At 72.5% G+C, this 57671-nt stretch carries 44 protein-coding genes and 3 pseudogenes (2 of these 47 running past the window's edge); 27 read left to right on the top strand and 20 right to left on the bottom strand.

The features are described from left to right. The 4 genes and pseudogenes from AMK26_RS04275 to AMK26_RS04260 all read left to right on the top strand — a co-directional run. Positions 1-2336: pseudogene (locus AMK26_RS04275) on the top strand (alpha-N-acetylglucosaminidase) (it extends 741 nt beyond the left edge of the window). A 21-nt stretch (positions 2337-2357) separates the two neighbouring features. Further along, positions 2358-4298, top strand: a complete 1941-nt coding sequence (locus AMK26_RS04270; protein ID WP_107420856.1) for a hypothetical protein — start codon at positions 2358-2360, stop codon at positions 4296-4298. Positions 4299-4367: 69 nt separating this feature from the next. Next, entirely contained in the window at positions 4368-5252 is an 885-nt protein-coding gene (locus AMK26_RS04265; protein ID WP_073752032.1) for a metal-dependent hydrolase, read from the top strand. 3 nt (positions 5253-5255) lie between these two features. Continuing rightward, positions 5256-6305, top strand: a complete 1050-nt coding sequence (locus AMK26_RS04260) for a PDR/VanB family oxidoreductase (protein WP_073752030.1) — start codon at positions 5256-5258, stop codon at positions 6303-6305. 15 nt (positions 6306-6320) lie between these two features. Here the strand turns inward: AMK26_RS04260 and AMK26_RS04255 are convergent, their stop codons facing one another. Further along, complete coding sequence (locus AMK26_RS04255) at positions 6321-6614, bottom strand: hypothetical protein (protein ID WP_073752028.1); 294 nt, start codon at positions 6612-6614, stop codon at positions 6321-6323. A gap of 73 nt (positions 6615-6687) precedes the next feature. Here AMK26_RS04255 and AMK26_RS04250 point away from each other — a divergent pair, with 73 nt between their 5' ends. Beyond that, positions 6688-7410, top strand: coding sequence for a TetR/AcrR family transcriptional regulator (locus AMK26_RS04250; protein WP_073752026.1), 723 nt, complete (start codon positions 6688-6690; stop codon positions 7408-7410). Here the strand turns inward: AMK26_RS04250 and AMK26_RS04245 are convergent. Next, the gene (locus AMK26_RS04245) at positions 7395-7979 is read right to left on the bottom strand and encodes a TetR/AcrR family transcriptional regulator (protein ID WP_073752024.1); all 585 of its coding nucleotides are present in this window, start codon (positions 7977-7979) and stop codon (positions 7395-7397) included. The two genes, AMK26_RS04250 and AMK26_RS04245, sit on opposite strands and share 16 nt — an antisense overlap. Before the next feature lie 70 nt (positions 7980-8049). Here AMK26_RS04245 and AMK26_RS04240 point away from each other — a divergent pair, with 70 nt between their 5' ends. Then, positions 8050-9177 carry an agmatine deiminase family protein gene (locus AMK26_RS04240; RefSeq protein ID WP_073752022.1) on the top strand — a complete coding sequence of 376 codons (1128 nt, stop codon included), beginning with the start codon at positions 8050-8052 and terminating at the stop codon, positions 9175-9177. Here the strand turns inward: AMK26_RS04240 and AMK26_RS04235 are convergent. From AMK26_RS04235 to AMK26_RS04200, 8 genes are all read right to left on the bottom strand, one after another. After that, on the bottom strand, positions 9162-9512 hold the full coding sequence (locus AMK26_RS04235; RefSeq protein WP_073752020.1) for a 5-carboxymethyl-2-hydroxymuconate Delta-isomerase: 351 nt from the start codon (positions 9510-9512) through the stop codon (positions 9162-9164). The genes AMK26_RS04240 and AMK26_RS04235 overlap by 16 nt on opposite strands. A 92-nt stretch (positions 9513-9604) precedes the next feature. Then, the gene (pulA, locus tag AMK26_RS04230; protein WP_073752018.1) at positions 9605-14998 is read right to left on the bottom strand and encodes a pullulanase-type alpha-1,6-glucosidase; all 5394 of its coding nucleotides are present in this window, start codon (positions 14996-14998) and stop codon (positions 9605-9607) included. A gap of 502 nt (positions 14999-15500) precedes the next feature. Next, positions 15501-17183, bottom strand: coding sequence for a carbohydrate-binding module family 20 domain-containing protein (locus AMK26_RS04225; RefSeq protein WP_073752016.1), 1683 nt, complete (start codon positions 17181-17183; stop codon positions 15501-15503). A 405-nt stretch (positions 17184-17588) separates the two neighbouring features. Then, the gene (locus tag AMK26_RS04220; RefSeq protein WP_073752014.1) at positions 17589-18698 is read right to left on the bottom strand and encodes a LacI family DNA-binding transcriptional regulator; all 1110 of its coding nucleotides are present in this window, start codon (positions 18696-18698) and stop codon (positions 17589-17591) included. After that, positions 18686-20347 (bottom strand): glycoside hydrolase family 13 protein, encoded by a 1662-nt coding sequence (locus AMK26_RS04215; RefSeq protein ID WP_073752012.1) that lies wholly within the window; start codon positions 20345-20347, stop codon positions 18686-18688. Before AMK26_RS04215 ends, AMK26_RS04220 begins: the two co-directional genes overlap by 13 nt. A 91-nt stretch (positions 20348-20438) precedes the next feature. Beyond that, positions 20439-21302: a sugar ABC transporter permease gene (locus tag AMK26_RS04210; protein WP_107420854.1), complete on the bottom strand. Its 864-nt coding sequence runs from the start codon at positions 21300-21302 to the stop codon at positions 20439-20441. Beyond that, the gene (locus AMK26_RS04205; RefSeq protein WP_073752008.1) at positions 21296-22321 is read right to left on the bottom strand and encodes a carbohydrate ABC transporter permease; all 1026 of its coding nucleotides are present in this window, start codon (positions 22319-22321) and stop codon (positions 21296-21298) included. The genes AMK26_RS04210 and AMK26_RS04205 overlap by 7 nt, the downstream gene beginning before the upstream one ends. Positions 22322-22345: 24 nt before the next feature. Next, positions 22346-23620, bottom strand: a complete 1275-nt coding sequence (locus tag AMK26_RS04200; RefSeq protein WP_073752006.1) for an extracellular solute-binding protein — start codon at positions 23618-23620, stop codon at positions 22346-22348. A gap of 455 nt (positions 23621-24075) precedes the next feature. Between AMK26_RS04200 and AMK26_RS04195 the strand changes: the two are divergent. From AMK26_RS04195 to AMK26_RS04185, 3 genes and pseudogenes are all read left to right on the top strand, one after another. Next, a pseudogene (locus AMK26_RS04195) lies at positions 24076-25578 on the top strand (glycoside hydrolase family 13 protein); the annotation flags it as partial. Between the two features lie 475 nt (positions 25579-26053). Then, complete coding sequence (locus AMK26_RS04190; protein WP_073752004.1) at positions 26054-27139, top strand: LacI family DNA-binding transcriptional regulator; 1086 nt, start codon at positions 26054-26056, stop codon at positions 27137-27139. A 36-nt stretch (positions 27140-27175) separates the two neighbouring features. Continuing rightward, positions 27176-28075 carry a phosphatase PAP2 family protein gene (locus AMK26_RS04185; protein WP_073752002.1) on the top strand — a complete coding sequence of 300 codons (900 nt, stop codon included), beginning with the start codon at positions 27176-27178 and terminating at the stop codon, positions 28073-28075. On the opposite strand, the gene AMK26_RS04180 is transcribed toward AMK26_RS04185, so the two are convergent. Continuing rightward, positions 28063-31047, bottom strand: a complete 2985-nt coding sequence (locus AMK26_RS04180) for a bifunctional [glutamine synthetase] adenylyltransferase/[glutamine synthetase]-adenylyl-L-tyrosine phosphorylase (RefSeq protein ID WP_073752000.1) — start codon at positions 31045-31047, stop codon at positions 28063-28065. The two genes, AMK26_RS04185 and AMK26_RS04180, sit on opposite strands and share 13 nt — an antisense overlap. Positions 31048-31368: 321 nt before the next feature. Here AMK26_RS04180 and AMK26_RS04175 point away from each other — a divergent pair, with 321 nt between their 5' ends. Together AMK26_RS04175 and AMK26_RS04170 are read left to right on the top strand one after the other, a co-directional pair. Next, on the top strand, positions 31369-33375 hold the full coding sequence (locus AMK26_RS04175; protein WP_079277439.1) for a PIG-L family deacetylase: 2007 nt from the start codon (positions 31369-31371) through the stop codon (positions 33373-33375). A 59-nt stretch (positions 33376-33434) separates the two neighbouring features. Further along, a complete protein-coding gene (locus AMK26_RS04170) occupies positions 33435-33866 on the top strand; it encodes a VOC family protein (protein ID WP_073751999.1) in 432 nt (143 codons plus the stop codon). A 4-nt stretch (positions 33867-33870) separates the two neighbouring features. Here AMK26_RS04170 and AMK26_RS04165 read toward each other — a convergent pair whose 3' ends face one another. Further along, a complete protein-coding gene (locus AMK26_RS04165) occupies positions 33871-34383 on the bottom strand; it encodes a DinB family protein (RefSeq protein WP_073751997.1) in 513 nt (170 codons plus the stop codon). A 56-nt stretch (positions 34384-34439) separates the two neighbouring features. Further along, positions 34440-35783, bottom strand: a complete 1344-nt coding sequence (locus AMK26_RS04160; RefSeq protein WP_241837785.1) for an MFS transporter — start codon at positions 35781-35783, stop codon at positions 34440-34442. A gap of 160 nt (positions 35784-35943) precedes the next feature. On the opposite strand from AMK26_RS04160, the gene AMK26_RS04155 reads away from it, so the two are divergent. The 3 genes from AMK26_RS04155 to AMK26_RS04145 all read left to right on the top strand — a co-directional run bounded on the left by AMK26_RS04155 (position 35944) and on the right by AMK26_RS04145 (position 37382). Beyond that, entirely contained in the window at positions 35944-36546 is a 603-nt protein-coding gene (locus tag AMK26_RS04155; RefSeq protein ID WP_443333137.1) for a helix-turn-helix domain-containing protein, read from the top strand. A gap of 60 nt (positions 36547-36606) precedes the next feature. Beyond that, complete coding sequence (locus AMK26_RS04150; protein WP_073751993.1) at positions 36607-36912, top strand: hypothetical protein; 306 nt, start codon at positions 36607-36609, stop codon at positions 36910-36912. Between the two features lie 68 nt (positions 36913-36980). Further along, a complete protein-coding gene (locus AMK26_RS04145; protein WP_073751991.1) occupies positions 36981-37382 on the top strand; it encodes a DUF4234 domain-containing protein in 402 nt (133 codons plus the stop codon). A gap of 60 nt (positions 37383-37442) precedes the next feature. Here the strand turns inward: AMK26_RS04145 and AMK26_RS04140 are convergent, their stop codons facing one another. Beyond that, the gene (locus AMK26_RS04140) at positions 37443-38804 is read right to left on the bottom strand and encodes a glutamine synthetase family protein (protein ID WP_073751989.1); all 1362 of its coding nucleotides are present in this window, start codon (positions 38802-38804) and stop codon (positions 37443-37445) included. 119 nt (positions 38805-38923) lie between these two features. Here AMK26_RS04140 and AMK26_RS04135 point away from each other — a divergent pair. The 5 genes and pseudogenes from AMK26_RS04135 to AMK26_RS04115 all read left to right on the top strand — a co-directional run bounded on the left by AMK26_RS04135 (position 38924) and on the right by AMK26_RS04115 (position 42349). Further along, positions 38924-40002, top strand: a pseudogene (locus AMK26_RS04135) (PP2C family protein-serine/threonine phosphatase). 31 nt (positions 40003-40033) lie between these two features. Then, positions 40034-40429 (top strand): hypothetical protein, encoded by a 396-nt coding sequence (locus AMK26_RS04130; protein ID WP_073751987.1) that lies wholly within the window; start codon positions 40034-40036, stop codon positions 40427-40429. A gap of 62 nt (positions 40430-40491) precedes the next feature. Next, positions 40492-41142 (top strand): DUF3105 domain-containing protein, encoded by a 651-nt coding sequence (locus AMK26_RS04125; RefSeq protein ID WP_073751985.1) that lies wholly within the window; start codon positions 40492-40494, stop codon positions 41140-41142. Next, positions 41139-41783, top strand: coding sequence for a DUF305 domain-containing protein (locus AMK26_RS04120; protein ID WP_073751983.1), 645 nt, complete (start codon positions 41139-41141; stop codon positions 41781-41783). The genes AMK26_RS04125 and AMK26_RS04120 overlap by 4 nt, the downstream gene beginning before the upstream one ends. Before the next feature lie 146 nt (positions 41784-41929). Continuing rightward, positions 41930-42349 carry a CBS domain-containing protein gene (locus AMK26_RS04115; protein ID WP_073751981.1) on the top strand — a complete coding sequence of 140 codons (420 nt, stop codon included), beginning with the start codon at positions 41930-41932 and terminating at the stop codon, positions 42347-42349. A 47-nt stretch (positions 42350-42396) separates the two neighbouring features. Here the strand turns inward: AMK26_RS04115 and AMK26_RS04110 are convergent, their stop codons facing one another. Beyond that, positions 42397-43242: an alpha/beta fold hydrolase gene (locus AMK26_RS04110; RefSeq protein ID WP_073751979.1), complete on the bottom strand. Its 846-nt coding sequence runs from the start codon at positions 43240-43242 to the stop codon at positions 42397-42399. Positions 43243-43349: 107 nt separating this feature from the next. Here AMK26_RS04110 and AMK26_RS04105 point away from each other — a divergent pair, with 107 nt between their 5' ends. Next, positions 43350-45110 (top strand): NAD+ synthase, encoded by a 1761-nt coding sequence (locus AMK26_RS04105; protein ID WP_198943987.1) that lies wholly within the window; start codon positions 43350-43352, stop codon positions 45108-45110. Here AMK26_RS04105 and AMK26_RS04100 read toward each other — a convergent pair. Both AMK26_RS04100 and AMK26_RS04095 read right to left on the bottom strand, forming a co-directional pair. Further along, positions 45076-46299: an MFS transporter gene (locus AMK26_RS04100; protein ID WP_073751977.1), complete on the bottom strand. Its 1224-nt coding sequence runs from the start codon at positions 46297-46299 to the stop codon at positions 45076-45078. The genes AMK26_RS04105 and AMK26_RS04100 overlap by 35 nt on opposite strands. 371 nt (positions 46300-46670) lie before the next feature. Then, positions 46671-47618, bottom strand: coding sequence for an endonuclease/exonuclease/phosphatase family protein (locus AMK26_RS04095; protein WP_073753016.1), 948 nt, complete (start codon positions 47616-47618; stop codon positions 46671-46673). A gap of 386 nt (positions 47619-48004) precedes the next feature. Here AMK26_RS04095 and panB point away from each other — a divergent pair, with 386 nt between their 5' ends. The 4 genes from panB (at position 48005) to AMK26_RS04075 (ending at position 51269) form a co-directional block, all read left to right on the top strand. Further along, positions 48005-48868 (top strand): 3-methyl-2-oxobutanoate hydroxymethyltransferase, encoded by an 864-nt coding sequence (gene panB, locus AMK26_RS04090; RefSeq protein WP_073753014.1) that lies wholly within the window; start codon positions 48005-48007, stop codon positions 48866-48868. A gap of 151 nt (positions 48869-49019) precedes the next feature. Next, the gene (locus AMK26_RS04085; RefSeq protein WP_073751975.1) at positions 49020-49397 is read left to right on the top strand and encodes a cupin domain-containing protein; all 378 of its coding nucleotides are present in this window, start codon (positions 49020-49022) and stop codon (positions 49395-49397) included. 73 nt (positions 49398-49470) lie between these two features. Continuing rightward, positions 49471-50466, top strand: a complete 996-nt coding sequence (locus AMK26_RS04080) for an ATP-binding cassette domain-containing protein (RefSeq protein ID WP_073751973.1) — start codon at positions 49471-49473, stop codon at positions 50464-50466. Next, positions 50463-51269, top strand: coding sequence for an ABC transporter permease (locus tag AMK26_RS04075; RefSeq protein WP_073751971.1), 807 nt, complete (start codon positions 50463-50465; stop codon positions 51267-51269). Before AMK26_RS04080 ends, AMK26_RS04075 begins: the two co-directional genes overlap by 4 nt. A gap of 6 nt (positions 51270-51275) precedes the next feature. Here the strand turns inward: AMK26_RS04075 and AMK26_RS04070 are convergent, their stop codons facing one another. Further along, entirely contained in the window at positions 51276-54977 is a 3702-nt protein-coding gene (locus AMK26_RS04070; protein ID WP_073751969.1) for an AfsR/SARP family transcriptional regulator, read from the bottom strand. Positions 54978-55068: 91 nt separating this feature from the next. Here AMK26_RS04070 and AMK26_RS04065 point away from each other — a divergent pair, with 91 nt between their 5' ends. Further along, entirely contained in the window at positions 55069-55878 is an 810-nt protein-coding gene (locus AMK26_RS04065; RefSeq protein WP_073751967.1) for a site-2 protease family protein, read from the top strand. Here AMK26_RS04065 and AMK26_RS37205 read toward each other — a convergent pair. After that, the gene (locus tag AMK26_RS37205; protein ID WP_198943986.1) at positions 55868-56038 is read right to left on the bottom strand and encodes a hypothetical protein; all 171 of its coding nucleotides are present in this window, start codon (positions 56036-56038) and stop codon (positions 55868-55870) included. The two genes, AMK26_RS04065 and AMK26_RS37205, sit on opposite strands and share 11 nt — an antisense overlap. A 68-nt stretch (positions 56039-56106) precedes the next feature. Then, positions 56107-56781 (bottom strand): NADPH-dependent F420 reductase, encoded by a 675-nt coding sequence (gene npdG, locus AMK26_RS04060; protein ID WP_073751965.1) that lies wholly within the window; start codon positions 56779-56781, stop codon positions 56107-56109. Between the two features lie 89 nt (positions 56782-56870). Here npdG and AMK26_RS04055 point away from each other — a divergent pair, with 89 nt between their 5' ends. Together AMK26_RS04055 and AMK26_RS04050 are read left to right on the top strand one after the other, a co-directional pair. Next, positions 56871-57476 carry a hypothetical protein gene (locus AMK26_RS04055; protein WP_073751963.1) on the top strand — a complete coding sequence of 202 codons (606 nt, stop codon included), beginning with the start codon at positions 56871-56873 and terminating at the stop codon, positions 57474-57476. Between the two features lie 54 nt (positions 57477-57530). Further along, positions 57531-57671: the 5' portion of an MFS transporter gene (locus AMK26_RS04050; protein WP_073751961.1), read on the top strand. 1137 nt of this gene lie beyond the right edge of the window; only the first 141 of its 1278 coding nucleotides appear in the window; its start codon is at positions 57531-57533; the stop codon falls past the right edge of the window.

The following is a 57671-nucleotide window of genomic DNA, read 5'->3' as shown; positions in this document are numbered from 1 at the left end:
TCGGCACCGTCCCCGACGGCTTCGCCGACCGCAACCCCGGCGCCCGCACCATCCCGCAGGGCGTCTGGGCGGGCCTGAAGCGCCCCGACTGGCTCGACCCGCGCACCGACGCCTTCGCGCGCGTGGCCGAGGCCTTCTACCGCCACCAGGCCGCCCTCTTCGGCGACGTAGGCCACTTCAAGATGGACCTGCTCCACGAGGGCGGCTCGGCCGGCGACGTGCCCGTACCCGAGGCCGCCCGCGCCGTCGAGGCGGCACTCCAGAAGGAACGCCCCGGCGCCACCTGGGTCATCCTCGGCTGGCAGGCCAACCCGCGCCGCGACCTGCTCGACGCCCTCGACAAGAGCCGGCTCCTCGTCGTCGACGGGCTGTCCGACCTGGAGACCGTCACCGACCGCGAGAAGGACTGGGGCGGCGCCCCCTACGCCTTCGGCACCATCCCCAACTTCGGCGGCCGCACCACCATCGGCGCCAAGACCCACCTGTGGACCGACCGCTTCACCGCCTGGCGCGACAGGCCCGGCTCCGCCCTCGCCGGGACGGCCTACATGCCGGAGGCCGCCGAGCGGGACCCGGCCGCCCTGGAGCTGTTCTCCGAGCTGGCCTGGCGGCGCGAGCCGATCGACCGCACCCGCTGGTTCGAGGAGTACGCCGACCTGCGCTACGGCGGCCGGGACGCACGCGCGCGTGAGGCCTTCGCGGTGCTGCGGGAGACCGCGTACCGGATCACCAGCCGCGACGGCCGCCCCCACGACTCGATCTTCGCCGCCCGGCCCAGCCTCACCGCCAACTCGGGCACCCACTACGCCACCCACTCCCCCGCCTTCGACCCCGCCGGCTTCGACAAGGCGTTCGCCGCGCTCCTCGACGTACGGGAGCCGCTGCGCCGCTCCGACGCGTACCGCTACGACCTGACCGACCTCGGCCGCCAGGCCCTCGCCAACCGCTCCTGGAATCTGATCGGACAGCTGAAAGCCGCGTTCACACGCGAAGACCTGGACACCTTCCGTGCCCTGTCCCGGCTGTGGCTGAAGCTGATGCGGCTGAGTGACGACATGACCGGCTCCCACCACGCCTTCCTCCTCGGCCCCTGGCTCGCGGACGCCCGCCGCGAGGGCCTGGAGCGCACCGCCCGCGTCCTCGTCACCACCTGGGCCGACCGCCCCACCGCCGACGCCGGCCGGCTCGCCCACTACGCCAACCGCGACTGGTCCGGCCTGATCGCCGACTTCCACCTCCCCCACTGGCAGGCGTATCTCGACGAACTGGAGGACGCCCTCGCGCAGCACCGCGCGCCCAAGGCCTTCGACTGGTACGCGATCGAGGAGCCCTGGACGTACGAGACGAAGACCTACCCCCTCCGGCCGCTCCACGACCCGTACCGGACAGCCAGGCGCGTGTACGAGACCCTCGCCCGCGCCCCCTTCCAGGGTGCCGTCACCGTCTCCAGCACCCCCGAGGCACTGCCCCCGGGCGCCGCCGCCGAGGTCACCGCCGCCTTCCGGAACCTCAACGGCCTCCGCGCCACCGGCCCCGTCGCCTTCACGCTCGTCGGATTCGGCGACCAGCCGCCGCTGACGCTCCCGTCCGTCCCGGCGGCCGGCACAGGCACCGTCTCCTGGGGCGTCTCCGCCCCCGCCGGCCCCCTCGCCACCCCGGTCGAGCCCCTCCCCTACGAGCTGCGCGCCACGTACGGCCCGCAGGGCGAGGCCCCGGTAACCACCGTCCACCAGGGGGATCTGTACGTGGCCGGGCCCCTGGACCGGGCATGGCGTACGTACGGCAACAATGGAGCCGTCTTCGGCCAGATCCGGGACCGGTACGCCATCAACGGCGGCGGACAGGACCTGTGGAAGGCCACCGCCGAGTTCGGCGCCCTCTACAAGGAGGGTGCCCTCACGGACGGCGGGACCCTGACCGTACGGGTGGACTCGCAGGACGTGACGGGCGCCTGGGCGCGTGCCGGGATCGTCGTACGCGACTCCCTGGCGACGCCCGGATCGCCGGGCTTCCTCAACCTGGCGGTGACCCCGGCCAACGGTGTCGTCCTGTCCTACGACACGACCGGCGACGGCACGCTGGACACGTACCGGCGGATCACCGGGATCAAGGCGCCGGTCCAGTTGCGCCTGTCCCGCGCGGGGGACGTTTTCACCGGGTCCTGCTCGACGGACGGCGGCGCCACATGGCGTACGGTCGCCACGGTCCCGGTGCCGGGCGCGGCGGCCGTCCAGGACGCGGGGCTGTTCATGACGGCCATGAACGGTGGCAACGGGGCACGAGGGACGGCCGTGTTCAGCGGCGTGACCGGCTGGGGGGACACGGCCGGCAGGTGACCATCCCTGGATTCGCTCGTTCTGCTGAACGTGAGCACCCAGGAACTCGCCACCCCCTGCCCCGTCGACGTCGACCAGGCCGAGGCGGCCCTCGTCGAGCACTACCCACGGCTCGTACGCATCGCCTATCTGGTGCTGCCGCCCGCCCTCGGCCGCAACCGCCGCGTGCTGACCGCGCACTCCGTCGTCCAGCGCTCGCTGCCGCGCCGCCGCACCACGGGCGACGACGGCGCGATGCCGGGGCAGCGGCGCCCCGAGGACGCTGTCGACCCGGGGTACGCGTACGTACGTGTCCGGGTCCTGCGCCAGGCCCTGGAGGCGGCGCTGCCGCTGAAGCGGAAGGCGTGGCCGAAGCGGGCGCAGTTGCCGCCGCTGCTGCCCCAGGTGTGGGGGCTCAGGCTGTTCCCGCGCGCGGGCGGCGCGGACGAACTGGCGCTGGACCAGCGGCTGTCGGCGCTGTCCGGGCCGGCCCGCGCCGCCTATGTGCTGCGCGGGCTGGAGCGGCAGGGCGACGCCGAGGTGCGGCGGGTGCTGGCGGCGGCCGGGGTCGAGGACCCGAAGGCCGCGCTGGCCGAGGCGGACTCGATCGAGACGATGCACGCGCTGCTGGAATCGCCCGAGTTCGACCCGTGCTCGTTGCAGGCCCGCCCCACGGACCTGATGCGGCGGCGCCAGCACGGCAAGGCGGCGCTGGCGGCGCTCGCGGCCGCCGTGGTGTGCGGGGCGCTGCTCGGGCTGCCGGGCGGCGGCTGGGGCCCGGACGGGGCGGCCGCCCCGTCGTACGCGCGCAATCCGGTGTCCGAGGCGGCCCTGGACCCGGTCAATCTGCGGCGCGTCGCCCCCGCCGCGTGGCAGCGCTCGGCTCGTACGGACTTCTCGGTGTGGCCCGCCCGGGGCGGTCTCGTCGACGACCGGGCACTGCTGCGGCGGGCGCTCGCGGTGTGGGCGCGGCCCGGCGCCACGGTGCAGGCCTCGGCGACGCCCGGTACGCCGCCGGGGCCGCCGATGGGGCCGCCGCAGCTGCTGTTCGCCGGGGAGGTGGACCAGGCCCGGGTGGTGCTGTTCCACGACGGGCTGCGGGCGGTGCGGTACGCGGAGCCGAAGGACGGGACGGCCGGGGCGGTGCTGGACTTCGCCCGGACGGACGGCGCGGACACGGCCTCGGCGGCCGCCCTGGTGGTCGGGCGGACCCATGCCAATGTGCGCTATCTGACGGCACCTTGGGTACGGGAGGTGTCGGCGCGCGATCTGCTGCAGCCCCTGGCCGGGGCGCGTCCGGTGGAGCGGGACGCGCACGGGGTGACGAGTCCGCTGCTCAGCCCGGTGGCGCCGAGCCAGTGCCGGGAGTGGGACGTGCTGGAGGTACGGGACGGCTCGGCGACGCGGACGCTGACCGACCTCGGGGAGCTCGCCCCGGCCCGGCTGACGTCGGGCCCGCCGTCCACCCCCGCCGATCTGACGGGCGCGGGCGTCACGGCACGTGCGGAGTGGGCGCGGACGGCGTGCCTGCTGCCCATGGTGCGCGCCAAGGGCGTCCGGTCGGTGAACTCCTGGCGGTTCGCCGAGCAGGAGCTGCCGGGTGCCACGGGTACGGCCGGTACGGCCGCCTGGCTGTGCACGCGCGCGGAGACCTGGCGCGGTACGGGCGGCATGGCTCTGGCGCAGTTCCAGGCGCCGCCCGCGCGGGCCGGTGCGGTCGTGGCGAAGGCGGAGGAGTCGCCGGTGTGCGGCGCCCGTGAGCCGCGCGTCCTGGCGGGCGGGCTGTGGCAGGCACCGGGCGGGCAGTGGTACATGCTGGCGGCCGGCAGCCCGCAGGTGACGTCGGTCGCCGTGTCCGGCGGAGTGACGGGCGGCGTGGACGGCGGCCGGCTCCTCGCGGTGCCGGTGCCGGGCAAGCCGGGCAAGCAGGTCGAACTGACCGGGCGGCTGGAGGACGGCACGAAGATCAGCTCCCTGCGGTAGGCCGCGTGCGGTGAATATCCGGGTGCACGGCCCTATTGCCAACGGCGTACCCGTCAGTACATTGACGCCATGTCTAATACGCAGCCGGCGGCGATAGGGTCGGAGCGGATCGAGCTCAAGGCCCGCAAGGTCTCCTTCGACTGGGAGGAGACCCCGCTCCACTGGGTTCCCGGCGACCCGTTCACCGCCCACACCATCAATGTGCTGCACCTGCTGCTCCCGGCCGGAGAGCGCTGGTTCATCCACGTCTACCGGCAGGTGCTGCCCTACATCCGGGACGACCGGCTGCGCGAGGACGTCATCGGGTTCATCGGGCAGGAGGCGATGCACTCCCAGGCCCACGACGACGTCCTGCCGCACCTGAGGAAACTCGGCCTCGACCCGACCCCGTACACCGCGCAGGTCGACTGGCTCTTCGAAAAGCTCCTCGGTGACAGGACGCTGCCGCCCGGCAGGGCCCGGCGGTGGTGGCTGATGGAGCGGGTGGCGCTGATCGCGGCGATCGAGCACTACACGGCGTTCCTGGGCAACTGGGTGCTCAACGCCGAGGAGCTGGACCGGCGCGGCGCCGATCCGATGATGCTGGACCTGCTGCGCTGGCACGGCGCGGAGGAGGTCGAGCACCGGTCGGTCGCCTTCGAGCTGTTCATGCACGTCGACGGCGGCTACCGGAGGCGCGTACGGACGTGGGCGACGGCGTTCTCGGCACTGGTGTTCCTGTGGCAGCGCGGCGCCCGGTTCTTCATGGAGAACGACCCGACGCTGCCGGCCGGCAAGGCGTCGGTGAAGGACTTCGTCACGCGCGGCCGGCAGGGCGTACTGCCGTCGACACCGGACATGCTGCGGTCCATCCCCCGCTATCTGAGCCGCGCCTACCACCCCTCCCAGGAGGGCAGTACGGCCCAGGCGGTCGCCTACCTCGCCTCGTCCCCGGCCGCCAACGGAGGTCACTGAGCCATGCCACGCGCGCGTACCGTCGTCCTCGCCGCCACAGCGGCCCTGCTCGTCAGGCGGGCCATGCGCCGCCGCGTCCAGGCGTCCCCGCTGTGGCCGCTGCCGGCCCTGGAGGAGCCGATATCGGGGCAGAGCCGCCGCTCGTCCACCGCCCGCCGCCACGTCCTGGTCACCGAGCGGACCACACCCGCCGAGGGGGTGGTCCAACTGCGCCTGGAGGGCACGGCGCTGCCGCCCTGGGAGCCGGGCGCACACCTGGACCTGGTGCTGCCGTCGGGGCTGGTGCGGCAGTACTCGCTGTGCGGCGACCCGGCCGAGAGCGACACGTACACCGTCGCCACCCGGCTCATCGAGGACGGGCGGGGCGGCTCGCGGGAGGTGCACGAACAGCTCCACGAGGGCACCGAGATCGAGATCCGGGGGCCGCGCAACCGCTTCCCGCTCGTCGACTCCCCGGCGTACGTGTTCGTCGCGGGCGGTATCGGCATCACGCCCGTGCTGCCGATGCTGCGCGCGGTGCGGGCGGCGGGGGCGGACTGGCGGCTGCTGTACTGCGGTCGCAGCCGGGCGACGATGCCGTTCCTGGACGAGGTGGAGAAGCTGGAGAACACCACGGTCGTGGCCGAGGACGAGGCGGGGCTGCCGGACCTCGCCTTCCTCGCCGGCGTACCGGCCGAGGCGGCCGTCTACTGCTGCGGGCCGGACGGGCTGATGGACGCGGTGGCCGAGCGGCTGCCGGAGGGGCGCCAGTTGCACCTGGAGCGGTTCACGGCGACGGCCTCCGCCCCGGGCGGCGCCTTCGAGGTGGAGCTGTGCCGCTCCGGGCATACGGTCACGGTGGCGGCGGACCAGTCGGTGCTGGCGGCGGTGCGGGCGGAGGTGCCGCATGTGTCGTACTCGTGCGAACAGGGCTTCTGCGGTACGTGCCAGCAGCGCGTCGTGGAGGGCGAGGTCGACCACCGGGACGAGCTGCTGACGGACGACGAACGACATGACACGATGCTGATCTGCGTCTCCCGCTGCCGCGGCGAACGGCTGGTGCTGGACCTGTAGTTCCGGTCTCGGCGGTTACGGCAGCAGCAGCCAGTCGGCGGCCAGGGCGGCGAGGAGGCCGGTGCCCAGGAGCCAGGTGCCCAGGCGGGTGCGGCCGTTGCGGCTGAGTTCGATGACGACGCCGCACAGGATCATGGCCAGTCCGTAGACGCCGACCACGAGGACGGAGGTGCGGCTGGCCAGCCGGAGCACCAGGACGACCGCCATCGTCACCAGCACGACGGACGCCACGGCGATCCGCAGGCGCCGGGCCTGGCGCGGCGTGAGGCCGGTGCGGGGTGCCGGGCTTTCGGGGTCGGAGATGGTCATGACCGGCAGCGTAGCGAACTGTGTATCGGCCACTGTTCGAAGGGCTGTCGGTGGCGAACGTTAGGCTGTTCGCATGAGGACCGGGGCGCGGCGCAGGATGGGCGTCGAGGAGCGCAGGCAGCAGCTGATCGGGGTGGCGCTGGAGCTGTTCAGCCACCGCTCCCCCGACGAGGTGTCGATCGACGAGATCGCTGCCGCCGCGGGCATATCCCGGCCGCTGGTCTACCACTACTTCCCGGGCAAGCAGAGCCTGTACGAGGCGGCGCTGCGGCGCGCGGCGGACGAGTTGGCCGACCGGTTCGTCGAGCCGCGCCAAGGCCCGCTGGGGGCGCGGCTGCTGCGCGTGATGGGGCGATTCTTCGACTTCGTGGAGGAGCACGGGCCGGGGTTCTGGGCGCTGATGCGCGGCGGCCCGGCGGTGGGCTCCTCGACGACGAACGCGATGATCGACGAGGTGCGGCAGGCCGCGTACGAGCAGATCCTCGCGCACCTCGGTGTCACGGATCCGCCCGCCCGCCTGGAGCTGGTCGTCCGGTCGTGGGTGTCGCTCGCCGAGTCGACGGCGCTGCTGTGGCTGGACGGGCGCCGCATACCGCGCGCGGAGCTGGAGTTGCAGCTGGTGCACGACTTCGCGGCGCTGGCGGCGGTGAGCGCGGCGTACGACGACGAGATGGCGGCGCTGCTGCTGCACATGCTCGCCGAGGAGCCGGCCGACGGGCCGTTCGGCGAGCTGGTCGACCGGCTGGGTGCGCTGCTGCCCAAGGTGCCGGCGGTGTCGGCTCAGCCCGTTCTGTAGGCGCCCAGTTCCGCGACGAGGGCGCCGCGCAGCAGGTCACGGGCGCGCTCCAGGGTCAGGGAGCCGCTGAGCCAGCGCTTGCTGAGCCCTTCGACGAGGGCGGTGAGGCGTTCGGCCGCGTCGTCCGGGGAGACCTCGGGCGGGACGCTGCCGCCTTGCTGGGCGCGGCGGATGAGGTCACTGGCGTAGTCGGCCCAGCGGGCCGTGGTGGTGCGCAGCTGGTCGCGCAGCTCGGGCTGGAAGACGGCGGTGGAGCGCAGTTCGCCCCAGGCGGTGCTGTTCTCGACGACGGCCGGGGTGTCCTGGAGCTCCAGCAGCAGCATCTCCTCGAGGTGGCCGCGCGGGTCGGTGTCGGGGTTCGCGGTGGGGTCGGTGTAGCGCTCGGCCCGGGTGTTGATGAACTCCAGGGTGTGGGCCAGCACACCGGCGCGGTCCCGGAAGTGGTAGTAGAGCAGCGAGGTGGACACCCCCGCCTCCTCGGCGAGCTCTTCCACCCGCAGGCCCCGGATGCCGCGCTGGGCGATGACGCGGGCGGCGGCTTCCAGGATGGCGGTACGGCGATCGGACATGGGGCCAATGCTACCGTGATACCTGACTGAAATTTCAGTCAGGATTGTCCCGACACCGAAGGGCAGCACCATGAAGGGACCGAACCGCCGCACGCTGCTGAGGTCCGGGGCGGCAGTGGCACTGGCCGCGGTGACGGCCTGCGAGGCCGGTAAGGAAGGGGCGGGGCGCCGCATGCCGTCGGAGGCCGGGCGCCGGATGCCGTCGGAGGCCCAGCGGCACGCGCGGACGTTCATGGCCTGGCCGCCCGCGGACTCGGCCTGGGCGGACTGGACGGACGAGGTCAGGGCCGACATCGCCCGGATCGCCCGGACGGTCGCCGGGTTCGAACCGGTGGTGCTGCTGGCCGCGCCCGCCGAGGTGAAGGCGGCCCAGCGGGCCTGCGGATCGGGCGTGGAGGTGATCCCGGTCGCCGTGGACGACCTGTGGGTGCGCGACACCGGGCCCACGTTCGTCACCGGCCCGGAGGGCCTCGCGGGCATCGACTTCCACTTCAACGGCTGGGGCGGCAAGCAGGACCACCGGCGCGACGAGAAGGTGGCCCGTACCGTCCTGACCCGCGAAGCAGTGCCCCGCGTCGACGCGCCGATCACCGCCGAGGGCGGCTCGCTGGAGGTCGACGGCCACGGGACGCTGATGGTCACCGAGAGCTCGCTGGTCAACCCCAACCGCAACCCGGGCCGGTCACGCGACGATATCGAGAAGGCCCTCAAGGAGCTGCTCGGGGTCACCACCGTGATCTGGTTCCAGGGCGTACGGGGCGAGGACATCACCGACTGCCACGTCGACGCCCTGGCCCGCTTCACCGACGACGGCGCCGTCCTGCTCAGCCGCCCGCACCCGGCGGGCGGTCCGGACGTGTGGAGCCGCGCGTACGACCAGGCCCGTGGCGTACTGGAGACGGCGACCGACGCCCGGGGCCGGAAGCCGGAGATCGTCGACCTGCCCGAGCCCGACCCGGCCGCACTCGGCCGTCGCGGCCCGGACTTCCTCGACTCGTACGCCAACTACTACGTCGTCAACGACGCCGTGATCGTCCCGGGCTTCGGCGACCGGACGGCGGACCGGAACGCGGTGTCGATCATCGGTGAGCTGCACCCCGGCCGGAAGGTGGTCCCGGTGCGGATCGACACCGTCGCCGAGGGCGGCGGCGGTATCCACTGCGCCACCCAGCAGCAGCCCGATCAGCTCGAACGGTAGGAAGCGTCGAGGTCCTCCACCTCGGCCGAGATGTGCAGCACGCGCCCCTCGGCGGGCTTGATGTACTCCGGTACGAGCGCGAGAACGGCCTCCGTCAACCGCGCCTTGACCTCGTCGCTACGCCCGGCCAGCAGACCGACGCCGACGTGGACCAGGGCGTCGTCGGCCGTCCCGTCGCCGATCACGGTGTCCTCGGCCCGGCGCGTGCGGGTCTTGCAGGCGGCGAGCCGCGCGCCGGCCGCCTCGACGACGAGGGGGTGCAGGGCGAGCGCGAAGCCCCGGCGGTCGAAGTCCTCGTCGAGGGAGGCGGAGTAGTCGACGGTGATCTGCGGCATGGTCGCTCCTGGTCGTGACGGCGTCCCGGCCACGATAGAGCGAGGCGCCACGGTCCGGAACAGGTGTCCGAACCGTGGCGCCTCACCGGTCCCTACCGCTGGGTGAACACCGCCACCGTGCGGGCCGGCACCGTGAACGTGCCGGTCGCCGCCTCGTAGGAGGACGTCTTGACCGTGGCGTCCGAGCCGTCGGCCTGGAGCGGGTGGAGGCCGTAGCCCTTGCCGGACAGGGCGGAGACGGTCTGGGCCTGTTCCTTGGGAGTGGCGTTGAAGACCACCACCAGGTCACGGATACGCATGGTGATCACACCCGGCGTCTCGTCCTTGCCGGAGAGCGGGAAGGACAGCGCCGCCTGGACCTCGTCGGCCGTGGACAGGCTGAACGCCTTCTCCGTCGTACGCAGCTTCAGCAGGTCCCGGTAGGCGGCGGAGGCGCCGGTGATCTGCGGGCAGCCGACCGTCAGGGACGGGGACGACAGCAGCGGCTTGCCGAACGACCACTTGTCCTTGTTGTCGGCCGCCGGCGGCAGGCCGCGCCCGAAGCCGTTGCCGGCCCGGCAGTCCCAGTTGAGGACGTTGAACCAGTCGCCGCTGTCGTACGAGTTGCGGTCCAGGGACTTGGACCTCAGCAGGTCCGAGCCCGCCTGGGAGAGCGCCGGGCCCTGGGAGAGCGCGGCGGTCGCCATGGCCAGGACCTGCATCCTCGCCCGGTCGTCGGGGGACGTGGCCGCCGGGAGCTTGAAGGCGAGCGCGTCGTACAGGGTCTCGTTGTCGTGGGCGTCCGCGTAGGCCAGGGCGTCGCCGGGGGCGGCGGCGTAACCGGCGGGGGTGCCGTTGTAGTCGACCTGGGAGCCCTTGACCGTCCTTCCTGTCGTGTCCGTGAAGGTGTAGGAGGCGAGGTTGCCGGAGAGGCCGACCTTGATCAGGTCCTGGTAGTGCAGGAGGCGGGCCTTCTGCTCGGCCGGGGTGCCGTTCGCCTTCGACGTGTTCGGGTCGGTGAACAGGCCGGAGGCGAAGCCCTGGACGCCGGGATCGGCGTCGAAGGGGCCGCCGCCGCGTACGGCGTCACGGGCTCGGTCGGAGAAGGTCGCGATGCCGGTGCCGGCCATGTTCTTCTGGGTGGCCTGGACGAAGCGGGCGTCGTCGGCGATCTCGCCGAAGTTCCAGCCCTCCCCGTACAGGATGATCTTCTTGCCGTCGACGCCGTCCCGCTCCAGGGTCAGCGCGTCGAGGGCCTTCCTGACGGCCAGCATGTTGGCCTTCGGGTGGTGGCCCATGAGGTCGAAGCGGAAGCCGTCGACCTTGTACTGCTTCGCCCAGGTGACGACCGAGTCGACGACGAGCTTGCCCATCATCGTGTGTTCTGGCGCGGTGTTGGCGCAGCAGGTGGAGGTGGCGACGGTGCCGTCCGCGAGCAGCCGCTGGTAGTAGCCGGGCACGATCTTGTCGAGGACCGACTTGTCGGCCTGCCCGCTCGCCACGGTGTGGTTGTAGACCACGTCCATGACCGTGCGCAGCCCGGCCTCGTTCAGGCCCTGCACCATCCGCCGGAACTCGACCGTGCGGCGCGTGCCGTCCGGGTCGGAGGCGTAGGAGCCTTCGGGGACGGTGTAGTGCAGCGGGTCGTAGCCCCAGTTGTACGCGTCCTTGGCGGCGGCCTCGGCCACGCACGCCTGCTGCTCGTCGGAGTCGGGAGCGTACGCCTTCAGGTCACAGTCAGGAGCGGCCTGGTCGGACGTCTTCTCCGGGATGGTGCCGATGTCGAAGACGGGCAGCAGGTGCACGTACGAGGTGCCGCTGCTCGCCAGCGACTTCAGGTGCTTCATGCCGTCCGACGTGGTGTCGGTGAAGGCGAGATAACCGCCCGGGTGCTTCGCCGTACGGTCCGCGATCGAGAAGTCGCGGACGTGCAGCTCCTGGATCTGCGCGTCCCGCAGCGGCGTGGCGGCGGGCTTCTTCAGCGTCGTCCAGCCCGCCGGGGCGAGCGCCGGGTCGGCGAGGTCGGTGACCAGGCTGCGGGCGGAGTCGGCGGTCAGGGCGGTGGAGTATGGGTCGGTGACCTGGTTGGTGACGACCTTCCGGACGCTGGGCGCCCAGACCTTCACCTCGTACCGGTACGGCTTGTTCCGCCAGCTCTTGTTGCCGGTGACCGACCACGCACCTGTCGTGGCGTCGCGCTTCATCGCCACGCGCCGGCCGTCGAGTTCGAGGGCGACGCTCTGGGCGGTGGGCGCCCAGACCGACAGGGTGGGCGTGCCCTTGCGGAACACCGGGCCGAGCGCCTTCTGCTGGGCGTTCGTACCGTACAGGTCGTCCAGTACGCCCGGGATCTGTACGCCGGTCGCGGCGACGAGCGCCCCGTTGGCGGCGTGCTGGGTGGCCACCAGCTGCCCGCGCAGGGCGTCACGCACCCGGTCGCGGTCGCGCGGATCGATCCGGTACGCGGCGTACGCCGCCAGGTGCGGGAACTTCTCCTTCTGCGCCTCGGTGAGCGCGGTCTTGTCCAGCCGCAGCCAGCGGGCGTCACCGCCCCCCGTCAGGGCCCCGTCCTTGACGGCGATGGAGCCGGTGGGCGAGGAGAGCAGCTGGCTGGAGGCGGCGGCGGGGCTCCCGTTCCAGGCGACGGTCGTCTCGTCGATCCAGATCGCGGCCGACTTGGTGAGGTCGAGCGCGGCGCCGCCGCCCTTGGGCTGCGGCAGCAGGGGCTTCTCGCGGCCGTTGAGCAGCCACACCTCGTGGCCGGTGGCCTTCAGGTCGAGCGACTGGTCGCCGGGCAGGTCCTTCTCGTCGCCCTTGTGGAGGATGTAGCTGAGCGACGTGGCCCCGGCGGCGAGCGGCACCTCGAAGACGGCTCCGTACGCGTCGGTGCGTACGGGCGTCAACGGCTTGGCCCAATCCGTCGGCTGCGCGGCGCCGGTCCACACGTGCAGGCCCCAGCCGTCGTAGTCGCCGTCGGCGCGGCGGTAGTGCAGGAGGGCCTTGGAGGTGTCCTGCGGCGGGTAGGCACCGGCCGGGGGCTGGGTGAGGGCGGCTTCCTTGCCCTGCTCGACCCACACCTCGCCCGTCTTGGACAGATCGATGGTGCGGTCGGCGGAGACGTCCTTGTTGCCGTCCTTGTCGATGACGAGGTAGCCCACACTGGACGCGCCCGGCTTCAGCTTGACCCAGGCAAAGGCGCCGTAGGCGTCGCGGCCCGTGAAGGCGTGGCCGTTCGGCCAGGTCGTGCCCTCGCCGTCGGCGATGTCGCCCCAGGCGTAGAGCCGCCAGTCGGTGTAGTCGCCGTCAGCGCGCTTGTAGTGGACGAGCGCGTAGTCCCGCTGGGTGGCGGTGGGCACCGGCTCGGCCGGTGCGCGGCCCGCGACCGTCTCGGCGAGAGCGCTCGCGGTACGGCCCTTGCCGTCGACGACCACGGCCTTGTAGCGCAGGGCCGTGCCCTCGGGGGCGGTGACGGTGTGGGTGACCTTGTAGGGGGCGTGGTCGGCGGAGCCGAGGACCTGCCACTTCCCGGTGCCCTGCTGGGCGGCGAAGACGACGCGGTTCAGCCCGCCGCCGTCGACGTCCGCCGCGACCTCGACGGTGCCGGTGGCGCCGGCGGCGGGGGCCTTGAGGTCGATGGTGGGTGCGGTGGCGGGGGCCGGGACGGGCTTGGTCGCCTTGAGGACGACGGACGAAAGAGCGGGAACGGCCAACTTCAGCTCGTCGCCGCCGGCCACGATGCCCGTGCCGCCGTACAGGAACCGGAAGTCCGTGTCCGGGGAGTCGGTGGCGAACTCCACGCTCTTGGGGGCGGTGGCGTTGTTGACGGCGACGACGTACTCGGTGCGCGTCTTGGCGTCCGTACGGGAGAAGGCGTACACGCCCTGGCCGGTGTCGGCGTGGCGCTCGGCCTGGACGCCGTCGCGGAGGGCCGGGTGGGCCTTGGTGAGCTTCGACAGGGCGGCGATGGAGCGGTAGATCGGGTGACCGGGGTCGTACGCGTCGGTGGCGTGCGTGCGGTCGGTGCCGAGCTGGTCGTCGTCGAGGTAGTCGGCCGTCTTCGAGGCGAACAGGGTCTGGCGGGCGTCCTTGTCGCCGCCCGCGCCGGTGAAGCCCTGCTCGTCGCCGTAGTAGACGACCGGGTTGCCCCGGGTCAGGAACATCAGCTCGTTGGCGAGCCGGTAGCGGCCGAGCAGTTCCTCGTCACCCGCCCCGGCGTTGTCCTGCTTCAGGAAGGTGCCGAAACGGCCCATGTCGTGGTTGCCGAGGAAGGACACCGACTCGTAGGCGTTGGCCTTGTCGGTGGTGTAGCGGTAGTCCTGCGCGAACAGCTCGGAGAGCTTGGCGGCGGGGCCACCCTGGGAGGCGTACCGGCGGGCGGCATCCTGGAAGGGGAAGTCGAGGGTGGCGTCGAGCCGGCCCTCGCGTACGTACCGCGAGGTGATCGCGGTGTCGGCGGAGTACACCTCGCCGAACATGAAGAAGTCGTCCCGGCCGCGCTTGGCGGCGTACGCGTCGAGGGCGGTGGCCCACTGGGTCCAGAACTCGGTGTTGACGTGCTTGACGGTGTCGATGCGGAAGCCGTCGATGTCGAAGTCGCGCACCCAGCGCTGGTAGATCCTCTCCATGCCCTCGACGACCTCGGGGCGCTCGGTCCACAGGTCGTCCAGGCCCGCGAAGTCGCCGTGCGTGGAGGACTCCCCGGCGAACGTCGAATCGCCCCGGTTGTGGTACATCGCCGGGTCGTTGAGCCAGGAGGGGACCTTGAGGTTCCTCTTGTCCTCCGCGACGACCGGCGTACGCGGGAAGGAGTCGCGGTCCGTCTTCGGGAACGGCTTGGTGCCGTCGGCGTAGTCGGCGTCGTCGAACGGGACGCCGTCCTTCGTCAGGTACGGGAAGGCGCCCTTGGAGAGGTAGTCGTAGGACTTCTCCTCGTAGTCGACGACGTCGGCGGTGTGGTTGGTGATGACGTCGAAGAAGACCTTCATGCCCTTGGCGTGGGCCTTGTCGATGAGCTTTTCGAGGTCTTCGTTGGTGCCGAAGTGAGGGTCGACCTGGGTGAAGTCGGTGATCCAGTAGCCGTGGTAACCGGCGCTCGCGTTCTTCCCCTCGCCCTGCACGGGCTGGTTCTTGAAGATCGGCGCCATCCAGATGGCGGTGGTGCCGAGGCCCTTGATGTAGTCGAGCTTCTCGGTGAGCCCCTTCAGGTCACCGCCCTGGTAGAAGCCCTTGTCGGTGGGGTCGTAACCGGTGTCCAGCCGTGAGCCGGTCAGTCCGCCGCGGTCGTTCTTCGAGTCGCCGTTGGCGAACCGGTCGGGCAGCACGAAGTAGAACTGCTCGCGGGTCAGGTCGTGGCGGGCGGGCTGGGCGGCGAGCGCCTTGTCGGAGGGCGGGGCGGGCGGTTGGGGCGCGGCGGTCGCCGTCGCCGGGAGGGCGGGTATGAGGCCCGCGCCGAGGGCGGTGAGGAGGGCGGTGACGGCGCTGCGACGCCGCCGTCTGGTGTGGAACAAGGGTTCTCCTTAACGGGTTTCGGTGGCTCCGGCCCGCAGACGGGCGAGGGCGGGGTGGGGCCGTGCAGGGTCGCCCCCGCAGAGGTTGGCGGCGCTGGAACGGCTCCCAACCGTCGTACTCAAGGCCGCCGGCCTCGAGGAGGTGAGCCCGGAGGGGCCACGCCCCACCCCCACCGGGGGAAGCCGCCGGTCCGGCACCGCCCCCCGGGGCGAACCGGGGAGGGGCGCCGCCCCGGGGGAGCCGGGAAGGGGCACCGCCCCGGGGGGAACCGGGAAGGGGCACCGCCCCGGGTCCCGTTGTGCCCACCCGTCCCGCCCCAGCGGGACGACTGCCCACAACGGGGGGGAGGAACCGACCAGCGGGGCGACCGCGCACAACGGGGGGAGGAACCGACCAGCGGGGCGACTGCCCACAACGGGGGGAGGGAGGCAGCGCCCGGCGGGGCGACCGCCCACAACGGGGGTGTCGGGGGCAGGGCCGCCCCGGGCCGGCCCCGTGCCGTCAGGTGCGGAACGTATCGTTCAGGGTGACCCTTCCCGAGGGCGGGACCGTGGCTGTGCGGTTGGCGCCCGACTCCCAGGTGACGTTTCCGGCGGCGTCCTTGCGGAGGTACTTGTACTCGAAGGCCGTACCGGCGGGAAGGTTCACGTCCAGCTTCCAGACGGGGTACGCCGCCGAGTCCAGCTTCAGCGCGCCGCCCGGGTTCCAGTTGCCGAGGGCGGACTGGTTTCCGGTGACGTAGATGTTCTCGCCGTACACGGTGGTGGCGTTGACCGCGAAGGACGCGCCCGAGGCCGCGGCGGCGCACGTGCGCGCCCCGGTGTGCAGCGCGATGGCCGTGCCCGCGCCGAGCGTGGCGGTGAACTGCCCGGAGCCGTTGACGGTGACCGGCCGGTTGTTCTGGACGTCGCAGTAGTCGCCGGCGGGCAGCGACGTCTGGAACGTACGGGTGAGGGCGGACGTCTCGTGGTTGATGGCCACGTACGCCTTGGTGCCGCGCCCGAACGCGATGGCGTCGCCGCCGTTGTCCCACCAGTTCGTGACACCCTGACCGCGGGCCACGTTCCTGAGGGCGACCATGGAGGCGATCTCGCGCCAGGCGTGCTGGCACTTCCAGCCGTCGCTGTAGCAGGCGCTCACGTTTCCGCCTCCCGGCGGGCCGGCGTCCTTGTCGGTCCACTCGTAGCCGGAGTGGACGTCCGGGGAGCCGTACGGCCAGGCCAGCATGAAGACGTTGGCGAGCGTGTAGGCGGAACCGTTCTTGTAGTTGAGCGTGTCGCCGACCCGCTCGGTGTCGTGGTTGTCGACGAAGACGGCGGACTTGCCGGACTCCATGTGACCCCAGGCCTCGCCGAAGTTCTTCAGGTACGCGAGGTTCTCGCCGAGGAAGACCCGCTTGAGGTCGCGGGCGTAGCGGAACTCCTGGACGTCGCCGTTGCCGAGGTACTCGCTGGGCGAGACGGCCTCACCGGCGCCGTGTATCGCCTCCTGCTTCCAGTAGGCGCCGGGGTTGGTGAGCTTGGCCTTGATGGCGGCGAGGTCGGCGGCCGGCATGTGCTTGGCGGCGTCGATGCGGAAGCCGTCGGCGCCGAGCGACAGCAGGTCGTTCATATAGCCGGCGATCCTGGTACGGACGTACTCCTCGCCGGTGTCGAGGTCGGCGAGGCCGACGAGTTCGCAGTTCTGTACGTTGGCCCGGTCCTGGTAGTTGGTGACCTCGGCCCGGCAGTCGTCCATGTCGGGCGCTGAGTACAGGCCGGGGTAGCCGTACTTGGTGTACGACGAGCCTCCGGTGCCGGTGCCGTTCCCGGCCGCCATGTGGTTGATGACGGTGTCGACGACGACCTTGACGCCCGCGCTGTGGCAGGTGTTCACCATGGACTGGAAGGCGGCGCGGTCACCCAGCCGGCCGGCGATCTTGTAGCTGACGGGCTGGTACGAGGTCCACCACTGGCCGCCCTGGATGTGTTCCTGCGGCGGGGAGACCTGGACGTATCCGTACCCGGCCGGGCCGAGGGTGTCGGTGCACGCCTTGGCGACGGAGGCGAAGGTCCACTCGAACATCACGGCGGTGACGTCCTTGTCGCCGGGCGGGGCGGCCGCGGCGGGCGTGGGGGGCGCCGTGACGGCCACAGCGGCTCCCGCCACGAGGGCGAGTGCAGCGGCCACGGTCTTTCTGGCCATGTTTCCTCCTGGGGAATGGGAGGTGCGGAATGCGACGGTGCAGCCTCGTACGGCAACGCGCCATGCCCGCAAGGCCGTGGTGAATCTTCTTGCTGCAAGAAAGCAGCAACAGTTTTCGGTCGAGACCGTACGAGCCCCCGAGGGCGCGGTCAACCCCTTGGACACACGCGGTTCACGTGAGGGAAATCCGCCCGATCCGCGGCTGCAAGACCTTTCGCAAGTACTTGCAGTGGTGTTACGTTCAACGACGACTCCGGTCCGGTCGGCCGAGGGTCCCCGTACCCCGGGGCTCCACGCGCCCGGCCGGCCGGGCCGGTCACGCATGGACCGGTCATGAGCCGGGAGGCCCGGGGCCGAAGAAGACCCCGCCGCGCCCGATCACGGGCAGGTCCCGGGTCCCCACAGCTACCTGCGCTGGGCGGTGGAGCCACGCACCACCAGCTCCGGCTGGAAGACGAACTCCGTACTCCCCCAGCTACCGCTGGGAGGTGCCCCCAGCACCCGGTTGCCGTCGATCTCCTCCAGCAGCGCGTCCACCGCCGCCGTCGCCATCGCCTGCACCGGCTGGCGCACCGTCGTCAGCGGCGGGTCCGTGAACGCGATCAGCGGCGAGTCGTCGAAGCCGACCACCGACACGTCCGACGGCACGTCCAGGCCCCGCCCCCGCACCGCCCGTATCGCGCCGAGCGCCATCAGGTCGCTGGCGCACACGATCCCCGTGCAGCCCTGGTCCAGCAGCGCCCCGGCCGCCGCGTGCCCGCCCTCGACCCCGAACAGGGTCTGCTGGACGCGCGCTTCGGCCTCCTCCACGCCGACCCCGAGCAGGGCCCGCAGCGCCGCCGTGAACCCCTCCGCCTTCCGCCGCGACGGGACGTACCGGGTCGGGCCGATGGCCAGCCCGATGCGCTCATGGCCCAGCTCGACGAGGTGCCGGACCGCCATGCGGGCGGCCGAGCGGTCGTCGGGCGAGACGAAGTGGGCGTCGATGTGCTCGTTGAAGCCGTTGATGAGGACGAACGGCACGCCCCGGCCCGCCAGTTTCACGTACCGGGCCGGGTCGGCGCTGGTGTCGGCGTGCAACCCCGACAGGAACACGATGCCGGTGACGCCGCGCTCCTCCAGCTGCTCGACCAGCTCGTCCTCGGTGGCGCCGCCCGGCATCTGGGTGCACAGCACGGGCGTGTAGCCGTGCCCGGCCAGCACCTGCTCGATGACCTGCGCGAACGCGGGGAAGATGGGGTTGGTCAGCTCGGGGATGACCAGGCCCACCAGGCCGGCGCTGCGCCGCTTGAGCCGTACCGGCCGCTCGTAGCCGAGTACGTCGAGGGCGGCCAGCACCCGGGTCCTGGTGGGCCCGGCCACGCCCGCCTTGCCGTTGAGGACCCGGCTGACCGTGGCCTCGCTGACACCGGCCTGCGCCGCGATGTCCGCGAGCCGCGGGGCGCCCCCTCCTCCGTCGCCCCGCGGCTCCGTCCGCGCGTCGCCGCGCGGCGTCAGGATGGTCACCCCGCCCACCAGACGGTGGTGTCGGCGGGCAACTCGGCCGTGCCGTCCACGCTCACGCGCACCTGCTCGCTGGCGAGCAGCATCCGGCCGGGCACCGCTATCCGCACCGGCCGCCCCGTGGTGTTGGCGTGGCACACGAAGGCCCCGCGCCGGAACGCCAGCACGCCCTCGGGCGCCTCCAGCCACTCCACCGCGTCGCCCGCGCCCAGCCCGGGCTGCTCGCGGCGCACCGCCAGCGCGCTGCGGTACAGCTCCAGGGTCGAGCCCGGGTCGCCGGTCTGGGCCTCGACGCTCAGGTCCCCCCAGGTCGCCGGCTGCGGGAGCCAGCTGCCGCCGCTTCCGAACCCGTACGAGGAGCCCTGAACCGTCCACGGGATCGGCACCCGGCAGCCGTCGCGGAACCCGTCCTGGCCGGTCGCCCGGAAGAACGACGGGTCCTGGCGCACCTCGTCGGGCAGGTCCGTGACGTCCGGCAGGCCGAGCTCCTCGCCCTGGTAGACGTACGCGGAGCCGGGCAGCGCCAGCATCAGCAGCGTGGCCGCCCGGGCGCGCCGGAGGCCCAGCTCCCGGTCGCCGGGGGTACGCAGCTGGGTGCCGAGGCCCGCCGGGTTGGCGAACCGGGTGGCGTGCCGGGTCACGTCGTGGTTGGACAGCACCCAGGTGGTGGGGGCGCCGACGGGGCGCATCGCGGCGAGCGAGGCGTCGATGACCTCGCGCAGCTCCTTGGCGTCCCAGTAGGTGCCGAGGTACTGGAAGTTGAACGCCTGGTGCATCTCGTCGGGGCGTACGTAGTTGGCGGTGCGCTCCACCGTGGGCGTCCAGGCCTCGGCGACGAGGACGCGCTCGCCGTCGTACTCCTGGAGGACCTTGCGCCAGCTGCGGTAGATCTCGTGGACGCCGTCCTGGTCGAAGAACGGCATGACGTCGTTCCCGAGCAGCTTGAGCTGGTCGTGGGCGCCGATGTCGGGCAGGCCGGCCGCCTTGACGAGGCCGTGGGCGACGTCGACGCGGAAGCCGTCGACGCCCATGTCGAGCCAGAAGCGCAGGATGGAGCGGAACTCGTCGCGTACGGCGGGGTGTTCCCAGTTGAAGTCGGGCTGCTCGGGCGCGAAGAGGTGCAGGTACCACTCGCCGTCCTCGACGCGCGTCCACGCCGGGCCGCCGAAGATGGACTCCCAGTCGTTCGGCGGGAGCTCGCCGTCGGCCCCCTTGCCCTTCCGGAAGTGGTACCGCTCACGCAGCGGCGACCCGGGCCCCTCGCGCAGCGCGCGCTGGAACCACTCGTGCTGGTCGGACGAGTGGTTGGGCACCAGGTCCACGATGATGCGCAGCCCCAGCTCGTGGGCCTCGCGGATCAGCGCGTCGGCGTCGAGGAGGTTGCCGAACATGGGGTCGATGGCACGGTAGTCGGCGACGTCGTACCCGGCGTCGGCCTGCGGCGAGGCGTAGAAGGGGCTGAGCCAGACGGCGTCGACGCCGAGGTCCTTCAGGTACGGCAGACGGCTGCGGATGCCTTCCAGGTCGCCCATGCCGTCGCCGTTGCCGTCGGCGAAGCTGCGCGGATAGACCTGGTAGATCACCGCGTCTCTCCACCAGCCCGTGTGCGTGCCGGTGGTTCCGGTTGCGGGGGCGGCGGGGGCAGCGAGGTGCTGGGTCATGTCTTCCCTGGAGTGGAGGAGTGGAAGCGGCCACCGGCCCGGGAACAGGCCGGACCGGCGCCGCGGACCGGAATACGGGGGTGGGCCTGTCCTACGACTTGGTGGCGCCGGCCGTCAGGCCGGAGACCAGGTGGCGCTGGACGAGGCCGAAGACGACCGCGGCGGGGGCCGCGATCAGGACGGCCGCGGCGGTCAGTGAGCCCCAGTCGGCCGTGTACTGGTTGACGAAGGTCTGCAGACCGCCCGCGAGGGTGAGGTTCTCCTCGCCGGTCATGAACGCGGAGGCGTACGCGACCTCGCCCCAGCCGGTGATGAACGTGTAGAACGCCGTCACCGCGAGACCCGGCTTGGCCAGCGGCATGATCAGGCGCCAGAACGTGCCGAAGGGCGTGAGCCCGTCGACGCGCCCCGCCTCGTCGATCTCGGCCGGGATGCCGTCGAAGTAGCCCTTCATCATCCAGGCGCAGAACGGCACGGCCACGGTGAGGTACGTGATGATCAGGCCGACCGGCTGGTTCAGCATGCCCAGCGACGCCAGCAGGTTGTACAGCGGCACGATGAGCACCGCGACCGGGAACATCTGGGTGATCAGCAGCAGCCACATCAGGGGCCGCAGCCCCGGGAAGCGGAAGCGGCTGACCGCGTAGCCGGTGGTGGCGGAGATGAAGACGCCGATGACGGTGGTGACGCCGACGACGACCAGCGAGTTGCCGAGCCAGGCCAGGAACTGGGTGTCGCCCAGCACGTGGCTGTAGTTGCCGAGGGTGAAGTTCTTGACGACCGAGGTGTCGAAGGCGTCGGTCTTCGGCTTGAACGACGTGATCACCAGCCACAGCGGCGGGAAGACCGCCACGAGCGCGGCGACGAGCAGCGTCAGGTGCAGCCCCACGGACGCCAGCGGGGAACGCTCGCCCCTGGGCCGGACCTTACGGGTGTGGGTGTCGGTGCTCACCACATGTCTCCCTGCTTGCGGAGCGCGCGGCGGTAGACCACCGCGAAGAGCGACAGGAGGATCAGGATCAGGACGCCCCAGGCGGCCGATCCCGCGAAGTCGCGCGGGCTGACGACGAAGGACAGCCGGTAGGCGTACGTCACCAGGATCTCGGTGGCGTCACCCGGCCCGCCCCGGGTGAGCAGGAAGATCACCGGGAACATGTTGAAGGTCCAGATGGAGCTGAGCAGGATCACCGTGCCGGAGACCGGCCGCAGCCCGGGCAGCGTGATGTGGCGGAACCGCTGCCACGCGGTCACGCCGTCCATCTCCGCGGCCTCGTACAGCTCACCGGGGATGGACTGCAGGCCGCCCAGCATGGCGACGAGCATGAAGGGCACGCCGAGCCAGACGTTGACGGCGATGACCGAGACCTTGGCCCAAGTGGGGTCGTTCAGCCAGGAGATCGCGTCGATACCGCCGCCCGCGAGGAGCTCGTTGAACAGGCCGCTGCGTTCGTTGAAGAGCAGCCGCCAGGTGAAGACGGACACGAAGGCGGGGACGGCCCACGGCAGGACGAGGGCCATGCGGTAGAAGGCGCGGCCCTTGATCTTGCGGTTGAGCATGTTGGCCAGGACGAGGCCGAGGGTGAAGGAGAGGGCGACACAGCTGACGGTCCAGACCACGGTCCAGCCGAGCCGGTCCCAGAAGACGTCGTCGGTGAGGACGGCCTTGTAGTTGTCGAGACCGACGAACTCGTACGTCGCGGGGATGTGGTTGACGCCGATCGTGCGCTCGACGTTGGCCTCGTTGGCGTCCGTCAGCGACAGGTAGACGCCACGCACCAGCGGGTAGCCGATGATCACGCCGATCACGGTCACCACCGGAGCGACCATGCTCCAGGCGTACCAGTGGGTGCTCAGCGCTCTGCGCAGCCTGCCAGGACCGGGAGTTCCCGGGGTGTTGTCAGTGCGGCGGCCGCGGCCGCGGGCGCTGTGCGCGCCCGCGGCCTTCGCCACCGACTGGCTGGTCTCGACAGCCATTGGTCGGTCAGCCCTTCCCACTGCTTACTTGTAGTCCTTGAGCATCTTGCGGTAGGCGTCGCCCGTCTCCTGGGCGGCCTTCTCCGGCGTGGTCTTGCCGCCCAGGACGTTGGCCATCTGGAGGCGGATCGGCTCGAAGAGGGCGTTGCCCTGCGGGATCCACGGGCGCTCGACGGCCTTGTCGACGGCGGGCTTGAAGAACTGGACCATCTCGTTGCCGGCGACGCTCGGCTGGGCGTACACCGAGGTGCGGGTGGGCAGCAGGCTGAGCTTCTCGGTGGTCTGCTGCTGCACCTTGGCCGAGCTCATGTACTTGGCGAACTCGTAGGACGCGTCGAGGTTCTTGGACCCGGCGTAGACGGAGAGGTTCCAGCCGCCCTGCGGGGAGCCCTGTCCGGCGCTGCCGGCCGGGACGGGCGCGATGCCCAGGTTCTTCGGGTCCTTGAACTCAGCGCCGGCGCGCGAGTCGGCGATGGCCCACGGGCCGTTGAGCATCATCGCGACCTTGCCGGACTTGAACGCGTTCTGCATGTTGTTCCAGCCGTCGGAGGCGTCGGTGATCGCCGCCTTCGAGTCGACCAGGTCCTTGATGGTCTTGTACGCGTTGACGCCGGCCGGGTCGTCGATGGTGACCTTCTTGGCCTTGGCGTCGACCAGGTCGCCGCCCTCGCCGTACAGGAAGGACAGGAACCAGTACGGGTCGTCACCGCGGAGATACAGGCCGCTCTTGCCGGGCCACTTCTTGCTGATCTTCGCCGACGCGTCCTTGAGCGCCGTGAGGGTCGTCGGGACCTCGACACCGGCGTCCTTGAGCATCTTCTTGTTGTAGAAGAGCGCCATGGTGTCGATGACCTGCGGGACCGCGTACGTCTTGTCGTCGAACTTGGTGCTCGCGGCGGCCTGCGGCAGCCAGTCGCCCTGGTTCTCGATGGCGCGGGTGCCGTCCAGCGGGGCGAGGTAGCCGAGGCTGGCGAAGTCGGCGACCCAGGCGACCTCGGTGCGCATCACGTCGGGGGCTCCGGAGTTGCCGCCCGCCGCGTTCTTGAACTTGGCGTTGGCCTCGCCGAAGGGAACGTTGACGTACTTGACCTTCACCTTGGGGTGCAGCTTGGTGAAGCCCTCGGCCAGGGACTGGTACGTCGCCTTCTCGGCCTCGTTCGAGGTGTCCCAGAAGGTGACGGTGCCGGACAGCTCGCCGGAGCTGCTGGACCCGCCCTGCTCGCCGCTGTCGCCTCCGCACGCCGCCGTCGTCAGACCGAGGGCCGCGACCAGCGCGGTGGCCGCTATGCCACGCCGCATGTGAACTCCTTCAACTGATCCCGGGAAGACGAAGGCGGATCACATGACCGGATCTCGTGCCTCCTGCAGACCGCTCCCTCGCGGCGCGCCGGGTTGCCAGGAACGTAACAGGGATGAAAACGAGCCGAAAGACCTTGCGGCAATTTTCTGCAAGGCGGGCTGATCGTTACATCCGCGTGTCCCTACAGTTGCCGACGCATCGCTTGACAGGCGCGGCGAGGCAGGGTTGCGCGGGCCGGGAAAGTCCTGCAAGCCTTTTCGTAAGGCCTTGCAGGAGCGTTTCATTACCGCTCTCACCTCGTTAGACGCAACGACGACCCCATCCCGGCCCACCGAGAGGGACACCGCACATGGCCCACGAGCTGACCTCGCCCGTCCAGGCGCCGGAGGACCTGCGCCGTGCAAGCTCTTCCAGCGACCGCCCGGGGTGGTGGCGCGAGGCCGTCATCTACTAGGTGTACGTCCGGTCCTTCGCCGACAGCGACGGCGACGGCGTCGGCGACCTGCGCGGGGCCCGCGAGCGGCTCCCCCACCTGGCGCGGCTCGGGGCGGACGCGGTGTGGCTCACCCCCTTCTACGCCTCGCCGCAGGCCGACGGCGGGTACGACGTGGCCGACTACCGCGCCGTCGACCCGGTCTTCGGGGACCTCGCGGACGCGGACGACCTGGTGCGCACGGCCCATGAGCTGGGGCTGCGGGTGATCGTCGACATCGTCCCGAACCACACGTCCGACCGGCACCCGTGGTTCCGTCAGGCGCTCGCCGGCGACCCGGCCTGCCGCGACCGCTATCTCTTCCGCCCCGGCAAGGGGCCGGACGGCGCGCTGCCGCCCAACGACTGGGAGTCGGTCTTCGGCGGTCCGGCCTGGACCCGGACACCCGACGGCGACTGGTACCTGCACCTGTTCGCCCCCGAGCAGCCGGACCTGAACTGGGAGAACGAGGAGGTCGCGGCCGAGTTCGAGTCCGTGCTGCGGTTCTGGCTGGACCTCGGGGTCGACGGGTTCCGCGTCGACGTCGCGCACGGCATGGTCAAGGCGCCCGGGATGCCGGACATCGGGCACGGCGAGCAGGCCAGGCTGATCGGCGCCCAGCAGCTGCCGTTCTTCGACCAGGACGGCGTCCACGAGATCCACCGGGCGTGGCGGCGGCTCCTCGACACCTACGAGGGCGAGCGCATCGCCGTCGCCGAGGCGTGGGCGCCGTCGGCGGAGCGGCTGGCGCTGTACGTACGCCCCGACGAGCTGCACCAGGCGTTCAACTTCCAGTTCCTGAACTGCCCGTGGGACGCGGCCGCGCTGCGGCGGGTCATCGACGACTCACTGCGGGCCACCACGTCGGTGGGCGCCCCGACGACGTGGGTGCTGTCCAACCACGACGTGGTCCGCCACACCACCCGGTACGGGGACGGCGCCGCCGGGCTGCGGCGGGCGCGGGCGGCCGCGCTGCTGATGCTGGCGCTGCCCGGCTCGGCGTACGTCTACCAGGGCGAGGAGCTGGGGCTGCCCGAGGTCACGGAGCTGCCCGACGAGGCCCGCCAGGACCCCGCCTTCCAGCGCGGCGAGGGCCAGGACGGGCTGCGCGACGGGTGCCGGGTGCCGATCCCGTGGACGGTGGAGGGACCTTCGTACGGCTTCGGCCCCGGCGGCAGCTGGCTCCCGCAGCCGTCGTCGTGGGCCGGCCTGTCGGTCGAGGCCCAGACCGGTGACCCGGACTCGACGCTGGAGCTGTACCGCAGCGCGCTCGCGATGCGCCGCGACCACCCGGCGCTGGGCGCGGGCGACGCGGTGGAGTGGCTGCCCGCGCCCGACGGCGTCCTCGCCTTCCGCCGCCGCGCCAAGGGCACGGGCCCCGGCCCCGGCCCCTGGCAGGGCGACCTGATCTGCACGGTCAACCTCACGGACCACCCGGTCGCCCTCCGCGCCCCGGGCAGCCGGGTGCTCCTGTCCAGCGCGCCGGCCACAGGGCGGGCTCCCGCCCCCGCCCCCGGAACAGGACCGGTGGACGGCCAGCCCGTGCCGGGCGTGCCGGCGGCCGACGCGTCGGGTGCCGTGAACGGACAGCCGGTACCGGGCGGACCGGCGGCCGTCGGCCGGCCCGGCGACGGAAACGGCCACGCCCCCACGGCAGGCGCCGGCGGTCAGGCGGCCGTTCCGGAGCCCGGCGGCGCACCCGACGGCGGCAGGCCCGGCCGGGCCGCCGACAACCCGGCCGCCGCCGCGGGGACCGACCACGGCGGTGACGGGCATCGCGGCACCGCGGACGGCGGCGGGCGTGCCGTACACGGTGCCGCCCCCGGGGCCAAAGTGCCGCCTCCCGCGAGGGAGTTCGCGGCCGAGGCGGGACACGGCGACGACGGGCACACCGTCCTCCTCGCCGCCGAGTCCTGCGTTTGGTGGGCAAGCTGACGTGCGGCCGGTACAGTCGCATCCCATGACCGCGCGGCTAGCCGACATCGCAGCCCAGGCGGGGGTCAGCGAAGCCACAGTCAGCCGCGTGCTCAACGGCAAGCCCGGTGTGGCCGCGGCCACCCGTCAGTCCGTGCTGGCCGCGCTCGACGTGCTCGGCTACGAACGCCCCGTACGGCTGCGCCAGCGCAGTGCCGGACTGGTCGGGCTGATAACCCCCGAGCTGGACAACCCCATCTTCCCGGCCCTGGCCCAGGTCATCGGCCAGGCCCTGACCCGCCAGGGCTACACCCCCGTCCTCGCCACCCAGACCCCCGGCGGCTCCACCGAGGACGAACTCACCGAAATGCTCGTCGAGCGGGGCGTATCCGGCATCATCTTCGTCTCCGGACTGCACGCCGACACCACCGCCGACATGACGCGCTACGACCAGCTGCGCGGCAAGGGCGTCCCGTACGTCCTCATCAACGGCTTCTCCCCCAAGGTGCAGGCGCCGTTCGTCTCCCCCGACGACCGGGCCGCGATGCAGCTCGCCGTGACCCACCTCGCCGCGCTCGGGCACACCCGGATCGGCCTCGCGGTCGGCCCGAAGCGGTTCGTGCCCGTGCTGCGCAAGATCGAGGGCTTCCGGCTGGGCATGCAGGCGCGGCTCGGGCTGGCGCCGGCGCAGTGCGAGGAGCTCATCCAGCACTCGCTCTACACCCTGGAGGGCGGCCAGGCCGCCGCGACCGCGCTGATCGAACGGGGCTGCACCGCCGTCGTCTGCGCCAGCGACATGATGGCACTGGGTGCCATCCGCGCCGCGCGCCAGCAGGGGCTGCACGTCCCGGGGGACGTCTCCGTCGTCGGATTCGACGACTCGCCGCTCATAGCGTTCACGGACCCCCCGCTGACCACCATCCGCCAGCCCGTGCAGGCGATGGGGCAGGCGGCGGTGCGGGCCCTGCTGGAGGAGATCGGCGGCACCCCGGCCCCGCACAGCGAGTTCGTCTTCATGCCCGAGCTGGTCGTTCGCGGTTCAACCGCCTCCGGCCCCCATGGTCAGCGGTCCTCCGAAAGGCCATCCTCCGAAAGGCGTAGCGATGGCAATGAGGACCAGACTGACGGATGATCGACCGAGTAGACCTATCTGGCAGACTCTTGGCCCATGGGTGACACGACTGTGAGGACACTGGAAGGCCGTGAGGCCCCGGCACCACCGGTGGATTCACCCATCGAACAGGGTCCGGCCCGCGAGGCGGACAGCCGGACCGTGTGGCAGCGGATGCGCGCCCCGCGCCGCCCCCGCATCTGGTTCGAGATCCTGCTGATCGCCGTCAGCTACTGGACGTACTCGCTGATCCGCAACGCCGTGCCGGAGCAGAAGGCCGAGGCGCTGCGCAACGCCGACTGGATCTGGCGGGCGGAGCAGTCCCTCGGCATCGCCGTCGAGAAGACGGTCAACCACGCCGTGGACTCGGTGACGTGGCTGATCGTGGGCATGAACTACTACTACGCCACGCTGCACTTCATCGTCACCATCGGTGTCCTGGTGTGGCTGTACCGGTGGCATCCGGGGCGGTACGCCGCGACCCGCCTGGTGCTGTTCTCCACCACCGGAATCGCCCTGCTCGGCTACTACCTGTACCCGCTGGCGCCGCCCCGTCTGATGACCTCCGAGAAGTTCATCGACACCGTGCTGGTGCACCACACCTGGGGCTCGATGGCGTCGGGCGACCTGAAGAACATGTCCAACCAGTACGCCGCGATGCCGTCCATGCACATCGGGTGGTCGCTGTGGTGCGGCCTGACCATCTTCGCCCTGGCCAAGGCCCCCTGGGGCAGGATCCTCGGCCTGCTCTACCCGGCCGCGACCCTCGTCGTCATCGTCGCGACCGCCAACCACTTCTGGCTGGACGCGGTGGGCGGCCTGATCTGCCTGGGCTTCGGCTACACCCTGGCGTACGCCTGGTACGGCAGCGTGCCGCACCGGCTGCCCCGCCACGTGGCGCCACGGGCCGTCACCCCGGCCCTGGCGCACCGCGTCCCCGGCCCTCAGGCGCCGTAGAACAGCTCCTCCACCACGGCCCGCGCCCTGCGCGTCGTACGGCGGTAGTCCTCCACCATCTCGCCGACGTGCCCCGGCCCGTACCCGAGGTACCGGCCGACCGCGGCGAGCTCCCGCGCGTCGGACGGGAAGGTGTCCCCGGCCCGTCCGCGCACCAGCATCACGCCGTTGCGCACACGGGTCGCCAGGACCCACGCCTCGTCGAGGACCTGGGCGTCCTGCCCGGCGATCAGGCCCGCGTCACGGGCCGCGGCCAGCGCCCCGCGGGTGCGGGTGGTACGCAGGCCCGGCACCGCGTGGCCGTGGCGCATCTGCAACAGCTGCACGGTCCACTCGACGTCGGACAGGCCGCCGCGCCCCAGCTTGGTGTGCAGCGCCGGGTCGGCGCCGCGCGGCAGCCGCTCCGTCTCCATGCGGGCCTTCAGGCGCCGGATCTCGCGTACGGCGGCCTCGTCCAGGCCCCGCTCCGGGTAGCGCAGCGGATCGACCAGCTCGATGAAACGGCGGCCGAGGTCCGGGTCGCCGGCCATCGGCTCGGCCCGCAGCAACGCCTGGCTCTCCCAGCCGAGCGACCAGCGGCGGTAGTAGGCCTCGTACGACTTGAGGGTGCGCACCAGGGGCCCGCTCTTGCCCTCGGGGCGCAGGTCCGCGTCGATGAGCAGCGGCGGGTCGGCCGTCGGCAACTGGAGCAGCCGCCGCATCTCGGCGACCACCGCGTTGGCGGCCCGCGCCGCCTCCTGCTCGTCGACGCCCTCGCGCGGCTCGTGCACGAACAGCACGTCCGCGTCCGACCCGTAACCCAGCTCGTGGCCGCCGAAGCGGCCCATGCCGATGACGGCGAACCGGGTGGGCAGCGTGTCGCCCCACTGCTCGCGCACGGCGGCCCGCAGCGCGCCCGCGATGGTCGCGGCGTTCAGGTCGGTGACCGCCTGGCCGACGCGGTTCACGAGGGCGCCGGGGTCGGCCTCGGCGGGGCTGTCTTCGGTGCCGTACGAGCCGATGATGTCGGCGGCGGCGGTACGGAACAGCTCCCGGCGCCGTACGCCACGGGCCACCGCGACCGCCAGCTCGGCGTCCTCCGCGCGGCCCACCGCCGCGAGGATCTCCGGCTCCAGATGGTCACGGCCGCGCGGCTGGAGCCCCTCGGGGGCGCCGAGGATGGCCACCGCCTCGGGAGCCCGCAACAGCAGGTCGGGCGCCAGCCTGCCCGCCGACAGCACCCGTGCCAGGTTCTCCGCCGCCGCGCCCTCGTCCCGCAGCAGCCGCAGGTACCAGGGCGTCTTCCCCAGCGCGTCCGACACCTTGCGGAAGCCCAGCAGCCCGGCGTCCGGGTCGGCCGAGTCTGCGAACCAGCCCAGCAGCACCGGCAGCAGCGTCCGCTGGATCGCCGCCTTGCGGGTGACCCCGGACGACAGGGCCTCCAGATGCCGCAGCGCGGCCGCCGGATCCGCGTACCCCAGCGCCTCCAGCCGCTGCCCGGCGGCCTTGGCGCTCAGCCGCGTCTCCCCCGGCGTGAGCTGGGCGACCGCGTCCAGCAGCGGCCGGTAGAACAGCTTCTCGTGCAGCCGCCGCACCACCGCCGCGTGCCGCCGCCACTCCCGGTTCAGCTCGGCGACCGGATCGGTACGCAGCCCCAGGGACCGCCCCAGCCGCCGCAGATCCTCCTCGGCCTCCGGCACCAGATGGGTCCGCCGCAGCCGGAAGAGCTGGATGCGGTGCTCCATCGCCCGCAGGAAGCGGTACGCCTCGTCCATCTGCGCCGCGTCGACCCGCCCCACGTAACCACCCGCCGCCAGCGCCTTCAGCGCCTCCAGCGTGCTCCCGCTGTGCAGCGTGGCGTCACTCCGGCCATGCACCAACTGCAGCAGCTGCACCGCGAACTCGACGTCCCTGAGCCCGCCCGGGCCCAGCTTCAGCTCACGGTCCACCTGCGCGACCGGAATGGTCTCCACCACCCGGCGACGCATCTTCTGTACGTCGGCGACGAAGTTCTCCCGCTCGGCGGCCTGCCACACCAGCGGTGAGACGGCGTCGATGTACGCGGCGCCCAGCTCCGGGTCCCCGGCCACCGCGCGCGCCTTGAGCAGCGCCTGGAACTCCCAGGTCTTGGCCCAGCGCTGGTAGTAGGCCAGGTGACTCGACAGGGTCCGCACGAGCGGGCCGTTCCTGCCCTCGGGGCGCAGGTTGGCGTCGACGGGCCAGATCGTCCCCTCCACCGTCTGCTCCGAGCAGATGCGCATCAGGTGCGAGGCCAGCCGGGTCGCCGCCTGCATCGCCTTGCCCTCGTCGGCGCCGTCGGCGGGCTCGCCCACGAAGATGACGTCCACGTCGGAGACGTAGTTCAGCTCGTTGCCGCCGCACTTGCCCATCGCGATGACCGCGAGCCGGCACATGGCGGCGTCCTCCGGAGCGGCCGCGCTCGCTATGGCGAGGGCCTTGCGGAGGGTGGCCGTGGCGAGGTCGGCCAGCTCGGCGGCCGTCTCGGCGATGTCGGTGGTGCCGCACACGTCACGGGCCGCTATGGCCAGCAGGCAGCGGCGGTAGGCGATGCGCAGCGACACGGGATCGGTCGCCCCGGCCAGCCCGCGCTCGAAGTCGGCGACGCCCGGGTGCAGGTCGGTCGACTCGTACGTGACCAGCGCCTCCCAGTCGCGCGGGTGCCGGGCCAGGTGGTCGGCCAGCGCCTCGGAGGCGCCGAGCACGCCGAGCAGCCGGTCGCGCAGCGGCTTGGCGCTCAGGACGGTGCCGAGCAGATGCCGGCCGTCCCCGCCCTGCGCCTCGGCGAGCCGGACGAGCCCGCGCAGCGCGAGGTCGGGATCGGCGGTGGCGCCGAGCGCGTCGAGGAGGACCGGGTCGCCGCGCACGGCGGACAGCACGGGCAGGCCGAGGAGCCGCTCGGCGGCGGACGGGTCGGTGAAGCCGTGCCGCAGCAGTCGGGTGAAGGTACTGCTCCTGCGCCCCGGCCCGCTCATGCGCCCGCTCCCTCCGACGTGGTCGGCTCCCACGCCCCGAGCCTATCGGGGATCGTGTCCTGGGCCGGACGCCGTCCCGGCGGTGTGCGCCCCGCGGGGCCGCCCGTGCGCGTACGGGCGCCGTTGGGTCCACTCCGTGGGGGGGCCCAGGCCCGGGGAGGCAGCCACCGGCACCCGGCACCGCACCACCGGCGGGAGCCCAGCACCGCCCGCGCGGGCAGCGTGAGGCACCGCACACCACGGCCTGTGAACCGGATGGCGGCAAAGCCCCTCTTCCCTCCCGGTTCGCCCACTCCACCCGCGTAACGGAAGCCGCCGCCCATGCCTCGCCCCGCCCTGTCCTCGTTCCGCCGTGGCCTGTTCATAGCCGCGCCGATCGCCGTGCTGGTCGGCATCACGGGCGGGACGCTGGCGCTCACCGCAGGGTCGTCGGACGCGTCGGACGTGCCGAGCCGGGGGGTGCCGGAGGCGGAGGCGGTGAAGCCGGTCCGGACCAGCGGCGAGGCGGTCCTGCAGATCATGGCGCACCCGGACGACGACCTGTTCTTCATGAACCCGGACACCAGCCAGTCGATCGCCTCCGGCCGCAGTCTCACCTCCGTCTACCTCACCGCCGGGGAGTCCGACGGCCGCAACGCCCGCCGCCAGGACCCGCAGCCGCCCGCCGACAAGGCGGCGTACGCGGAGGCCCGGCAGAACGGCATACGTGCCGCGTACGCCGAGATGGCCACCGGCAACCGCACCAGCCCCTGGGACCGCACCTCCATGGCGACGGCCGGCGGCGGCCGGGCCGAGCTGGACACCCTCCGCGCGAAGCCGCAGATCAGCCTGGTGTGGCTCCAGCTGCGCGAGGCGGGCAGCATCTCGGAGGACCGGCCGCACAGCCTGCACGGCCTGTGGGACGGCCGCGTGGAGCGCCTTGAGTCGCAGCTCGCGGCCGGGTCCCCGGTCCGTGAGGACTTCTCGTACAGCAAGGACCAGACCGTCGAGACGATCACCGGTGTCCTCGACCGGTTCAAGCCGACCTTCGTCCGGCTCATGGACCCGACGCCGGGCCGCAACGACAAGACGGGCAAGCTCTCCGACCACCAGGACCACATGTACGGCGCCCGGTTCGCGCAGGCGGCGCTCGCGCGGTACGCGGAATCCCCCGGTCACCCGCCGTTCGCCGTACAGAACTATCTCGGGTATCCGACCGGTGGCCTGCCGCACTCCCTCGACCCGGGGAGCACCGAGGCGAAGCTGCGGACGCTGAAGACGTACGCCTGGTGGGACCACACCGACTACTGCGAGGACCCGGCCGGCTGCGGCGACCGCAAGGTGGCCGCCCGTCCCGCCGGGCACGGCTGGGCGCAGTCGATCCGCTACGCCCGCGGGGGCTCGACGGCGTGGGTCCAGCAGGGCGCGAGGAAGGGCGAGCTGTACGCGTTCTCGGTGCTGGACGGCCGCCTGGCCGTGTGGCGCAAGGGCGGCACGAGCGGCTGGACCGGGCCGGTGCTCCAGCGGGGCGACGGCCTGGACGCCGGGGTGACGTCGGTGCGGCTGCCGGACGGCCGGATCGCGGTGTTCGGTACGCGTACCGAACTGGACGGGGAGTACCGCCGCGAGGTGGTGACGGCGGTGCAGGCGGCGCCGGGCGGGGCGTTCGGCGCGTGGCGTTCGCTGGGGACGCCGGAGTGGGACGACGAGACGAGGACCTCCGACATCAGCCTGCCGGCGGTGCTGGTGGACCGGGCGGGCCTGATGACGGTGTACGTACGCGACGGCGGCCACGCGATGAGCGTGAGCGCCCAGCGGGCGGACGGCGGGTGGGGGCCGTGGCGGCCGGCCGGTGGGCGGGACCTGCGGGGCGACCCGGTGGCGGCGGTGGACGCGACGGGGCGCGGCTACGTGTTCGCGGGGACGCCGAAGACGGTTGTGGCGTGGACGCAGGTCGCGCCGGGCGGGCCGGTGACCGGTCCGGTGGCGACCGGTCTGCCGGCGACCACGGTGGCGTTGAGCGCCACGCCTGACGGCGCCGACGGCGTACGGCTCTGGTTCCGCAAGCCGGCTTCCGGTGACGTCCGTACGTCCCGCTTCGCGGGCGGCAGCGGCCACGCCTCGCCGGTGCGGGACGTGCCGGGCGGCGTCGCGGGGTACGGCGCGGTGGGCGCGTCGGGCGGCCGGCTGGCGGTGCGCGCGGGTTCCGGCGCGGTGGCGACGGCTCCGGTCGGGGGGCCGTGGGTGACCGGGCGGTCGCTGTTCGCCGGCGCCCCGGCGGCCACTTCGTACGGCTTCGCGACGATGGGCCTGGACGGGCGGCTGAATTGGGCGCCGTGGGGGAAATGAGTCCGCGTCACGTGTGAGGTCCGGCTTTCATGTACGTACTCACCGATGGAGGAGCGCACATGAACTGGACACTCGAAGTTGTCCTCGTCCCGGTCACCGATCTGGACCGGGCGAAGGACTTCTACGGCACGAAGTGCGGTTTCAAGGTCGACCTGGACACGGAGGTGGCCCCCGGCATCCGCATCATCCAGCTGACCCCGCCCGGCTCGCGCTGCTCGATCGCCCTGCAGAGCGGTATGCCCCCGGCACCGGGCGAGAAGACCATGACCCCCGGCTCGCTCCATGGTCTCCAGCTGTGTGTGACCGACATCGAGGCGGCCCGCGCGCAGCTGACGTCACGGGGCGTGGAGGTCGGCCCCGTGCGGCACGTGGGCCCGGACGGCTGGACGGAGGGCAAGGGCGAGACGTGGAACTCGTTCATGTTCTTCAAGGACCCGGACGGCAACGGCTGGACGGTCCAGGAGGCCCCCTCCGAACTGTCGGAGCGCTAGCGGCTCAGTAGTAGCCCTTCCGCCCGTCGAGCAGTTCCCGCATCGCGTCCAGGTGCCCGGCGTGCCGTGCGGTCTCCTCGACCATGTGGATGAGCATCCACCGCAGGGTGGCCCGGGCGGAGTGGTGGTCGGGGTGGCGGCCCACCTGGTCCAGGCCGTGGGCGGCGATGATCTCGTTGGAGGTCACGCACTGCCGCTCGTACTCCTCCAGGAGCTGTGCGAGCGGCACGCCCCGGACCTTCATGTCGAGGTCCTCTTCGCTCTCGTCGAGCTGGGGGTTGTCGGCGGGCCTGCCCAGGAACAGCACCTCGAACCAGGCGTTCTCCACCCACCGCAGATGGGAGAGGAGACCGGCCACGGTCATGTTCGGCGAGTGCGGCAGGACGGCCCGGTACGCGTCGTCCTCCGACAGTCCTTCGCATTTCCACTGGACGATCGCGCGCTGTGTGTCGAGCCAGCCGACGAGCTGGGTCCGCTCGTCCGCCACGAGCGGCGGACGTACACGAGGGAAGGTCATGCGCGCGGACGTTAGCGCAGCCGGGCGCCGCGTGCCCCGGTTTGTCCGACGTGCCGTCAAGGTTTCGCGGGGCCCTTCCCCGGCCGGGACGCGAGGGCCACGAGGCACAGGAACAGTCCGCACGCGGCGACCAGGGCCCAGCCCGGGCGGGACGCGTGCGCGAGGCCCGTGGGTGCGGCGCCCGCGACCAGGGCGCCGGCGATGGCGATGCCGAGCGCGGCACCGACCTGGCGCGCGGTGGACGTGATCGCTCCGGCGACGGCGGCGCGGCTCGGCGGCAGCCCGCTCACGGCGGTGTTGGTGATCGGGGCGTTGGCGAAGCCGAACCCGATACCGATGAGCGCGTAGGCCAGCAGGAGCAGCGGCACGCCGGTGTCCTGGTCGAGCCCGACCAGGCTCAGTCCGCCGGCCGTCATGAAGCCGCCGGCCAGCAGCAGTGGCGGTCGCGGTCCTCTCCGGCCGACGAGGCGGCCGGACCAGGGGGCGCACACGGTCGCGCCGACCGCCATGGGCAGGGTCGCCGTCCCGGCGGCCAGGGGCGTCCATCCCCGGCCGTCCTGCAGGTACAGGGTGGTGAGCAGCAGGGTCACGTTCAGGGCGACGAAGACGGCCACCGCGCCCAGGACCGCGCCGCTGAAGACCCGGTGCCGGAACAGCCGTGGATCGATCAACGGCTCGGGGCTGCGGAACCCGGCCCACACGAATCCGGCGACGGCCACGGCGGCGAACGCGTACGCGCCCAGCGCCAGGGGTGACGTCCAGCCGATGCGCGGCCCCTCGATGAGGACGCCGACCGATACGGCGATGGCCGCGGTCAGCAGCGCCTGGCCCGGGAGGTCGAGCCGCTGTGCCCGCCGGGCCCGGGACTCCGGCACGAACACCGCGCTGAGGACGAGGGCTGCGACGATGACCGGCGCGTTGATCCAGAACAGTGCCCGCCAGCCGAAGGCGTCGATGAGGGCGCCGCCCGCGACGGGGCCGGCGGCCATGCTGACCCCGAAGACCGACGCCCACACACCGATCGCCCGCGCGCGCTCCCTCGGGTCGGGCATCGTGTTCACCACGATCGCGAGGGCCACCGGGCTGAGCATCGAGGCGCCCACGCCCTGGAGGGCGCGGCCCGCGGTGAGTACGCCTGCCGAAGGGGCGATGGCGCAGATCAGGGAGGCGGTGCCGAAGACGGCCAGCCCGGCCTGGAAGACGCGTCGGCGTCCGAAACGGTCCGCCAGCGCACCGGAGGAGATCAGCAGACCGGCCAGGACGAGGGTGTACGCGTCCACGACCCATTCGAGACCGCGGGTCCCGATGCCCAGGGCGCGCCCGATCTCCGGCAGGCCGACATTGACGATGGTGGTGTCCAGGCCCACCAGGAACATGCTGAGGCAGCAGACGGCGAGCACCGTCCATCGCCTCCGCGCACTGAAGCCGGGTTGAAGCCGAACGGGCTGAAGGGGATGAGTCGTCGCGGTCACGGCCTGCCTCTCACGTCCACAAAGCGTCCGGTGGCCATGCTCGGCTCGGGGGGCGGCCGGCACCCAGCGACTTTGCGGAGACCGCAAAATGGTCCGCATGGACGCGGAGACCCAGCAGACGATCGACGGCATCGGACCGAGGCTGCGCACGCTGCGCCGGGACCGTGGACTGACCCTGGAGGCGCTCGCGTCGACGACCGGCATCTCGGTGAGCACCCTGTCCCGCCTGGAGTCGGGCAAACGGCGCCCGACCCTGGACCTGCTCATCCCGCTCGCGCGTGCGCACCGCGTCGCCCTGGACCTGTTGGTGTCCGCCCCCGTCACCGGCGACCCCCGGGTGCACCTCAAGCCCTTGCCCAAGGGCCCCGGCAGCGTCCTCGTCCCCCTGACGCAGTACCCGGGCCGGGTGCAGGTGTTCAAGCAGGTACTGGCCCCCCGCGAGCCGAAGCTGGTGACCCACGACGGCTACGAGTGGCTGTACGTCCTCGCGGGCGAGCTGCGCCTCGTCCTCGGGGACCAGGAGTGCGTCCTCCGCCCCGGCGAAGTGGCCGAGTTCGACACCAGGGAACCCCACTGGTTCGGCCCGGCCGGCCCGACCGCCGTGGAGATCCTCCACCTGTTCGGCCCCCGGGGCGACCAGGCGGTCATCCGTACACCACCGTCCGGCCCCGGCGCACACGGCCACGGCTGACGCGGTCCGGGGACCGAACCCCTCCCGCGCCGGGGCCTAGCCGCGTGACTCGGCTTCGCGATGTATGCGGGCACGCGCCTGGCCGGGGTGCGCATGGTCCACGCCGACCGGGACGGTGACGCCGTTCAGGTGCAGGACTACGACGGCTCCGCCGCCACGGTCGCCACCGGCGAGGACGCGTACGAGTACGGAGCCCGCGACCTGTGTCAGGAGGTCGAACGGGTGCATCAGGAACACATCACCCTGGGATCGCCCAAGGCCGGGGACTTCGGGCTGACCGTGACCGCACACGGTCAGCAGGTGTGGCTGCACCATCCGGAGCAGGTCGTCGAGCCCGCCCTGAGCGGCCCGCAGGCGGCCCGGTGAGGCACTGACGCGCGCCACGCAGCCCGTCGTGCTGCACTGGACGAGTAGGGACCACAGCGGAGGTGCTCATGACCGGCCGCGTCGGCAAGACCCGGAACATCTTCCTCGTGTGGCTCGTCTGGCCGCTGATCACCCTCGGGATCTATCACCTGGTCTGGTACTACAAGGTGAACCGCGAGGCGCGGGACTTCGACGATCGCATCGAGGTGCGGCCGGGAATGGCGGTGGTGGCCATCGCCCTGGGCTGGATCCTGATCGTGCCGCCGTTCATCTCGGTGTTCAACACGGGTGAGCGCATCGCGCGCATGCAGCGGGCGGCCGGGATGCAGCCGACCTGCAACCCGTGGATCGGCCTCATCCTGGTGTTCATCTTCAGCCTGCACCCGCTGTACTACCAGCACGAGATGAACCAGATCTGGGCCCTCCACGGCCACCGCGCGGAAGGCGAGCACGTCCCCCTGTCCGTCTGACCGCGGGGACCACGGGCCGGCGGCTCACGACCGCCGGCCCGGCACGGGCGTGAACCGGGCCTACAGCACCGGCAGGTTCTTGCGGAGTTCGAAGGCGGTGACCTCCGACCTGTACTCCTCCCACTCCTGCTTCTTGTTGCGGAGGAAGAAGTCGAAGACGTGCTCGCCGAGGGTCTCGGCGACCAGCTCGCTGCGCTCCATCAGGGAGATCGCCTCGCCCAGGTTCTGCGGCAGCGGCTCGATGCCCATCGCGCGGCGTTCGGCGTCCGACAGCGCCCAGACGTCGTCGTCGGCGCCGGCCGGGAGTTCGTAGCTCTCCTCGATGCCCTTCAGGCCGGCGGCCAGCAGGACCGCGTACGTCAGGTAGGGGTTGGCCCCCGAGTCGATGGAGCGGACCTCGACGCGGGCCGAGCCCGTCTTGCCCGGCTTGTACATGGGGACGCGGATCAGCGCGGAGCGGTTGTTGTGGCCCCAGCAGATGTACGAGGGGGCCTCGCCGCCCGAGCCGGCGGTGCGGGTGGAGCCGCCCCAGATGCGCTTGTAGGAGTTGACCCACTGGTTGGTGACGGCCGAGATCTCCGCCGCGTGCTTCAGCAGGCCCGCGATGAAGGAACGTCCCACCTTGGAGAGCTGGTACTCGGCGCCCGACTCGTAGAAGGCGTTGCGGTCGCCCTCGAAGAGGGAGAGGTGGGTGTGCATGCCGGAGCCGGGGTATTCGGAGAACGGCTTCGGCATGAAGGTGGCCTGTACGCCCTGCTCCAGCGCGACCTGCTTCATGACCAGGCGGAACGTCATGATGTTGTCGGCGGTCGACAGCGCGTCGGCGTAACGGAGGTCGATCTCCTGCTGGCCGGGCGCGCCCTCGTGGTGGCTGAACTCGACCGAGATGCCCATCGATTCCAGCATGGTGATGGCCTGCCGGCGGAAGTCCATGCCGACGTTCTGCGGGGTGTGGTCGAAGTAGCCGGAGTTGTCGGCCGGGGTCGGCCGGCTGCCGTCCAGCGGCTTGTTCTTCAGCAGGAAGAACTCGATCTCGGGGTGGGTGTAGAAGGTGAAGCCCAGGTCCGAGGTCTTGGCCAGGATCCGCTTCAGCACGTAGCGCGGGTCCGCGAAGGACGGCGAGCCGTCGGGCATCAGGATGTCGCAGAACATCCGGGCCGTCCCCGGGGCCTCCGCCCGCCACGGCAGGATCTGGAAGGTGCCCGGATCGGGCTTGGCGATCATGTCGGATTCGTACACCCGGGCGAAGCCCTCGATCGCCGAGCCGTCGAAGCCGATGCCCTCGTCGAAGGCCTGCTCGAGCTCGGCGGGGGCCACGGCGACGGACTTCAGGAAGCCGAGCACGTCCGTGAACCACAGGCGCACGAAGCGGATGTCGCGCTCCTCGAGCGTACGGAGTACGAATTCCTGCTGCTTGTCCATTTCCACACCCATCCTCGCTGATCAGGCCAGCATGCCACCACACGGTTTCGTGCACGTTGCGAACCCATAGTGCATGGAGCTCTGTGGCGTAGGTAACGGAGGCCTCGCAGACTGGTCCCATGGACCGTGGCGCGCAGGAGCTGCCCGGCGCCGGCCGGCCGCCGGCCTGGCTGCGCCTGCTGCCGTGGCTGACGATGGTCCTGCTGGTGGTGGTCCAGCTGTCCACGCCCGAGAGCGTGCAGCTGGGTTTCGCGTTCGCCGTGGTGCCGCCACTGACGTCGCTGCTGTACGGGATGGTCGGCACCGCCCTGGTGGCGGGCACCCTCTTCGGGCTGCTGCTGATGCCCGCCATCCGGGCCGACGACGTCACCTACGGCGACCTGCTGGCGTTCGGGCTGATCGGGGCGGTCAGCGTGGTGCTGGCGGGTGTGCGGGTCAGGCGCGACGCGCAGTTGGTGTCGGTGCGTACGGTCGCGGAGGCGGCGCAGCTCGCCGTACTGCCGCCGATGCCGGAGTGGGTGGGCCCGGTGCGGTGCGGGGCGCTGTACCGGGCGGCGGAGCGCGGGACGCTGGTGGGCGGCGATCTGTACGACGTACAGCCGGGGCCCTACGGGGTGCGGGCGATCGTCGCCGATGTGAAGGGGCACGGGCTGGCGGCGGTCGGGACGGTGTCGGCGCTGCTGGGCACGTTCCGGGAGGCGGTGCTCGACGAGCCGGAGCTCGCCGGGGTGGCGGCGCGGCTGGACCGGCGGCTGGTGGTGGATTCGGCGACGCACGAGGACGGGGAGCTGTTCGCGACGGCTGTGCTCATGGAGTTTCCCGAGACGGCTCCGATGTGCGGGTCCTCAGCTGCGGCCATCCGGCGCCGCTGCTGGTGGACGGCGACGGGGCGCGTGAGGTGGAGCTGGCGCCGGGGGCGCCGCTGGGTCTGGGGCTGATGGAGTTCCGGGCGCCGGAGGCGGTGACGGTGCCGCTGCGGCCGACGGACGTCCTGCTCGCGCACACGGACGGGGTGACGGAGGCGCGGGACGCGACGGGCGCGTTCTACCCGCTGGCGGCGCGGATCCGGACGCGGACCCAGCCGTCGGTGCCGGTGGAGCTGGTGCGCGCGGTGTGGCGCGATCTGTCGTCGTACGCGGACGAGGTCGCCGACGACGTGGCACTGCTGGCGCTCAGTACACCGGACGGGCATGGCTGACCGGGCGGGTGGCCCATTAACATCAGCGCCCATGGGGGGCCAGGGGCTCATACGCGTCGAGCGTCCCATGGCGCTGATGAGCGCCGTGGCGACGCTGCTCGCCGCGCTCTTCGTCTGCCTCGCCCCGCACGGCGGCACGGAGGTCCCGGACCGGGACCGGTACCGGGACCACGGGCGCGGAATGACGCTCGCCGTGGCCGCCGCGGAGGCCGTGGCGCCGGAGTACACCTGCCCGTACGACCGGGGCGACTGCGGGCTGTTCCCCTCCCTCACCCCGGCCGTCCTCACCGCCCCGCCGCTCGACCCGCCCCCGCAGCCGGACGCCGTGGTACGGATGACGTCGCACCCCGCCACCGGCCCTCCGGCCGCGTCCCAGGCCCGGCCACGCGCGCCGGACCTCCATGCCCTTCAGGTTCTGCGGACCTAGGCGGCCCGCCGCAGTTCCGGAGCCCGTACCGACCACCGACTTTTCGAGAAGGAATAACCACCATGGCTGCCAACCGATCCTCGACCGCCGACCGCCGTGCCCGGATAGAGGAGATGCGCCGCGCCGAGAAGGCCCGCGAGCGCCGCAACCGCATCATCACCATCTCCGTCAGCGCGGCCGTGGTCGCCGGCCTCGTGGGCTTCGGCGGATACGTGCTGAACAAGGAGAACGAGGAGAAGGAGCAGCGGGCGGCCGCGGCCAAGGCGCCGATCGAGGGCGAGAAGTCCTGGGACGCGAAGAAGCTCGGCCGCAACCACGTGACCACGCCGGTCACGTACCCCATGAAGCCCCCGGTCGGCGGCGACCACGACCAGGTGTGGATGAACTGCGACCGGAACGTCTACAAGAAGCCCGTTCCCGAGAAGCACGCCGTGCACTCGCTGGAGCACGGCGCGGTGTGGGTGACGTACAACGACAAGGCGCCCGAGGCCGAGGTGAAGAAGCTGGAGGAGAAGGTCGGGAAGACGTCCTACACCTTCATGAGCCCGGTCAAGGACCAGGCCGGCTCGATCATGCTCAGCGCGTGGGGCAAGCAGGTGACGGTCGACGGCGCCGACGACCCGCGGGTGGACGCCTTCTTCACCAAGTACGTGCAGGGCCCGCAGACGCCGGAGCCGGGTGCCGCCTGCACCAACGGGCTGGGCGAGCAGTGACGCGTACGCAGTGGGCGGCCGTCACGGCGGTGGTGCTGGCGCTGCTCTTCGCCGGGGCGGCGACGGTCGCGTCGGCGGGCCCGGAGACCGGCGGCGGCGCCGCGGCCGCGCCGGCGGTGGATTCGGCGGACGCCGGGTTCGCGCGGGACATGTCGGTGCACCATCAGCAGGCGGTGGAGATGTCGTTCATCGTGCGGGACCGTACGAAGGACGAGGAGGTGCGCCGGCTGGCGTACGACATCGCCAACACCCAGGCCAACCAGCGGGGCATGATGCTGGGCTGGCTGGACATGTGGGGCCTGCCGAAGGTCACGCCGGGTGTTGAGCCGATGGCCTGGATGGGCGCCCACCATGGCTCCGCGGGCGGCTCCACGGGCGGCTCCGCCGACGGGCTGATGCCGGGCATGGCCACGGCGGCGCAGCTGGACCAGTTGCGGGCGGCCAGCGGCAGGCAGGCGGAGATCCTGTACCTGCGGCTGATGACGGAGCACCACAAGGGCGGTGTGCACATGGCACAGGGCTGCGTCGACACGTGCCGGCCCGGTGTCGAGCGCGACCTGGCCCAGGGGATGGTGGATGCCCAGGAGTCGGAGATCGCGCTGATGGCCGACCTGCTGAAGAAGCGCGGCGCGAAGCCGTAGGGCGCCGCCGGCTACGGCCGCCCCGGGTGTCCCGGGGCGGCCGTACGGCGGTGCAGCGGTCGCGGTGCGGTGGGGGCGCGACGAGAATGGAGGCGCTCGGGGACCGACGTACGGCGCTATTCGGCGTTTCGGAGGAAACGAACCCCATGACCACCGCGAAGGACATCATGCACCCCGGAGCCGAGTGGCTCCCCGCACACGAGACCCTCGACCGTGCCGCGCAGATGATGCGCGACCTCGATGTGGGCGCCCTGCCCATCGCCGACAAGAACGAGCGGCTCTGCGGCATCCTCACCGACCGTGACATCGTCGTCGGCTGCGTGGCCATGGGCCACGACCCGGCGCAGGTCACGGCGGGCGACATGGCGAAGGGCACGCCGCGCTGGATCGACGCGAACGCGGACGTGGAGGAGGTCCTGCGTGAGATGAAGGGCCACCAGATCCGCCGGCTCCCCGTGATCGAGAACAAGCGCCTGGTCGGCATGATCAGCGAGGCCGATCTCGCCCGTCACCTGTCGGAGTCCCAGGTCGCGAACTGGGCGGAGAAGGTGTACGAGCAGGGCTGACCGCCGCTCCGCCCGGTGTACGGCGGGGGCGTGGCGCGCGTGTCGCGTCACGCCCCCCGTGCGTGCCCGTCCTCCCGCGCGAGTACGGCGCCGGCCAGGGCCCGCGGCCGGTCCAGCATCATCAGGTGGCCCGCCCCGGGTACGGCCTCGAAGCGGGCGCCGAGCAGGTCGGCGAGGGCGCGCTGGCGGCCGGTCCAGCGCGGGGACGCGGGCGCGGCGAGCACGGTGACGGGGAGGCCCGGCCGGAGGGGGTGGCGCTCGCGCAGGGCGAGCAGCTCGGCGGCGACGGCGCGGTAGTGGGTGTTCTCCAGGAGGGCGCCGGTGAGCACGCGGGAGGTGCCGTAGCAGCGGCGTACGAGCGCGGCGGGGGCCGGGTCGGGGGCGTGGCCGGGGCGGGAGAGGCGGACCACGGCACGCCGGGTGAGCGGACCGAGCGCGGCGGGCGCCCCGGCGGCGGACAGCGCGGCGGCGACGGTGCGCGCGAGGGCGGTGCGCAGCGCCGGGGCGGCGGGCACGCGCGCGTGCTCCTCGACGGACGCGTCGACGAGGACGATCCCGGCGGCACGGTCCGGGTGGAGCCGGGCGAACGCCTCCGCGTAGAACCCCGCGATGGAGTGCCCGACGACCGTCGCGGGGCCGTCCAGGCCGAGCGCGTCGAGGACGCCCGCGATCCGGTGCGCCTCGCCGGCCGCGGACGGCGACACGGCGGCCGGGCCGCTCAGGCCGTGGCCGGGGCGGTCGAAGCGGACGACGGTGCGGTACGGGGCCAGCAGCGGGACCACCGGGTCCCAGTCGAACCAGCTCATCGCGAGCCCGGCGCTCAGGACGCAGACGGGACCGCTGCCCTCGACGACCACGTGGTGCGGCACTCCGCCGACCCGTACGAAACTCACCCGTTCCCCCTCGTCACCGCGTGCGCCCGGACGGACGCCAGCCTGCCACGAGCGGTGTGGCACACACCTCCGGGACATCGTGTCGCTCTGACGATTACACTGGCCGCGTGCCTCAACTACGCCTCGCTCTGAATCAGATCGACTCGACCGTCGGCGATCTCGCCGCCAACGCCGAGGCGGTCGTCCACTGGACCCGGCACTCCGCCGAGCAGGGGGCGCATCTGGTCGCGTTCCCCGAGATGGTGCTGACCGGCTACCCCGTCGAGGACCTGGCCCTCCGGTCGTCCTTCGTCGAGGCGTCCCGCAGCGCGCTGCGGGCGCTCGCCGCGCGCCTCGCGGACGAGGGCTTCGGGGACCTCCCGGTCGTCGTCGGCTACCTGGACCGCTCCGAGAAGGCCCAGCCCCGCTACGGCCAGCCCGCCGGCGCGCCGCAGAACGCCGCCGCGGTGCTGTACGGCGGCGAGGTGGTGCTGTCGTTCGCCAAGCACCACCTGCCGAACTACGGGGTGTTCGACGAGTTCCGGTACTTCGTGCCGGGCGACACCATGCCCGTGGTCCGGGTGCGCGGCGTCGACGTGGCGCTCGCCATCTGCGAGGACCTGTGGCAGGACGGTGGCCGCGTCCCGGCCGCCCGCAGCGCGAACGCCGGGCTGCTGGTGTCGATCAACGCCTCGCCGTACGAGCAGAACAAGGACGACGTCCGCCTGGAGCTGGTGCGCAAGCGCGCCCAGGAGGCCGGCTGCACGCTCGCCTACCTGGCGATGATCGGCGGCCAGGACGAGCTGGTCTTCGACGGCGACTCGATCGTCGTGGACAAGGACGGCGAGGTCGTGGCGCGTGCCCCGCAGTTCGCCGAGGGCAGCGTGATCCTCGACCTGGACCTGCCGGCCGCGTCCGGGGACGCGCCGACGGGCGTCGTGGACGACGGGCTGACCATCGAGCGGGTGATCCTGTCGGAGGAGCCGCTGCCCGCGTACGAGCCGGAGCTGGCCGGCGGGTACGCGGAGCGGCTGGACGACGACGAGGAGGTGTACACCGCGCTGGTGGTGGGCCTGCGCGCGTACGCCGCGAAGAACGGTTTCCGTTCCGTGCTGATCGGCCTGTCCGGCGGCATCGACTCGGCGCTGGTCGCCGCGATCGCCTGTGACGCGCTGGGCGCGCAGAACGTGTACGGCGTGTCGATGCCGTCCAAGTACAGCTCGGACCACTCCAAGGGCGACGCGGCCGAGCTGGCCCGCCGCACGGGCCTGAACTTCCGCACCGTACCCATCGAGCCGATGTTCGACGCGTACATGGGCTCGCTGGGCCTGACCGGCCTCGCGGAGGAGAACCTGCAGTCGCGGCTGCGCGGCACGATGCTGATGGCGATCTCCAACCAGGAGGGCCACATCGTGCTCGCGCCGGGCAACAAGTCCGAGCTGGCGGTCGGCTACTCGACGCTGTACGGCGACTCGGTCGGCGCGTACGGGCCGATCAAGGACGTGTACAAGACGTCGGTCTTCCGGCTGGCTCGGTGGCGCAACCGGGCGGCCGAGGAGCGCGGGCAGACCCCGCCGATTCCCGAGGCGTCCATCACCAAGCCGCCGAGCGCCGAGCTGCGCCCCGGCCAGGTCGACACCGACTCGCTGCCGGACTACGACGTGCTGGACCGGATCCTGGAGCTGTACGTCGACCGCGACCAGGGCAAGGACGCGATCGTCGCCGCCGGGTTCGACGAGGAGTTGGTGACGCGGACGCTGCGGCTGGTGGACACGGCGGAGTACAAGCGGCGCCAGTACCCGCCGGGCACCAAGATCTCGGCCAAGGGCTTCGGCAAGGACCGGCGCCTGCCGATCACGAACCGCTGGCGCGAGACGACGACGGGCTGACGCGCCGCTCCGGCAGGGGGCTTCCCGCGACGACGCGGGAGGCCCCCTTCGCCGTGTCCAGGAGGCCGGCCGTCACGGCGATCGCCAGGCCCACCACCGCCAGCGCCGCGCCGACGAGCGTCGGCGAGGTCCAGCCCCAGCCGGCGGCGATGGCGACGCCACCGAGCCAGGCACCGCCCGCGTTGGCGAGGTTGAACGCCGAGTGGTTGGAGGCGGACGCGAGGGTCGGGGCGTGCTGGGCCTTGTTCATGACCAGCATCTGGAGCGGGGTGGTGGTCATGAACCCGACCGCGCCGAGCACGACCACCGTCACCAGGGCGGCCCACTGCACGTGCATGGTGAAGCGGAACGCGACCAGCACCAGCGCGAGCGCGGCGAGCGACCCGTACAGCGTGGGCCGCAGCGCCCGGTCGGTGAGCGGGCCCGCGACGAGCGCGCCGAGCGTCATGCCGATGCCGAAGAGGGCGAGGACGAGGGTGACGGACGACTCGCCGAAGCCCATGACCTCGGTGGTCATGGAGGCCAGGTACGAGTAGACGGCGAAGACACCGGCGAAGCCGAAGACGGCCGTCAGGAGGCCGAGCAGCACCTGCCGGTCGCCGAGCGCCCGCAGTTCGCGGCCGAGGCTCTGGTGGGCGTCGAGGGGTACGTACGGGATCAGCCGGGCGAGCGCGGCCATGGCGACCAGCCCGATCGCCGTGACGACCAGGAAGGTGGCGCGCCAGCCGAGGTGCTGGCCGAGCAGCGTCGCGGCGGGGACGCCCACGATGTTGGCGACGGTCAGGCCGAGGAACATCGTGGCGACCGCGCGCGCCTGCCGGCCTTCGGTGACCAGCCGGGCGGCGACGACCGCGCCGACGCCGAAGAACGCGCCGTGCGGCAGCCCGGCCAGCACGCGCGCGGCGACGAGCGTGCCGAAGCCGGGCGCGAGGGCGGAGGCGAGGTTGCCGACGGTGAACAGCGCCATCAGCAGCAGGAGCATCCGCTTGCGCGGGACGCGGGAGCCGAGGGCGGTGAGCAGCGGGGCGCCGATGACGACGCCGATCGCGTACGCCGAGACCAGGTACCCGGCGGTGGGGACGGAGGTGTGGAGGTCCGCCGCGACGTTGGGCAGGAGCCCCATCATGACGAACTCGGTCGTGCCGATGCCGAAGGCTGCTATGGAGAGGGCCAGCAGGGCCAGGGGCATGAGGGCAGGGCCTTTCGAGAGGTGACGTGCGGGAGTCCGGGCTTAAGTTCCCTTACGGAACAAAGCCTCTCACGTCGATTGTTCCCCGCGGTGAACGGCGTATGGCCACCAGGTCTACGACCCGGCGGCGGGGCGCCCGGCAGCGGGCGAGGGCCGCCCAGGCCCCAGGACTCCGGCGCCCGGACGTACGGCCGCCGGACTGCCGACCGCACCGCGCACGACGGCCCACCCGTGGCCGCCCGGAACCGCGCACGGGCAGCGCGCGGCGGCCGCTGCCGGCGCCTTCGGCGCCCCGGCCGGGGCGGAGGGGCGGCGGCACGCCCGGACAGGGCGACCGCGCCCCGCGGCGGGGCGGGGCGGGGCGGCGGTACCTACAGCGTGACGCGGGCCGCGATCGGCAGGTGGTCGCTGTCCGTCGCCGGGAGCGTCCAGGACGCGACCGGCTCGACGCCCTTCACCATGATCTGGTCGATCCGCGCCATCGGGAACGCGGCCGGCCAGCTGAAGCCCATGCCGTCGCCGGCCGCGCCCTGCGTGGAGCGCATCTGGGACGTGACCGCGTTGAGCGACCGGTCGTTCATCGTGCCGTTCAGGTCGCCGAGCAGGATCACCTTGCCCAGGTCCTCGCGGACGATGGCCTCGCCCAGCGCGTCGGCGCTGTCGTCGCGCTGGTTGGCGGTGAACCCGGCGTTCAGCTTGACCCGCACGGACGGCAGGTGGGCGACGTACACGGCGACCTCGCCCTGCGGCGCGGTCACCGTGGCGCGCATCGCCCGCGTCCAGCCGAGCCGGATGTCCACCGGGCGGCTGTCGCTCATCGGGTACTTGCTCCACAGGCCGACCGTGCCCTGGACGGAGTGGTACGGGTACGTGTCGGCGAGCGCCCGCTCGTAGACCGGGACCATGCCGGGCTTGAGCTCCTCCAGCGCCACCACGTCCGCCCCGGAACCGGCGACCTGGCGGGCGGTGCCCTCCGGGTCGGGGTTGTCGGCGTTGACGTTGTGCGTGACGACCATGAGGTCACCGCCTGCGCCCGACTTGTCGGTGACGAGCCCGCCGAAGAGATTGAGCCAGATCACGCCGGGCAGCAGGGCGGCGATCAGCGCGGTGGCCGAGCGGCGCAGCAGCGCGGCCACCAGGATCACCGGGACGAAGACGCCCAGCCACGGCAGGAACGTCTCTGTCAGGCTGCCCAGGTTGCCGATCTTGTTGGGGATCTGCGCGTGGAAGACCATCAGCAGCGCGATCAGCACGGCGCAGCAGGCGAGCAGGGCGCCCCGCCGCCAGATGCCCGGATCCCGGCGCCAGCGGTCGACCACCGACCGGACCCGGGATCCGGTGCGCCGCTGCTCCCGCGCGCTGCCGTTCCCCGTCTCCGTCACGTCCACCCGCGCCATGCCGCCGTCCTCACTGCCTTGCTCGTCGTGCTGTGTCGTACGCCCCCGCCCCGGAACCCGACCCTAGGGGATCAGGAGACGGCCGTACTGCCACGAGGACGATGGGGCGGCGCGCCGGGTTCCGGGTGCCCGGGAAAGAACGGACGCTGTGACAGAACGCGCACAAAACGAAGGCCGGCCGCCCTCCTCCGGGGCCCCGGCGGGGATGGCCGCGCACCCACTTCCCCCCGCGCGGCACGAAGTGCCACCATGGACGTGGTCCGGGGACGCCGTAAGGGCGCCTCGAGATGACGAAGGAGCCGTTCACCATGACGCTTCAGGCTGCCTCGAAGCAGCCCGCCGACAGCAGCAAGGCGCTGTACGGCGGCAAGGGCACTCGCCGCATCACCGTCCATGACATCGCCGCCGCCAAGGAGCGCGGCGAGAAGTGGCCCATGCTGACCGCCTACGACGCGATGACCGCGTCCGTGTTCGACGAGGCCGGCATCCCGGTCATGCTCGTCGGCGACTCGATGGGCAACTGCCACCTCGGTTACGAGTCCACCGTCCCCGTCACGCTCGACGAGGTCGCGATCCTGTCCGCCGCCGTCGTACGGGGCACCAGGCGCGCCCTCGTCGTGGGCGACCTGCCCTTCGGCTCGTACCAGGAAGGCCCCGTGCAGGCGCTGCGGTCGGCCACCCGGCTGGTCAAGGAGGCGGGCGTCGGCGCGGTCAAGCTGGAGGGCGGCGAGCGTTCGCTGCCGCAGACCGAGATGCTGGTCCAGGCCGGCATCCCCGTCATGTCGCACCTGGGCCTGACCCCGCAGTCCGTCAACACCATGGGCTACCGGGTGCAGGGCCGCGGCGACGAGGCCGCCCACCGGCTGCTGCGCGACGCCAAGGCGGCGCAGGACGCGGGCGCGTTCGCGGTGGTCCTGGAGCTCGTCCCGGCCGAGCTGGCCGCCGAGGTCACCCGGTCCCTGCACATCCCGACCATCGGCATCGGCGCCGGGCCCGACACCGACGCGCAGGTCCTGGTCTGGACGGACATGGCGGGGCTGACCGGCGGCAAGGTACCGCGGTTCACCAAGCAGTACGCCGACCTCCGGCAGACGCTCGGTGACGCGGCGCGGGCGTTCGCCGACGACGTGGTCGGCGGAACGTTCCCGCAGGAGGAGCACACCTTCCACTAGCCACTCCCGGTACGGACGACGGCCCGCCGACTTCCCCCATCGGCGGGCCGTCGGCCTGTCGTCGCCGTACCGTCGGCCTGCGAGGCAGCCGGGCGTAGCCTGGGAAGTGGACTCGGGGACTTCCCATTAGCCCGCCGGGAGGCGGTGAACGATGCCCGGAATCGTGCACAAGAACTTCGACTCCGCAGACGAGACCCGGCCGTTCGAGGACGGCAAGGGCAAGCTCGATTTGCTCAACACCGACAAGGGCCCGGTCGGCCGGGCCGTCTTCGAGCCGGGCTGGCAGTGGTCCAAGCACGTCAAGCCCATCGCGGGCACCGACAGCTGCCAGGCCGCGCATGCCTGCTACGTCGTCAGCGGCCGGATGAAGGTGGTCATGGACGACGGAACCGAGGGCGAGGTCGGCCCCGGTGACTTCGCGGCCATCGAACCGGGCCACGACGCCTGGGTCGTCGGTGACGAGCCCTGCGTCCTGGTCGACTGGGTCGGATTCGGCAACTACGCCGTGCCCGCGGGGTCCACTTCCTGATCCCGTAGGCGATCTGTCGGTGATCGGTAGCCGCTGTCGGTGAGATGTCGGTGGCGGCTGCTGTCATGGGGGCATGACACGATCCGACACCAACGCCGTCGAGGTACGAGGCCTCGTCAAGCACTACGGCGCCACCAAGGCACTGGACGGGGTGGACCTCGACGTACCCGAAGGCACCGTCCTCGGTGTGCTCGGCCCCAACGGCGCCGGGAAGACCACCCTCGTCCGCTGCCTGTCCACCCTGATCGTCCCGGACGCCGGGACCGCCACCGTCGCCGGGTACGACGTCGTCCGCCAGCCCCGGCAGCTGCGCCGCACCATCGGCCTCACCGGGCAGTACGCCTCGGTCGACGAGAAGCTGTCCGGCTGGGAGAACCTGTACATGATCGGGCGGCTGCTCGACCTGTCCCGCAAGGACGCCCGCCGGCGCGCCGACGAGATGCTGGAGCGGTTCTCGCTGACGGACGCCGCCAAGCGCCCCGCCATGACGTACTCCGGCGGTATGCGCCGCCGCCTCGACCTGGCCGCCTCCATGATCGGCCGTCCGGCCGTCCTCTACCTGGACGAGCCGACGACGGGCCTGGACCCCCGTACCCGCAACGAGGTGTGGGACGAGGTCCAGCGGATGGTCGCCGAGGGCGCCACCGTCCTGCTCACCACCCAGTACATGGAGGAGGCCGAGCAACTGGCGCACGAACTCACCGTGATCGACCGGGGGCGGGTCATCGCCGGCGGCCGGGTCGACGAGCTCAAGGCCAAGGTCGGCGGCCGCACCCTCCAGGTCCGGCCCGTGGACCTGGCCCAACTCCCCGCCATGGCGCGCGCGCTGGGCGACAGCGGACTGGCCGGCGTCGCGGGGGCGACGGTCGTCCCGGACGAGGGCCTGCTGTACGTACCGATCCTCAGCGACGAGCAACTGACCGCGGTCGTCGGCCTGCTGGGCGCGCGCGGCTTCGGCATCGCGCACATCGGTACGCATCTGCCCAGCCTGGACGAGGTGTTCCTGGCCCTCACGGGCGAGAAGACGCCGTCCGTGTCCGACACGATCCCCGAGGAGGTCGCCGCGTGAGGGTCACGACTGCTCCCATCGCCGAGGGGCGGATCGGCCTGCGGGCCAACGCCCGGCACATCGGCGCTCTCGTGCGCCGCAACGCCCTGCAGATCAAGCAGGACCCGGAGTCGATGTTCGACGCCGTGCTGATGCCCATCGTCTTCATCCTGCTGTTCGTGTACGTCTTCGGCGGCGCGATCGCCGGCAAGGGCAACCAGGCCGGCTACGTCAACTACGTCACGCCCGGCCTGATGGCGATGATGGGCATCAACATCGCCATGGCCGTCGGTACCGGGGTCAACGACGACTTCAAGAAGGGCGTGATGGACCGGTTCCGGACGATGCCGATCGCCCGGTCGTCGGTCCTCATAGCGAAGATCGTCGTCGAGGTCGGCCGGATGCTGATCGCCACGACGATCCTGCTCGGCATGGGCTTCCTGCTGGGCATGGAGATAAAGACGTCGGTGCTGGAGCTGCTGGCGGCCGTCGGACTGGCGGTGGTCTTCGGCGCCTCCCTGATGTGGATCTTCATCCTGCTCGGTCTCACCATGAAGACGGCGCAGGCCGTGCAGGGGGTGGCCATGCTCGTGCTGATGCCGTTGCAGTTCGGCTCGTCCATCTTCGCCCCGCCGGCGTCGATGCCGGGCTGGCTGGAGACGTTCACCGACTTCAACCCGCTGTCGAACCTGGCGGACGCCGCCCGGAACCTGATCAACGGCGGGCCGGTCGCCCACTCGGTGTGGGTGACGCTCGCCTGGGCGGCGGGCATCACGCTCGTCACGGCGCCGCTCGCGGTGGCCAGGTTCCGCAAGAAGACCTGAGCCGTCTCAGGTGCTGTCCAGCAGGGCGGCGGCCTCCTCGGCGGTGAGGCCGCCGCCCTCGGCGTACGCAGCGTCGAAGGCGGCGTCCCCGAGGGCGGTGCGGGCCGCCTCCGTGGCGTCCGCCAGGTTCTCCCGCTCCATCGGGGTGAGCACGTGCCCGTCCGGGAGGAGACCGGCGTGCGTCCCGAGCAGCACGGCCGCCGTTCGCGCCCGGTCGCGGCCGCCCAGTCCGGCGAGCGCCCGCGCGGCGGTGACCAGGTGGATGGCCGGCATGTGCGGCGCGACCATCATCGACAGCGGCTCCCGGGCGTGGGCCAGGGCCCGGGCGGCCCGGTCGAGGGCGTCGGTGTACCGGCCGTCCAGGTTGTCGAGCCAGGCGACCACGCCGAGCGTGAAGCCCTCGAAGAGGGACAGGGAGTCGTAGGCGAACTCCTCGCGCACCAGCCGCAGTTGCTCGCGGGCCTCGGCGGTGCGCCCGGTGCGGCCCAGCCACAGCGCCAGATAGAGCCGGGCGGCCGGCACGGCCTCGTGGCCGGCGCTGCGGCCGCGGGCCAGCACCTCCCGCAGGATCGCCTCGCCCTCAGTGCCCCGGCCGAGCTCGTTGAGCGTCTCGGCGTACCGGACGCGCAGCAGCGACATCTGGGCCTGGGCGCCCAGCCGCGCGGCGTGGCCGATGGCGGCCTCGAAGTCCTCGGCGGCGCCCTCGAACTCGCCCCGCCGCTCCCGGGCCTCGGCGCGCGCCGCCAGCGCCTCGGCCGCGCCCCAGGAGTCACCGAGCCGGTCGAAGATCTTCAGGCTCTCGTCGGCGTCCCGGGCCGCGTCGCCCGCCCAGTCGCTCCGGTTGGCCAGCACGTTGGCACGCATGTGGAGGACGTTGGCCAGCTCCCACTCGTAGCCGAACTCCCGGCAGGCGTCGACGGTCTCGTCGAGGAGGCCGCGCAGCTCCCCCGCGTCGCCGGTGAGCAGCACCGCGTACCACCAGAGCATGCCGGGCATGCGGCACGTCTGCGGCAGCCCCGGGCGGTACACGGCTCGGATGCGGCGCAGGTGCTCCAGGCCGTCCGGGGTGGTCCACTCGGACGTCTGGTGGTCCATGTTGAGCAGCTGGACCAGGCGTACGCCGCGGCGCGCCTCCTGGAGCTGGTCGTCGTCCATCGGCGGCGGGGCGTCGGTGCACCGCTCGGTGAGGGGAGGTGCGGGGGTGACGGGTGGGGCGTACGGGTCGGGGCCGAGCGCGGCGGCGGCCTCGGACCAGTGCAGGGCGTCGGTACGCAGGTCCCGCATGTGCCAGTACCAGACCAGGGACAGGACGAGGCAGAGCGCCTCGTGCTCGTCGCGGGCGGCGACGGCGCGGCGCAGCGCGGTGCGGAGGTTCTCGTACTCCAGCTGGAGGCGGTCGAGTGCGGCGCGCTGGCGCGGGCCGCGCAGCTCGGGGTCGGCGGTGCGGGCGAGCTCGCGGTAGTGGACGAGGTGGCGGTGCTCGGCGGCGGCGCGGTCACCGGCCTGGTCGAGGCGTTCGGCGGCGTACTCGGAGACGGTTTCGAGGAGCCGGTAGCGCATCTCGCCGCCCTCGGTGGGGGTGGCGACGACCAGCGACTTGTCGACCAGCGAACCGAGCAGGTCCAGGGTGTGACCGCCGCAGACGGCCTCGGCCGCGTCCAGGTCGCAGCCGCCGGAGAACACCGACAGCCGCCGCAGCACGGCCCGTTCCGGCTCGTCGAGCAGGTCCCAGGACCAGTCGACGACCGCGCGCAGCGTCTGCTGGCGCGGCAGGACGGTACGGCTGCCGCCGGTGAGCAGCCGGAAGCGGTCGTCGAGCCGGTCGGCGATCTGGCGCGGGGTGAGCATACGGAGGCGGGCGGCGGCCAGCTCGATGGCGAGGGGCAGGCCGTCGAGGCGGCGGCAGATCTCGGCGCACGCGTCCGGGTCGCCGGTGACGTCGAACCCGGGCCGGGCGGCCGCCCCGCGCTCGGCGAGCAGCCGCAGCGCCATCGGGTCGGGCAGCGGGTCGACCGGGCGTACCGTCTCGCCCGGTACGCCCAGGGGTTCGCGGCTGGTGGCGAGGACGGTGAGCCCGGGGCACTCCGCCAGGAGCCGCTCGGCGAGCGTGGCGGCGGCGGTGACGACGTGCTCGCAGTTGTCCAGCAGGATCAGCATGCGGCGGCCGGAGCAGTGCTCGGCGAGCCGTACGAGGGCGTCGTCGGCGTCGCCGTGCCGCTCGGCCGCCCGCAGCTCCTCGGCGCCGGCGCCGCGCAGCACGGTCTGGCGCGCCCCGAGCGCGGTGAGCACGGCGTCCGGTACGGCGTCGGGGTCGTCGACCGGCGCGAGCTCGGCCAGCCACACGCCGTCGGGCCACGCGTCCGCGCCGCGCTCGGCGGCCTCCTGCGACAGCCGCGTCTTCCCGGCCCCGCCGGGCCCGAGCAACGTCACCAGCCGCGCCCGCGCGAGGTCGCCGAGGACGACCCCGATGTCCTCCTCGCGCCCCACGAAACTCGTCAGCCGCGCCCGCACGTTCCCCCGCCGTGGCTCGTCGCCCCGGCGACGAGGGCCGGTGCCGGGTTGGCCGTGAGGGCCGCCCACGGGCGGGCCGCCCGGCCCGGGGGCGGCCAGGGACCCACCAGCGGGGGCGCCGCCCCGGCCGTCCCCGGCCGGAAGACGCCCGTCGGGCGCTTCGGCCCGGCGGCCGAAGACACCGGCGGGCGCCACACCCGCCCCCGAACCGGCCGGCCGGTACGCGTCACCCCCGCGACGGGGCCCGGCGTCGGGCTGGCCGTGGGAACCGCCCACGGGCCGACCACCCGGCCCCGGGCCGGCGGGGGCGCCGCCCCGGCCGTCCCCGGCCGGAAGACGCGGCGCCTCGGTCCGGCGGCCGGAGGTACCGGCGGGCGGGACACCCTTGCCCGGGCCGGCCGGGTCGGCGGCGTCCGGGACCGGCGCACCGTCACCGGCCGGACGACGCCCGGCGGCCGCGCCGCCCCGGCGGCCGGAGGCCGGGGCGAGGAGTTCGGTGTGGAGGGCGCGGAGTTCGGGGCCCGGGGTGGTACCCAGGCGGGTGGCGAGGTCCTGGCGTACCGCCTCGTACGCCGCCAGGGCCTCCGCCGACCGGCCCGCCGCGCGCAGGGCCCGGACGCGCAGTGCCTGGAGCGGTTCGTCGAGCGGGAACTCACCGCACAGCGCGGCCAGTTCGGGCAGCGTCTCCTGGCCGCGGCCGAGCGCCAGCAGGGCCGTGAGCCGGGCGCGGCGGGCCTCGTGGCGGCGGGTCTCCCAGCGGGCCGCCTCGGCCGTCCGGTCGGGCAGGTCCGCGAGCGCCCCGCCCCGCCACAGCGCGAGCGCGTCGTCCAGGGCGGTCACCGCCTTGTGCGGGTCGCCCGCCTCCAGCGCCCGTACGCCCTCGGCCGTGAGCCGCTCGAAACGGTGCAGGTCCACGTCGTCGGCGTCGGCGCCCAGCCGGTACCCGCCCGCCGCCGAGACCACCGCGTCCGGCCCGAGCGCCCGCCGCAACCGCCCCACCAGCGCCTGCAGCGCGCCCGGCGCGTCGGCGGGCGGGTCACCGTCCCACACCTCGTCGATCAGCAGCCCGGCCGGCACGGTCCGCCCGGCGCGCAGCGCCAGTACCGTCAGCAGCGCGCGCAGCCGCGCCCCGCCCACCGGTACGGCGGAGCCGTCCGCGCCGTGGACCTGCGTGGGACCGAGCAGTGAGATGCGCACCGCCCCATTCTCCTTCCCCCCGCCCCTCGCGCCGTGTCCGGTACGGTCAATCGGTCCGCACCCGCCCGCCCGACTCCCTGGAGCGCCGCCCATGGCCACCGCCACCTCCCGCCACAGCGACCGGAGGGTCAGCCCCGTCTTCCTCGGGATCGCCGCCATCATGGCGGTCACCGGATGGGCGGTGTGGACGGGCTTCTCCGCCAACCTCGGCCTGGCCGTCTTCCTCTTCGTGACGGCCGGGTGGATCGTCTCCCTCTGCCTGCACGAGTACGCGCACGCCCGCACCGCCCACCACGGCGGTGACATCACCATCGGCGCGAAGGGCTACCTGACCCTCAACCCGCTGAACTACACGCACCCGTTGCTGAGCATCGTGCTGCCGGTGGTCTTCGTGATCATGGGTGGTCTCGGCCTGCCGGGTGGCGCGGTCTTCATCGAGCAGGACCGCATCCGCAGCCGCGTCAAGCGCAGTCTGGTCTCGGCGGCCGGCCCGCTGACGAACGCCGTCTGCGCGGTCCTGTTCACCGCGCCGTTCTGGCTGGGCGCGCTGGACGGCGTACCGGTGCCGTTCCGCTTCGCGCTCGCGTTCCTGGCGCTGCTGGAGGTGTCGGCGGTGATCCTGAACTTCCTGCCGATGCCGGGCCTGGACGGTTACGGCGTGATCGAGCCGTGGCTCTCGTACAGGATCCGCCGGCAGATCCAGCCGTACGCCGCCTACGGGCTGCTGGCGGTCTTCGCCCTGCTCTTCTTCGTCCCCGAAGTGCGCGACGCCTTCTTCACCCTGGTGCACACGGTCATGCAGGGCCTGGGCATCGAGGAACTGGAGACGTACTGCGGGCGCGACCTCTACCTCTTCTGGCAGGAGCCGAACGCGGCCTGCCAGGACCTCGTCAGCCAGTGACGTTCTTCGCCTGGCGGTGGTAGTACCACGCCATGTTCGAGGAGACGCCGGCCAGCAGCACCCACACGATGCCGAGCCAGGTGCCCTGGACGAAGGAGACCACCGCCGCGGCGACGGCGAGGACGCAGACGGCGAGGGCGTACAGCGCGAGGCGGGGCATGGGGGACGGCTCCTGTCCGGGTACGGCGTGAAACGTGCCCGTCCAGTGTCCCCCATGCTCACGAGCGGCTAGACGTCGGTCAGGCGCAGGCCCGCGTGGGCCTTGTAGCGGCGGTTGACCGAGATCAGGTTGGCGACCAGCGCCTCCACCTGGTGGGCACCGCGCAGCCGGCCCGCGAACACGCCGCGCATGCCGGGGATGCGGCCCGCGAGGGCCTGCACGATGTCCGTGTCGGCGCGCTTCTCGCCCAGCACCATCACGTCCGTGTCGATCTCCTCGACCGTCTCGTCCTGGAGCAGCACCGCGGACAGGTGGTGGAAGGCTGCGGTCACGCGCGAGTCCGGCAGCAGGGCGGCGGCCTGCTCGGCGGCGCTGCCCTCCTCGGGCTTGAGGGCGTAGGCGCCCCGCTTGTCGAAGCCGAGCGGGTTGACGCAGTCGACGACGAGTTTCCCGCGCAGCTCGTCCCGCAGCGCCCGCAGCGTCGCCGCGTGCCCGTCCCACGGCACGGCGACGATCACGATGTCACTGCGCCGCGCGCACTCGGCGTTGTCGGCGCCCTCGACGCCCAGGCCCAGCTCGGCGGCCGCTGCCCCGGCGCGCTCGGCGGCCCGCGAGCCGATGATCACCTTCTGGCCGGCGCGGGCGAGGCGGTAGGCGAGGCCGCGGCCCTGGTCGCCGGTGCCGCCGAGGACACCGACGACGAGCCCGGAGACGTCGGGGAGGTCGTACGGATCAGTAGTCATGGTCCCGACACTACGCGGCACGACCCCGTCCGGGTGACGTGCCGCCGAACGCCCACGCACGGCACGGGGAAAGGGGACGATACGGCCCCATGGATGCCGTACGTGTCGCCCTGCTGCGTGAGGTCCTGGACGGTACCGAGTGGCCCGCGGCGGCCCGCCGGTTCGCGTCCGTCCTGCGGTCCTCGGTGGTGCCGCAGGGCGGCGGACTGCTGCTGGTGGGCACCGCGCGGTACGAGCCGTGGCACCTGGCCGCGCACCTGGTGGACGAGGCGGCCTGGTCGGGACGGCCGGAGCTGGCACCCACGCTGGTACGGCACCGGGCGCGGCCCTCCGATCCGGCGCACCTGGCGGTGGGCCTGGGCCGGCTGGAGGCGGCCGGCCGCGGCTCGACCCTCCTGGTGGTGGCCCCGCAGCGCCCGGACGGCGGCCTCCTGGAGCGCGTGCACGACGCACGGCGGGCCGGGGCGACGGTGCTGTCCCTGGACGGCGGCGACCGGGAGGTCCACGGGCTGGCGCACGAGGCGCTGACGGTGACGGACGCGGACGACGTGGACCTCGACATCGTGCAGCACCTGGTGAGCGCGGCGGCCGGCGAGAACACCCTGCCGGCCGCGCCACCCGGCCGCCGCCGGTTCCGGGACCGCCTGGCGCGCCTGGCCGACCAGGTGACCTCGCCACCGCCCCCACGCTGGTAGGGCGTTCGAAAACCGGTTGCCGGGGTTCGCCGGGGGCACGGAGCATGGGCGGACGTGACCGCCACGCTCTCCGCCCTGCTGCCCGACCTCTCCCCGTGGCGTTCGTCGCGGAACTTCCGCCTGCTGTGGGTGCAGGGCCTGGTCGCGTACTTCGGCAGCTTCACGGCAATGGTCGCCCTGCCGTTGCAGATCAAG

It is taken from the genome of Streptomyces sp. CB03234, from assembly GCF_001905885.1.
Classification (GTDB): domain Bacteria; phylum Actinomycetota; class Actinomycetes; order Streptomycetales; family Streptomycetaceae; genus Streptomyces.
Note: the sequence above shows the minus strand (reverse complement) of the source record. Positions and strands in the feature narration are given on the sequence as shown.

Coding starts and splice junctions, on each gene's coding strand:
- AMK26_RS04155 (WP_443333137.1), top strand. CDS start 35,944: ATGGTCCGCATGGACGCGGAGACCCAGCAGACGATCGACGGCATCGGA.
- AMK26_RS04100 (WP_073751977.1), bottom strand. CDS start 46,299: ATGCCCCTGGCCCTGCTGGCCCTCTCCATAGCAGCCTTCGGCATCGGC.
- AMK26_RS04235 (WP_073752020.1), bottom strand. CDS start 9,512: ATGCCGCAGATCACCGTCGACTACTCCGCCTCCCTCGACGAGGACTTC.
- AMK26_RS04145 (WP_073751991.1), top strand. CDS start 36,981: ATGACCGGCCGCGTCGGCAAGACCCGGAACATCTTCCTCGTGTGGCTC.
- AMK26_RS04225 (WP_073752016.1), bottom strand. CDS start 17,183: ATGGCCAGAAAGACCGTGGCCGCTGCACTCGCCCTCGTGGCGGGAGCC.
- AMK26_RS04080 (WP_073751973.1), top strand. CDS start 49,471: ATGACACGATCCGACACCAACGCCGTCGAGGTACGAGGCCTCGTCAAG.
- panB (WP_073753014.1), top strand. CDS start 48,005: ATGACGCTTCAGGCTGCCTCGAAGCAGCCCGCCGACAGCAGCAAGGCG.
- AMK26_RS04255 (WP_073752028.1), bottom strand. CDS start 6,614: ATGACCATCTCCGACCCCGAAAGCCCGGCACCCCGCACCGGCCTCACG.
- AMK26_RS04250 (WP_073752026.1), top strand. CDS start 6,688: ATGAGGACCGGGGCGCGGCGCAGGATGGGCGTCGAGGAGCGCAGGCAG.
- AMK26_RS04140 (WP_073751989.1), bottom strand. CDS start 38,804: ATGGACAAGCAGCAGGAATTCGTACTCCGTACGCTCGAGGAGCGCGAC.
- AMK26_RS04265 (WP_073752032.1), top strand. CDS start 4,368: ATGTCTAATACGCAGCCGGCGGCGATAGGGTCGGAGCGGATCGAGCTC.
- AMK26_RS37205 (WP_198943986.1), bottom strand. CDS start 56,038: ATGCCCCGCCTCGCGCTGTACGCCCTCGCCGTCTGCGTCCTCGCCGTC.
- AMK26_RS04085 (WP_073751975.1), top strand. CDS start 49,020: ATGCCCGGAATCGTGCACAAGAACTTCGACTCCGCAGACGAGACCCGG.
- AMK26_RS04260 (WP_073752030.1), top strand. CDS start 5,256: ATGCCACGCGCGCGTACCGTCGTCCTCGCCGCCACAGCGGCCCTGCTC.
- AMK26_RS04175 (WP_079277439.1), top strand. CDS start 31,369: ATGCCTCGCCCCGCCCTGTCCTCGTTCCGCCGTGGCCTGTTCATAGCC.
- AMK26_RS04200 (WP_073752006.1), bottom strand. CDS start 23,620: ATGCGGCGTGGCATAGCGGCCACCGCGCTGGTCGCGGCCCTCGGTCTG.
- AMK26_RS04170 (WP_073751999.1), top strand. CDS start 33,435: ATGAACTGGACACTCGAAGTTGTCCTCGTCCCGGTCACCGATCTGGAC.
- AMK26_RS04205 (WP_073752008.1), bottom strand. CDS start 22,321: ATGGCTGTCGAGACCAGCCAGTCGGTGGCGAAGGCCGCGGGCGCGCAC.
- AMK26_RS04190 (WP_073752004.1), top strand. CDS start 26,054: ATGACCGCGCGGCTAGCCGACATCGCAGCCCAGGCGGGGGTCAGCGAA.
- AMK26_RS04130 (WP_073751987.1), top strand. CDS start 40,034: ATGGGGGGCCAGGGGCTCATACGCGTCGAGCGTCCCATGGCGCTGATG.
- AMK26_RS04055 (WP_073751963.1), top strand. CDS start 56,871: ATGGATGCCGTACGTGTCGCCCTGCTGCGTGAGGTCCTGGACGGTACC.
- AMK26_RS04165 (WP_073751997.1), bottom strand. CDS start 34,383: ATGACCTTCCCTCGTGTACGTCCGCCGCTCGTGGCGGACGAGCGGACC.
- AMK26_RS04185 (WP_073752002.1), top strand. CDS start 27,176: ATGGGTGACACGACTGTGAGGACACTGGAAGGCCGTGAGGCCCCGGCA.
- npdG (WP_073751965.1), bottom strand. CDS start 56,781: ATGACTACTGATCCGTACGACCTCCCCGACGTCTCCGGGCTCGTCGTC.
- AMK26_RS04215 (WP_073752012.1), bottom strand. CDS start 20,347: ATGACCCAGCACCTCGCTGCCCCCGCCGCCCCCGCAACCGGAACCACC.
- AMK26_RS04240 (WP_073752022.1), top strand. CDS start 8,050: ATGAAGGGACCGAACCGCCGCACGCTGCTGAGGTCCGGGGCGGCAGTG.
- AMK26_RS04065 (WP_073751967.1), top strand. CDS start 55,069: ATGGCCACCGCCACCTCCCGCCACAGCGACCGGAGGGTCAGCCCCGTC.
- AMK26_RS04245 (WP_073752024.1), bottom strand. CDS start 7,979: ATGTCCGATCGCCGTACCGCCATCCTGGAAGCCGCCGCCCGCGTCATC.
- AMK26_RS04150 (WP_073751993.1), top strand. CDS start 36,607: ATGTATGCGGGCACGCGCCTGGCCGGGGTGCGCATGGTCCACGCCGAC.
- AMK26_RS04115 (WP_073751981.1), top strand. CDS start 41,930: ATGACCACCGCGAAGGACATCATGCACCCCGGAGCCGAGTGGCTCCCC.
- AMK26_RS04125 (WP_073751985.1), top strand. CDS start 40,492: ATGGCTGCCAACCGATCCTCGACCGCCGACCGCCGTGCCCGGATAGAG.
- AMK26_RS04180 (WP_073752000.1), bottom strand. CDS start 31,047: ATGAGCGGGCCGGGGCGCAGGAGCAGTACCTTCACCCGACTGCTGCGG.